The organism is Brevibacillus sp. HB1.4B (assembly GCF_013284285.1).
Lineage (GTDB): Bacteria > Bacillota > Bacilli > Brevibacillales > Brevibacillaceae > Brevibacillus > Brevibacillus porteri.
In genome coordinates this window covers 57,672-115,342 of the sequence record NZ_JABSUT010000012.1, presented here as the reverse complement: position 1 = coordinate 115,342, position 57,671 = coordinate 57,672, and the positions used below count along the sequence as shown (strand labels likewise).

42 protein-coding genes (1 of these 42 only partly in view) are annotated in these 57,671 nt (G+C 49.5%); 39 read left to right on the top strand and 3 right to left on the bottom strand.

Annotated elements, in window-relative coordinates; all coding sequences use genetic code 11:
- The first annotated feature begins 126 nt into the window (after positions 1 to 126).
- From HP398_RS25250 to HP398_RS25140, 22 genes are all read left to right on the top strand, one after another.
- Positions 127 to 2,295: a transcriptional regulator gene (locus HP398_RS25250; protein WP_173624061.1), complete on the top strand. Its 2,169-nt coding sequence runs from the start codon at positions 127 to 129 to the stop codon at positions 2,293 to 2,295.
- A gap of 150 nt (positions 2,296 to 2,445) precedes the next feature.
- Positions 2,446 to 2,871: a hypothetical protein gene (locus tag HP398_RS25245; RefSeq protein ID WP_017252084.1), complete on the top strand. Its 426-nt coding sequence runs from the start codon at positions 2,446 to 2,448 to the stop codon at positions 2,869 to 2,871.
- Positions 2,872 to 2,973: 102 nt separating this feature from the next.
- Positions 2,974 to 3,420: a J domain-containing protein gene (locus HP398_RS25240; protein WP_017252083.1), complete on the top strand. Its 447-nt coding sequence runs from the start codon at positions 2,974 to 2,976 to the stop codon at positions 3,418 to 3,420.
- A gap of 332 nt (positions 3,421 to 3,752) precedes the next feature.
- On the top strand, positions 3,753 to 4,307 hold the full coding sequence (locus HP398_RS25235) for an FHA domain-containing protein (protein ID WP_173623987.1): 555 nt from the start codon (positions 3,753 to 3,755) through the stop codon (positions 4,305 to 4,307).
- A gap of 71 nt (positions 4,308 to 4,378) precedes the next feature.
- Positions 4,379 to 4,909: an FHA domain-containing protein gene (locus HP398_RS25230; protein ID WP_017252081.1), complete on the top strand. Its 531-nt coding sequence runs from the start codon at positions 4,379 to 4,381 to the stop codon at positions 4,907 to 4,909.
- 5 nt (positions 4,910 to 4,914) lie between these two features.
- Positions 4,915 to 5,754, top strand: a complete 840-nt coding sequence (locus tag HP398_RS25225) for a PP2C family protein-serine/threonine phosphatase (protein ID WP_017252080.1) — start codon at positions 4,915 to 4,917, stop codon at positions 5,752 to 5,754.
- Positions 5,755 to 5,774: 20 nt separating this feature from the next.
- On the top strand, positions 5,775 to 7,625 hold the full coding sequence (locus tag HP398_RS25220) for a PP2C family protein-serine/threonine phosphatase (protein WP_173623986.1): 1,851 nt from the start codon (positions 5,775 to 5,777) through the stop codon (positions 7,623 to 7,625).
- Entirely contained in the window at positions 7,622 to 8,899 is a 1,278-nt protein-coding gene (locus tag HP398_RS25215; RefSeq protein WP_173623985.1) for a normocyte-binding protein, read from the top strand. Before HP398_RS25220 ends, HP398_RS25215 begins: the two co-directional genes overlap by 4 nt.
- Positions 8,890 to 9,585, top strand: coding sequence for a hypothetical protein (locus HP398_RS25210; protein ID WP_017252078.1), 696 nt, complete (start codon positions 8,890 to 8,892; stop codon positions 9,583 to 9,585). Before HP398_RS25215 ends, HP398_RS25210 begins: the two co-directional genes overlap by 10 nt.
- Positions 9,586 to 9,636: 51 nt before the next feature.
- On the top strand, positions 9,637 to 12,309 hold the full coding sequence (locus HP398_RS25205; protein ID WP_173623984.1) for an acetate and sugar kinases/Hsc70/actin family protein: 2,673 nt from the start codon (positions 9,637 to 9,639) through the stop codon (positions 12,307 to 12,309).
- A gap of 44 nt (positions 12,310 to 12,353) precedes the next feature.
- Positions 12,354 to 13,133, top strand: a complete 780-nt coding sequence (locus tag HP398_RS25200; RefSeq protein ID WP_173623983.1) for a DNA and RNA helicase — start codon at positions 12,354 to 12,356, stop codon at positions 13,131 to 13,133.
- 14 nt (positions 13,134 to 13,147) lie between these two features.
- Positions 13,148 to 13,816: a hypothetical protein gene (locus HP398_RS25195; protein WP_017252075.1), complete on the top strand. Its 669-nt coding sequence runs from the start codon at positions 13,148 to 13,150 to the stop codon at positions 13,814 to 13,816.
- Entirely contained in the window at positions 13,813 to 15,237 is a 1,425-nt protein-coding gene (locus HP398_RS25190) for a contractile injection system protein, VgrG/Pvc8 family (protein ID WP_017252074.1), read from the top strand. Before HP398_RS25195 ends, HP398_RS25190 begins: the two co-directional genes overlap by 4 nt.
- A gap of 72 nt (positions 15,238 to 15,309) precedes the next feature.
- Positions 15,310 to 16,455, top strand: coding sequence for a pentapeptide repeat-containing protein (locus HP398_RS25185; protein WP_173623982.1), 1,146 nt, complete (start codon positions 15,310 to 15,312; stop codon positions 16,453 to 16,455).
- Positions 16,452 to 17,003: a serine protease gene (locus HP398_RS25180; RefSeq protein ID WP_173623981.1), complete on the top strand. Its 552-nt coding sequence runs from the start codon at positions 16,452 to 16,454 to the stop codon at positions 17,001 to 17,003. Before HP398_RS25185 ends, HP398_RS25180 begins: the two co-directional genes overlap by 4 nt.
- Positions 16,990 to 17,412 (top strand): DUF4280 domain-containing protein, encoded by a 423-nt coding sequence (locus tag HP398_RS25175; protein ID WP_017252071.1) that lies wholly within the window; start codon positions 16,990 to 16,992, stop codon positions 17,410 to 17,412. The genes HP398_RS25180 and HP398_RS25175 overlap by 14 nt, the downstream gene beginning before the upstream one ends.
- Before the next feature lie 13 nt (positions 17,413 to 17,425).
- Positions 17,426 to 23,335 (top strand): DUF1308 domain-containing protein, encoded by a 5,910-nt coding sequence (locus HP398_RS25170; protein WP_217368873.1) that lies wholly within the window; start codon positions 17,426 to 17,428, stop codon positions 23,333 to 23,335.
- A 1-nt stretch (position 23,336) separates the two neighbouring features.
- Positions 23,337 to 23,630, top strand: a complete 294-nt coding sequence (locus HP398_RS25160) for a DUF3349 domain-containing protein (RefSeq protein ID WP_173623980.1) — start codon at positions 23,337 to 23,339, stop codon at positions 23,628 to 23,630.
- Between the two features lie 162 nt (positions 23,631 to 23,792).
- Entirely contained in the window at positions 23,793 to 24,302 is a 510-nt protein-coding gene (locus tag HP398_RS25155) for a HEAT repeat domain-containing protein (protein WP_173623979.1), read from the top strand.
- Between the two features lie 114 nt (positions 24,303 to 24,416).
- Positions 24,417 to 24,884, top strand: coding sequence for a DUF6985 domain-containing protein (locus tag HP398_RS25150; protein ID WP_069848038.1), 468 nt, complete (start codon positions 24,417 to 24,419; stop codon positions 24,882 to 24,884).
- 97 nt (positions 24,885 to 24,981) lie between these two features.
- Positions 24,982 to 25,584: an SMI1/KNR4 family protein gene (locus tag HP398_RS25145; protein WP_173623978.1), complete on the top strand. Its 603-nt coding sequence runs from the start codon at positions 24,982 to 24,984 to the stop codon at positions 25,582 to 25,584.
- 215 nt (positions 25,585 to 25,799) lie between these two features.
- The gene (locus HP398_RS25140; protein ID WP_173623977.1) at positions 25,800 to 26,495 is read left to right on the top strand and encodes a hypothetical protein; all 696 of its coding nucleotides are present in this window, start codon (positions 25,800 to 25,802) and stop codon (positions 26,493 to 26,495) included.
- A gap of 240 nt (positions 26,496 to 26,735) precedes the next feature.
- Here the strand turns inward: HP398_RS25140 and HP398_RS25135 are convergent, their stop codons facing one another.
- Positions 26,736 to 26,990, bottom strand: a complete 255-nt coding sequence (locus tag HP398_RS25135) for a hypothetical protein (protein WP_173623976.1) — start codon at positions 26,988 to 26,990, stop codon at positions 26,736 to 26,738.
- 93 nt (positions 26,991 to 27,083) lie between these two features.
- On the opposite strand from HP398_RS25135, the gene HP398_RS25130 reads away from it, so the two are divergent.
- The 5 genes from HP398_RS25130 to HP398_RS25110 are packed head-to-tail and all read left to right on the top strand — an operon-like array spanning position 27,084 to position 28,967.
- On the top strand, positions 27,084 to 27,482 hold the full coding sequence (locus tag HP398_RS25130; protein WP_173623975.1) for a hypothetical protein: 399 nt from the start codon (positions 27,084 to 27,086) through the stop codon (positions 27,480 to 27,482).
- Between the two features lie 20 nt (positions 27,483 to 27,502).
- Positions 27,503 to 27,835, top strand: coding sequence for a hypothetical protein (locus tag HP398_RS25125; protein ID WP_254476366.1), 333 nt, complete (start codon positions 27,503 to 27,505; stop codon positions 27,833 to 27,835).
- A gap of 23 nt (positions 27,836 to 27,858) precedes the next feature.
- A complete protein-coding gene (locus HP398_RS25120; protein ID WP_254476364.1) occupies positions 27,859 to 28,344 on the top strand; it encodes a hypothetical protein in 486 nt (161 codons plus the stop codon).
- Between the two features lie 26 nt (positions 28,345 to 28,370).
- On the top strand, positions 28,371 to 28,652 hold the full coding sequence (locus HP398_RS25115) for a hypothetical protein (protein ID WP_026043364.1): 282 nt from the start codon (positions 28,371 to 28,373) through the stop codon (positions 28,650 to 28,652).
- A gap of 39 nt (positions 28,653 to 28,691) precedes the next feature.
- Positions 28,692 to 28,967 carry a hypothetical protein gene (locus HP398_RS25110; RefSeq protein ID WP_017252059.1) on the top strand — a complete coding sequence of 92 codons (276 nt, stop codon included), beginning with the start codon at positions 28,692 to 28,694 and terminating at the stop codon, positions 28,965 to 28,967.
- 82 nt (positions 28,968 to 29,049) lie between these two features.
- Here the strand turns inward: HP398_RS25110 and HP398_RS25105 are convergent, their stop codons facing one another.
- Positions 29,050 to 29,658, bottom strand: a complete 609-nt coding sequence (locus HP398_RS25105; RefSeq protein WP_017252058.1) for an MptD family putative ECF transporter S component — start codon at positions 29,656 to 29,658, stop codon at positions 29,050 to 29,052.
- Between the two features lie 449 nt (positions 29,659 to 30,107).
- Here HP398_RS25105 and HP398_RS25100 point away from each other — a divergent pair, with 449 nt between their 5' ends.
- The 8 genes from HP398_RS25100 (at position 30,108) to HP398_RS25065 (ending at position 53,333) form a co-directional block, all read left to right on the top strand.
- Entirely contained in the window at positions 30,108 to 30,887 is a 780-nt protein-coding gene (locus HP398_RS25100) for a thioesterase II family protein (protein WP_173623974.1), read from the top strand.
- Positions 30,888 to 30,891: 4 nt separating this feature from the next.
- Positions 30,892 to 31,626, top strand: a complete 735-nt coding sequence (locus tag HP398_RS25095; protein ID WP_173623973.1) for a 4'-phosphopantetheinyl transferase family protein — start codon at positions 30,892 to 30,894, stop codon at positions 31,624 to 31,626.
- 314 nt (positions 31,627 to 31,940) lie between these two features.
- Positions 31,941 to 34,901 (top strand): salicylate synthase, encoded by a 2,961-nt coding sequence (locus tag HP398_RS25090; protein WP_173623972.1) that lies wholly within the window; start codon positions 31,941 to 31,943, stop codon positions 34,899 to 34,901.
- Positions 34,902 to 34,930: 29 nt separating this feature from the next.
- Complete coding sequence (locus tag HP398_RS25085; RefSeq protein ID WP_173623971.1) at positions 34,931 to 44,005, top strand: non-ribosomal peptide synthetase; 9,075 nt, start codon at positions 34,931 to 34,933, stop codon at positions 44,003 to 44,005.
- Between the two features lie 107 nt (positions 44,006 to 44,112).
- On the top strand, positions 44,113 to 45,228 hold the full coding sequence (locus HP398_RS25080; RefSeq protein WP_173623970.1) for a saccharopine dehydrogenase family protein: 1,116 nt from the start codon (positions 44,113 to 44,115) through the stop codon (positions 45,226 to 45,228).
- A 9-nt stretch (positions 45,229 to 45,237) separates the two neighbouring features.
- On the top strand, positions 45,238 to 47,565 hold the full coding sequence (locus HP398_RS25075; RefSeq protein ID WP_173623969.1) for a bifunctional Gfo/Idh/MocA family oxidoreductase/class I SAM-dependent methyltransferase: 2,328 nt from the start codon (positions 45,238 to 45,240) through the stop codon (positions 47,563 to 47,565).
- A 16-nt stretch (positions 47,566 to 47,581) separates the two neighbouring features.
- On the top strand, positions 47,582 to 52,453 hold the full coding sequence (locus tag HP398_RS25070; protein ID WP_173623968.1) for a non-ribosomal peptide synthetase: 4,872 nt from the start codon (positions 47,582 to 47,584) through the stop codon (positions 52,451 to 52,453).
- Positions 52,454 to 52,694: 241 nt separating this feature from the next.
- Positions 52,695 to 53,333, top strand: coding sequence for an immunity protein Imm33 domain-containing protein (locus HP398_RS25065; RefSeq protein ID WP_173623967.1), 639 nt, complete (start codon positions 52,695 to 52,697; stop codon positions 53,331 to 53,333).
- On the opposite strand, the gene nfi is transcribed toward HP398_RS25065, so the two are convergent.
- On the bottom strand, positions 53,330 to 54,016 hold the full coding sequence (gene nfi, locus HP398_RS25060) for a deoxyribonuclease V (protein WP_173623966.1): 687 nt from the start codon (positions 54,014 to 54,016) through the stop codon (positions 53,330 to 53,332). The two genes, HP398_RS25065 and nfi, sit on opposite strands and share 4 nt — an antisense overlap.
- A 170-nt stretch (positions 54,017 to 54,186) precedes the next feature.
- Between nfi and rbsK the strand changes: the two genes are divergently transcribed.
- The 4 genes from rbsK to HP398_RS25040 all read left to right on the top strand — a co-directional run.
- Complete coding sequence (gene rbsK / locus HP398_RS25055; protein WP_173624059.1) at positions 54,187 to 55,089, top strand: ribokinase; 903 nt, start codon at positions 54,187 to 54,189, stop codon at positions 55,087 to 55,089.
- A gap of 228 nt (positions 55,090 to 55,317) precedes the next feature.
- Positions 55,318 to 55,914 (top strand): TetR/AcrR family transcriptional regulator, encoded by a 597-nt coding sequence (locus tag HP398_RS25050; RefSeq protein WP_173623965.1) that lies wholly within the window; start codon positions 55,318 to 55,320, stop codon positions 55,912 to 55,914.
- A 65-nt stretch (positions 55,915 to 55,979) separates the two neighbouring features.
- Positions 55,980 to 57,119: an MFS transporter gene (locus tag HP398_RS25045; RefSeq protein ID WP_173623964.1), complete on the top strand. Its 1,140-nt coding sequence runs from the start codon at positions 55,980 to 55,982 to the stop codon at positions 57,117 to 57,119.
- A gap of 118 nt (positions 57,120 to 57,237) precedes the next feature.
- Positions 57,238 to 57,671, top strand: partial view of an ATP-dependent Clp protease ATP-binding subunit gene (locus HP398_RS25040; protein WP_173623963.1) — the start only. The gene runs 1,705 nt beyond the window's last position; 434 of the gene's 2,139 nt are visible here — the first part of the coding sequence; it begins with the start codon at positions 57,238 to 57,240; the stop codon falls past the right edge of the window.

Below are 57,671 nucleotides of genomic sequence, written 5' to 3'. Positions count from 1 at the left end.
TAGAGGCAAGATTTTTTGCTTGTTTTTGGTATAAATGTCACGATTTTCATTTTCTTTCGAGAAGTAGGACTCATCATCTATCAAGTAGGACTAAGTGGTTATGCAGACAACAGAAAGGGGCCATTTATGGACATTATTAACCAGACCAACCGAACCATGCTGTTCGAAGAGATCAACCCGGAAAAATTGGACCTGATCACTATTGTTGGAGATGTAAAAGGCATCGACAGTCTCAGTGACGACAAGATCAAGGAGATCAACGAGCACCTCCTCGTGCGCAGCTTCGATGAGTTTTTGGACAAGTTCTCCCCGAGCGTGTATTCGTTCTACAATGCAGCGAACCAAAAAGTGATGTACACCTTGAAAAAGCCTGACGGAATTGCAGAGGATGCGATTTCTGAGATCAAGATCGATCAGAGCAACGACTTCTTGAAAATGCTGTTTACCCTGATTGATACGAAGCGCAGCCAAGGGATCACAAATGTGGATTTCAAATTCGAGAATTTGCTCGATATGATTTCCCCGAAAAAAGTGATGGATGACATCCGTCAGGTGCGCAAAGAGATTCACTACTTGTACGGCCATTACGAAAAGCTCGATGATGGCGATCCGAAGAAGCTCGATCTCGGTGACAAGCTGAACACGATGTTCGAGGATGCCAGCAGAAACTACAACAACGTCATGGCGATGCTGCCGCTGGCAATTGAAGATATCAAAACACGACTGCTCTTGGGCGGCGCACAAGAAGAGAATCAATCCGAAGCGATTCAGATCGGGATGCTGACGATTGGGGAAGACGGAGAACTGAAGATCATCGAAGCACCGAAGAATGACAGCCGCGAGCTGATGGTTCTCGATGAAAACAGCGGAAACGGACTGATGAACGTTTTCGAAGAGGATTACGAGTCGATCACTGAGACGCCATCCTCCTATGTAAAAGATCTCGTGGTGCGCACCTTCTGCCCGCTACCGACGGTACATACCGAAGTCAACATTGAGACAGAAGTACAGAACTACAATACGTATCTGGAGTTTTACAAAAACGCCAAGGACGACTTCGTAAAAACGGTGAAGCCTTTGGTTGAGAAAATTTTGGGCGTGAAGATGTTCTTCGATCAGTACGTGACCAAGAACAAAGGCATGCAGCCAGCTATGCTGATCACGAATACGAAGCTCGACATGCTCGTGAAGTCCAGCAACATTCCGCGTCTGGAGACTTACCTGAACACGGTCAACGCGAAAAACGACTTCACGGATACGATCTGGTTCGGAATCGTTCCATCTGTTGATATGGATTCCGCCGGAAAAGCACAAGTGACTCGCGAGCGTTTCCGTGGGAACGAAAAAGTCGTCAAGCAGGACGGCAATACGATGGAATCGCTCACCATGCTGCTCCAAGTCGTCAAGGACTTCAAGGTACAAGTGTTCTTCAGCTTCAGTACAGGTGAAGAAACGACCTTCAACAGCATGGCGACTGCGGGTATTGATAAATACATCGACAAGTGCGGAATCCTAGTGCGCAAAGAATTCAGTGAATTCGCGATCCCGAGCATTCCGAACTTCACGATTATTCCGAAAGATAAATCAGGAGTTGTCATCGACAGCAGAATGCTGCAAACCGAAGACGGCGTGAAGCTGTCCCAGGAAAAAGAAGACATCCTGAAGCTGTGGATCGAGGGTGTTTATGTCGGTGCCAGCTATGTAGCTGCTGGTGTCGTGGCAGCGTACCAGTGTCCAGAGTACTTGCGTGAGGCATTCAAAGTGGTTAGCCGCGAATATCCGGGTGTGCGCTTTGACATCGAAGCAGGTGAAAATGGACTGCGCGCTATCACGACAATGGCCAAAGAAATCTCTGGCTTTACCAACAACATTAAAGATTCCATCAACCGCAAAAACTTTGGATTCGTCTTCTCTTCGGAAAATGCACAAATCCAAGGCAAAGATATCAAGCGCATTACGGTGTACAAGGCACGCAGCCTCGCCATGGCAGAGGACGGCTTTGATTCCATCTACAAAACACTGGTCAGCACCTATATCGAGCGGATTCTCCGCTTCCAGACTGGTGATTTCAAACACGATAACATCGTGAAGTTCTTCAGTAACAATCCGAGCAGCCAAAAAAGCAAATGGCTGGGCACACGCGGCTTCGTGAACTCCATCATTCACGATGGTGATGACATGAGCTACATCATTGATGACAAGAGCAATCTGTGCCATATCGATCTGGTGTTCAACGGCAATGTGAAAAATCTGGAGGTCACCATCACCAAAGGAACGACTCCGGTCAAAGCATAGCATTGATCCCCTGGAGAGCTGTTTATGAAACTTTTTGACACATTACGCAGGTGGTTAGAGGTGTGTTTCCCAAAACGCACCCTTACACATAAGCCTCGAAGCCAATCAGGTATTTCGAGAGCAAGATTTCATTTCAAGGAGGTTTTATCCATGGGTTTTCGACTCAAAGTAGAAGGTTCTGAAACAATTGAGCTGGGCATGGACAACATTCAGACAGTAAAGTACGACACTGACACGCCAGACGATTCCAACGCGCGCTCCACTGATGTGGGTGCAACACTGAAACTGACTGGCAAAATCATCACTGCAACAGATGGTGACAGTGCGGATGACACCATGAAGCTGGCTCTCTGGTCTTTGGTACCAGCAGAAAAAGCGGATTGCTACCGCAAAGTAACACTGGAAGTAATCGCTGCTGATCAAGTGATCCGCAAAATCCATTTCCCGAACGCATTCGTAGTGGATTACAACGAGAGCTTTGGCGATACCGAGGGTGTAGGAACATTCAGCATCTTCATCAAGCAAAAGAAAGACAAAACCGAACTCACCAAAATCGAAGGCGGCTACGCTGTTTAGGTTTTGAGAGAAGTAAGGTAGGAAGAGCCGTACCTCGAAAGCCGTGTTCGAGGTACGGCTCTACAAAATAACGAAAATCATTGCCAGACAGAGGGTGCATGCATGAAAAATTATTACGAGATTCTGGGGCTAACCAAACAAGCTTCCACGAATGACATCAAAAAAGCATACCGTCAACTGGCAAAGCAGCATCATCCGGATGTAAATGCCGGGAGCAGTGAGTCAGAGAGAATTTTTAAAGAAATTACTGAGGCCTATCAAACATTGCAGGACCCAGCCTTGCGCGAGGCGTACGACGCGCGTTACGAAGCTTTTCAGCAGAAGAAACAACAGACAGGCCATACAAGTGGCACGAAACAAGGGCAAAGCAAACAGCAAGCACAGACTGCACCGGGTATGAACTTCGAAGATTTGGGAAGCACCTTTGAACGATTTTTTGGATTTAATCCGAAGACAGGCGAGATGAACGACAGCATGAAGTCCGGCAAAAAAAATCCACTGGATACAACGGATATGTTTGAACAGTTTTTCCGCATGAAGAAAAAATAAGATGGAAAAATCGGGCTTGGATGACAGCTCTTTCATGACATAGAGGTAGTAGCAACCTGCTCCTGTCTTTGGATGGATGTCCATACATACACCATTCGCCCAAAGCTCGGAGCATTTTTCTTAAAAGGAAGTTCAAAAATTCGTCTTTTGATCACAAAGTCATTCGCGAAGTTGATTCGGCATCGAAAGTTACGTTCACCTCTGAAGTCTGGTGCTCATGTAGGGCCCCTACACTGCGCTCCTCCTTCTTCAGGTTCACGTAACTTTCTCGGTGCTGAAAAGACAAATTTTTGAACAAAAGCAGTAATAGGTAGTTGATTGGGGGGAAAGATGTGGCGAAGAAAAAAGGGTACCAAAAGTCCATCAGAGTGAAGCTCATAGAGCTGCTGATTTCCATTCTTGTGATTAGTGCACTCATTTATGTCTTTGGTTATACGGACAGTAACACTCTGAAAATTATTACAGGAATTACCTTCGGACTCTTTTTGTTCGGGGTCATAATCGTCAAATTCGGAAGCCCCGACGAACCAGAGCCAAAGAAAGAGGATGGCGTCACCAAACTGGTTCTATTAGATGAAGAGGGAGAGAGCGTGAAGGAGTGGTACATCCAAGGGGAGACATCCCTTTTGATCGGCAAAAGCTCCGCGCAAAACGAGGTCGACATCGACTTGGCGGACGCGGAATACGCTGCCTTGATCAGCAAGCAGCATGCGGTTCTGAATCAAGCGTCTGGGAATTGGTTCATCGAGGATATTCATTCCAAAAACGGCACAGGCATCAAGCCGCCGAACAAACGAGACAAGAGCAAGCTGGAGATTGAACAGCCGCATAACGTTAAGGCTGGCGACATCATTTACATAGCCAATACCCGATTGTTGTTGAAATAACAACGGGGGAAACAGCGCTTTTACACACATACATATCGTCCTTGCACGGAACGAAACGGGGGAGCAGAAGAATGAGTTTGACAAGATGCGCGAATGGTCACATGTTTAGCACCAGAAAACACGGAAGTACCTGCCCTTATTGCAGTATGGTCGTTGAGCCTGGGGCAAAGCCAGACAATAAAGCACCAGCGAGAGTGGCAGACGACGATAAAACGATGCCGTACCTGGGAGAAACAGAAGGGATTGAGCCTGTTACCGGATGGCTGGTATGTATTGAGGGGCCGCAACAAGGTCAAGATTACCGCATTATGGCGGAGAAGAACTTCATCGGTCGCGCAGAGGATATGCATATCCGAATCGTCGGAGACAACACGATCTCTCGCCGCAATCATGCGGTAATTGTTTACGATCCGAAAAAACGCAACTTTTACTTGCTCCCGGGTGATGCATCGGGGCTTGCCTATCATAACAATGAAGCAGTGTACACACCAGTCGAGCTTACTGCGTACGATGTGCTTCAGCTCGGAAAGAGTACCTTTATTTTCATCCCGCTGTGCGGTGTTCACTTCGAGTGGGACAACTCTAACAAAGGCAAGGAATGATGAGCATGTTTCAACAGGGCGCAATCCCGTATCTAGTCGTCCTCGGCGTGATCATTGCCATTACTCTTTTGTTTCGTCTGCGTGCAACTTTGATCCGGCAAGAAAAGAATCCCGTCATCCAGATCGGAAATGGACAGACGATCGGCAGACGAGAAGAACAGGATGATTACTTTTCTACAGCAACATCGTCTCATGGGACGATTGCGATCTTGGCTGATGGAATCAGTGGACTGGCTAACGGCAGACTTGCTTCAACGCTTGCCGTGACTACATTTATCCGCGAATTTACAAAGCTGGACAACCCGAAGCATATGTCCCTCTTCTTTTCCCGGGCTGCTTCTCTGGCCAATTCGGAGATTTTGCAGGCGCTGAGAGGAAGTCGGGGTGGGACCACGCTGGTCGCTGGCGTAATCGTAGAGGACAAGCTGTACTGGGGAGCGGTTGGAGACAGTATCATTACTGTTTTCCGGGATGGAGAATTCATCCCGATCAATCAAAAAGACATTTATGAGTCGGTGCTGGAGGCTCGTTTTCTGTCCGGCGAGATTACGAAGGACGAGGCGCTGGAGCATCCGCAGAAAAAACAGCTGATCAACTACTTGGGTTACGACAACTTTCAAAATATTGAAATTGGGCGTGAGCCGTTTCCACTTGAGAAGGGAGACAAGGTCATTCTGTGTAGTGACGGCGTCTACGATACGTTAACCGAGATGGAGCTCGAGCAGATTTTGTTCCAAAAAATCGCTGCCCATGACGCGGCTGACCAAATCATTGAAGCGGTGGAAAGCAAGCAAAAAGCCAATCAGGACAACGCAACCATTCTCATCCTGGAAAAAGGCTGGTAACGGGGGAGCGGGTAGTACGAATGAGAAAGGACAACAGTGAATTCATTACCGGGTTTCTATCCGAATCAGGCAGCTTCGTTCGCAACAAGGATTACTTTGCCTATGCCGAGCTGGATGATATCGCGTGCTGGGTAATCGCCCGCGGATTGGACAACGATCAGGAAGTAGAGAGTGCAGAGTTGGCGGCCAAAAGCGTTCTTGGCTACTTTTTGCAGAGGCCGTCTATTTCGCGTTATCGTATTCGCCGCTATTTACAGGAGGCCCATCGTGTCCTACAAGCTGAGAGCCATCGCGTCAGATTAAAAGCGAGCTTGACGGTAATCGTAACGGACTATGCCAGAGTGAGGTACGGTGTCGCTGGTAACACCCGTCTGTATCAGTTTCGCAATGGCCGACTGCAATGGCAAAGCAAGGATCAGAGTCTTGCCCAACAGATGGTGGATGGGGAGGAAATCGCAGAGGACTCGCTTGATCAGCACGAGGAGCGGCATAATCTCTTGAGCTATTTGGGGACACCCAATGAATTTCGCCCGTTTATCTCCAAGAAGCTTCCGCTCTATGACGGTGATGTTTTTCTGCTTGCCACCCCAGGTCTGTGGGAAAAGGTGAATTCGGCCGAAATGAAGGACGGACTTCAAGAGGCGACAGATCCGGAAACCTGGATCGATACGTTGGAAGACGTGCTTTTGAGCAAGCAAGAGCATGTCGTTCAAAACTACACGGCAGCCGCTATTTTTGCGAACAAAATTTTCAAGACAGACCCGCAAAAAAAATGGCGGATTATCAAACGGGTGGCACTCATCCTTCTCGTGCTTGCCTTGGCTGGAGGCGGAGCTCTGCTGTTCAAAATGAAAGAAGCGGAGCGCATCGCGGATGCTGCGACAGGCATGTTCGAGCATGAAACAGCCGGAGACGCTTTCATTGCGGAGAGCGATTATCCGAAGGCACTCAAGGCGTACAGCGAAGCCCGAAATGCCGCAAATATCGTCAAAAACAAAATTCAAGCCACTCTCTTGGCGAAAAAAATCCGCATTACACAGTTGATCGTGGATGGAGATACGGCTGTAAAAGATGAGCAGTTCGCCAAGGCATTGGATAAGTACGACAAGGCGCTCAAGGAAATGAAAGGGCGCGAAGATTTTAACGAACCGGAGATTTTGGAGAAGAAAGAAAAGACGCAATCGTATGTACTCGTCATGCAGTGGAAAAAGGAAGGCGATCTCTTGTTTGAGGCGCAGGATTACGCTGGGGCAGAAGCCTATTACCAAAAGGCGCGCAAGCTGGCGTTGGAAACGTCTTTTGTAACAGGAGAAAAGGAGCTTCGCACCAAGCTGGATGAGGTAGCTTCCAAAAAGACCGGCATTGACAAGGAAAAGAAGACGCTCGATGGTGACAAGCTGGAGAAGCAAGGCGACGAGAGCTATGCGGCGCAAGACTTCGAGGGAGCGATCCAATCGTATACGCAGGCGCAGGAAATTTATCAGGAGATTGGTGTGCTGGAAAAAGTTTTGGCGATGGAGCGCAAGGTGACAAAGGCAGAGGAGAAGCTGAATCCTCCTGCTGCTCCACCTTCGGCAGGTGCGCCAGCAGGCCAGCCTCCTGTGCAAGGGACGAGTGCTGCGAGTCAACCTCCGGCAGCTCAGGTGAATCAAACGGCACCAGTTAACCAGACAGCTCCTATCAATCAGGCAGTCCCAGTCAATCCGGTGGCTCCAACTTACCAGCCAGTTCCGGCGCCCCAAGTAGCGCCGACCAATCAAGCAGCCCCGCCAACCGAGACAGCTCCGGCGACTCAGCCAGTTCAGTCACCGCAAGCTAATCCACCAGCTACAGCCAATCCGACACAGGAGGAGGCAGCGAAAACGCCATGAAAGAGATCGTACTGGATCGTTTGAACAAAATGGAGGAGCTGGAGCAGCGCAGGCTACTCAAGCAGATCATGAACGGTGTCTTCCTCAACCTGGTCGAGTATCAGGAGGAGATGCAGAAGAAGCTGGAGGAGCGTGTTTTTTCCGAGATCGAGGACAAGGAAGATAAGCATGACATCTACGTGACCCTCTGCCATCGCGATGATTTTGACCCGATCCACGAGTATTTGTACCCGATGATCCCTGGCGATGAGGAAAAGAAGATATGTGATCGCAAAGAATTGGCGGTCAGGCTCAGCAACCAGGAAGAAGCGGTCATGATGACGATCTTTTTAGAGTGTGAATATGACAAGATTCAGGCGCTGATGATGAGCAAGCGAACCTTCAAGGGTCGTCTGAACACGGCAGGCAATCACTATCCAATCGAGGTGCGCCTCCAACAAAGTCGTGTGTATATGGATGAGCTGGAAAAGCTGTACAACATGTTTCAAAAGAACGGGATGCCGTGGAAAACGGTGAATCACCCTTACGCCAGCAAGTTTTTCGATGTCATTCTGGTTGCCTGTGAGGGCACGTTTACAGAAGACGAAGAGATACTGGAAATGTCGATGACCCTTGATGAGTGGGAGCCTTACAAAAAGCTGGACGTGATCCCGTTGTGGAACATCGAGCGTTTGGCTTTAAAAAACATCGGCTTTCCCGTACCTGCCATTGACCGGGTGAACTTCGAGCATGTCCTGTCGTTACGCAAGACGGGTAGTGAGCACGGGTATTTGGTGGATGGAGATGAGGAGCTGATTCGCTACATCAAGCGTTCGCCGGAAGAGCTCACGATCGTCTCGCCTCAGGAGAAGTCGGGAGTTTGGAACGTATGCAAAATTACACAGCCTGTCACGACCCGCATCGGGAGACTGGATTACGAATTGGTGTCCAATCGTCGCAAAAACAGCTTCGTTGGGAGCTATGCGCGGAAGCAGGCGATGACCGTACGGGCTAAAGGAGAGATTATCCGAATCGTCCATTCCTTTGAAGCCGCTGAACAATTGGAGCTAGTGAATGTAGAGATCCGGGACAAAAACAATCGGCCTCCCGCTACGTACGGCTTAAATCCGTTCATTAGCGATAACGTCCGTGTAGAAAACGACAAGAAGATCATGGCTCTCGGCTTTCGGAGACGCGGGGCGAACAGCTTTCTTCTCCAAGACATGATGAGCTTCCTCGTCTCCGAGGTTCAGATGTATTTTCCGGAATACAAGTGTGAAGGAGAATGGGCTTGAATTACATCTGGGATTTGGTTATTCGTGCAAAACGCGCCGGGATCGCCCCAAAAGACATCCAGTTCCAAGCGGCCAAAGTGTATTCACCCTACATGGAGCTGAGTCATGAGGCCATCAACGCCAAAACGGTGGATAAGACAGTAGAAGTGAATCCGTACTACCGCTTCGACGATATTTTCCGTGACCTTTTCGACGCCAATTACTCGGACGATGTAGAGCTTCGGCATACCTTGTTTGATATCATCATCCATTTGCTGGCCGAGATTGATCTGTCGCAAGGGATGAACAAGCGTGAATACCACATCCGTTTTGTATTGCGCGATTTGGAAGCGGGGCTGTTCGGCAGTCGGGTACAGGAAAATATCCGACTTTTTACCAAAGAGGAGCGAGAGATTATCGCAGGCAATATTTTGCGCTTGTATGAGACCGGCGAAGCGGTGTACCTGCTCAAGGATACGATGCGCAAAATTTTCTCTCACTCTACGATTTACGCCAATTGCGAAGAAAAAGATGAACTGCTGATTTACGTTGGGCAGTCGGAAAGTGAAACGGCACATGCCAAGCTCGCTTTAATCAAGGATATTTTTCTACCGGTTCGGTTCCATACAGAGATTTATTGGCGAAATCATTTCGGCATTTTGGATGTCGAGGAAACGATGCAAATCGACAGTGTTGCACTGTACTAGAGTTTTTTGACCGATTGACCCCAACGAAGGTCGGGAGAGAGGAGAGTTGGGATGACTACCTATTCATATAAGCTTCATCTCCAAAAAGGCAGCGGGGATGGAAATCAACGCAATCATCCAGGCGAAGCGACCTACACACGGGACGAGCTGATGGAGATGACGACCTTTCAGCTCCGCAATATTTGCTACAAGGAAAAACTGGTCGGCTCTGTCGTGAACAATCTCGATCGGGAGGGACTGCTGCAAACGCTTCTGCGTTTTCGTGGGGCAGAAGAAAACCTTCTGATTGAGCGCGCTGTTCCAGGTGGTATTGAACGCCTCGAAGCTGTACTCCACAAATATTTAAACACACCGATGCCAGGTGTAGATGCGATCAAAATTCCAGCGAAGATGTGCTTGTACATGGGTCTCGCCATTGACAGGCTAGACAACTATCGCGTCGAATCCTCCCAAGGCTTGTCCGAATCCAATGTGCTTTTAGTGAATGACCATATGGAGCTATGCGGCATTCTGCATCTGCATAAAGACAAAGACGATAGGAGAGCGGGGCATTTTACGCTGCACGCTCACCAGGATGCTCCATTGAGAAAAACCGTCAATCAAAACTACAGCCTGCTCTTTTTCCGCAAGCAGGATTCGGAGTATTTGTACAAGGCGTATCACCAGGACCATCCGTTGCCGCCTGTCAATCTCCACTACTACAAAGTACCGGTGACTGACCTCGAGATCAGGGAATTGGAAGAAACAGATGCCGTTCTCGCGATTGATTTTGGTACCTCCTCGACGACAGCGGGTACTTTTCTCGACCATCAGTATGTCAGCTCCCCTTCTAGCAACGACTTGTTGAATGGACGTATACGCTTGAATGCGATCAATTACGTCTCTTTCCCCGATACAACGCAAAAAAACGAGGAATGGATCGAGGTGCTGCCGACGTCTGTCAGCGTGGCGGATTGCTCCTCCCCACATGACGTTCGCTTTCACATCGGTTATGAAGCACTGCGGCACATGAAAAAGAACGGATACAGCACGAACGCGACCGTGTTTCAAGGCATCAAGCGCTGGGTGAACAGCTATCACAAGATCGAAGAGGTCATGGACAGCCAAGGGAATACCGCGACTGTGAAACGAAGCGACATCCTGCGCCAGTACCTTCTTCACGTCATTCAAATGGCCGAGCATCAATTCAAATGCCGCTTTCGTCATCTGCATATCACAAGTCCGGTCAAGCTGAAAACGCAGTTTCTTGAGATGTTCACCGAGATTTTGCCTGAGTATCGCATCGAATCAGAGCACGCTCTCGATGAAGGAATGGCCGTCCTGTTCAACACGATTGCGGATCAAATTGACAAAAACAGCTTTCTGGACGGGGAAACGTACCAAGCGCTCGTCATCGATTGCGGTGGAGGAACGACGGATCTGTCATCATGCCATTTCCGGATCGAGGACGGACATATCTCCTATCGCATCGATATCGATACGACCTATGAAAACGGCGACACCAATTTTGGTGGCAACAACATTACGTATCGCATCATGCAATTTATGAAAATCGTCTTCGCGGACTATTACGGAAAAGGGCGGCAAGTGACCGACATCGACCAGATCATCGACATCCCTGGATCGGAAATTTTCCGGTACGTAGATGAATACGGCGTCGACTCCATCTATGAACGCTTCGAGGCGAGATATCGGGAAGCTGAGGCGATTTTGCCGACTCGCTACAAGGAGTACGAGAATAAGAGCCGGGACGAGTATCAGCGTGTCCGCAATAATTTTCACTTTTTGTGGGACCTCGCTGACCACATGAAAAAAGAATTTTTCCGTCAGACCGGTATTCTGCGAAATCGCTTCACATCCGATACAGAAAATCGTCAAGAGCCTGATCTAAAGCTGACGGCAGTCGAGCGATGGGTGTTGTCGATACGGGAGGATGGTCACTTCCGGGATGTGTTTGATTTTCCGGATGTCGTATTCAACGCGAAAGAGATCAATCACCTGATCAAGGCGGATATTTACGAGATTTTGCGCGTCTTCTTGGACGATTTTTACCAACAAGGAAGGCTGGCTGACTTCTCGATCATCAAGCTGACTGGGCAGTCGTGCCGGATTGATGTTTTCCGTGAAGCGCTCAAAGAGTTTGTCCCAGGACGCAGTATCGAGTTCCGGCAAAAGTCAGAGGATGCAGGCAAGGTGCCAGATCTGAAGCTGTCTTGCTTACGTGGGGCACTGCGCTATCAAAGTGCCAAAAAGGCAGGCTTCATCGAAGCGCAAATTACGAACCATGCGCCGATCGTCCCGTATTCCGTGACCGCCTTCACGCATAACAAGCAAGAGAGAGTGCTGATTCACAGTCAGGAAAAGCTGAGTCTCGTGCATGGCTCTATCTCGCGTCCCTACGGCGTGAGCGAAGTTGAATTTTATCTCAAGGAAAATGATGGCCAGCTGCGCCAGCGGTACTTGTACATGGATGAGCCTGCTCAATACAAAAACGTGTTGTATGAGGACATCGCGAGCAAGTACGGAACGCATATCCCGCAGGATGAGACTGACTCGATTCAAAATGGCGAGTCGAAATACTTCGTTTTTGCGAGCGGCAGTGAGTGGGGATTCCATGTCGTGCCAGTAGCTCGTCTGAATGAACAGCTTGCTTTGGGAAAAAAGGTTTTCTTTGCTTTTGAGAGTGACTTGTCCGAGCTGGATTTCTTTGACGGGATGAAATGATCAAGTAACCAGGCAGCTTAAATGAACAGGAAGGGGGAACAGCGGTGTTTTCCCATCTCTATCCCAATTTTCATAAAGGGCGAATTCTCAAGCGAGAGATGCTTGAAAATCTGCGTGATTACCCGCGGCATTTTGTAGATTTATACTTTCAGGATTATACAGACGGCATTATTTCTGGGTTGGATGTATCGATAGGCGATGAGCACCTCACTGTCGGCAGAGGAATCGTCAAGCATCAAGGACGGATTTATTTGTTCGACCGCGAAGAGCGTGTTCCTTATGAGGCCACAGGTACGGAGACGGTACTCAAGATTCGCTTTCACGAGGAGACTTCGTTGACCGACTATTACGTTTACGAGACGTTGTATGTACTCGATCAGGAGATAGAGTCACGCCAGGATGAAAAGGAGCTGGGGCGCTTCAAGCTCAAGCAAGGGGCAAGGCTTCGCGGGGATTATCAGGATTTAGCCGATATGGCGACGGAATTCAATACATGGAATATCGTGCATGTCGAACATGCCGGGAGAAACGAGCCAACACTTGCTCCTTTCATCCTGCGGTATTTTGCTAATGAAATGCTGAAAACGGTCACCAATCACCCGTATGATCTCGCCTTTGCCATGCAGTGCTTGAATGCGGACAGGGTAGAGCGGGGGCTCATTCTTCATTATTTAGGCAACAGAATGGGGACTGGTTACCGCGAATACACGAACCTGCAGATTCTCAAATACCTCGCACGTATATTGGATGACGCCAAGAGTGGCGGAAAGTCCTCAAAAACGGAGTGGAAAACAGGCGGGCGTCAGCGGGTTATTGTTGATTAACGAGAGGATGGTGAATGGAAATGGCGCGCATGGATGAAAGCATTATCGGCATGTTGAATGAGCTTTCCGGTGAGGATACACAGCCAGCAGCAATACGTTTTGGTCCAAAGGGCAAAAACCGACTGGATGTCGTGAACAAATCATTTATTACAGTCGGTGAAGAGAGAATTCCCATGGAGGACAAGCGCGTTCTCGACGATCTCGTACAGATTCGACTCCCGAAGACATTTTCCATCATGAGTCCAGAAGTAGCAGCGCTGAAGTATCCATCGGAACGTAGGCCTTCACTGATTTATACGAACGAAACGGCGTCCATTAACTTGGCTTTCACCTATACCGAGAGCAAGCTGACCGATTCTCCTGCACAGCTGAAAGCCTTCATGGATGTCATGAAGCAGGTTTTGCGGAGAACACAGCCACTCGCTCGTTGGCAGGAGGAAGGAATACGTGAGATTGCGGGGAACAGCGTCGGATTTTTCGAGTTTGTTGCGCCCGCATTGGATACGGACATTTACAACCTGATCAGCTTTGTCTCTCTACAGGAACGCGCTCTTCTCTGTACGTTCAATTGCACGGAGCAGGAGCTGTCGGACTGGAAGCCAATAGGCTGGGGGATCATGGATTCCTTGTCGCTCGTATCCACCAATTCGAATGAAAATGGGAAGGGAGAAGGGAAAATATGAGTCTTCCTGTCATTGCCTACAACAATTTGCAAATCTCTCCTTATCAATTGACGCATCTGGTAGAACTGACGATTACGAAAAAGATTAATGAGCACGCTCGCCTGACATTTACGGGGATCGTACCAGAAGAATTGAAGGACAGCTATGTAGAAATGACGGAAGCACAGACCCCGATCGAAATCAGTCAGGTGGATAGCGACGGCAACGCCACGCCGCTTTTTGCGGGGATTGTTCTGGAGATAGGCATCAAAGCCGTACGAGACGTTTATTATCTGTACGTCGAAGCTGTCTCGCCTACGTACAATCTCGACGTGAAGCGCAAGAGCCGTTCGTTTCAAAACAAAGCCATGACCTATGGTGCCCTTTTGAAAACAATCGCAGGAGAATACCCAGGCATGGACATGATGGACATGGCCTCCAATGGCGGGAAGCTGGGCTCCTTTACCATGCAGTATCAGGAGACGGATTGGCAGTTTCTCAAGCGGCTTGCTTCGCGTTTTCAGACCGGACTGATGCCGGCATCCGTTTTTGAAAAGCCAAAGTTCAGCTTTGGTGTGCCAGAGGGTGCCTCGAAAGGTAAGCTGGACGATTTTCACTATCGAGTGCGCAAAAATTTGAACGAATACCGCCATTCCTCGGAAAACGGGGTCAAGGGCGTGGATGAAAATGATTACATCTTTTACGAGGTCGAGACGGATCGCGTGCTCGATTTGGGCAACGGTGTGGATTTCAAAGGGAAGAGCCTGTATGTGTATGAGGCCCATACCGAGATGAAGAAAGGCTTGCTCAAGCATAAGTATTTGCTTGCGTCCAAAAAAGGAATGAGCCAAAAACCGCTCCACAATTCGCTCATTGTAGGGGCATCGGTGCAAGGAAAAGTCATTGAGGTCTCCAAAGACAACGTCAAAATCCACCTTGATATCGACGAGAAACAGAGCAAGAGCGAAGCGCACTGGTTCCCGTATTCCTCGGTTTATACGGCTGAAGGAAACAGCGGTTGGTATTGCATGCCGGAGCTCGATGACTACGTCCGCGTCTATTTTCCGAGCAACAAGGAAAGTGACGGGATTGCGATCAGCTCTGTCCGGAAAAATTCAGACGAGGGCGAAACGAACAAGCTAGGGAATCCCGATATCAAATACTTCCGCACGGCCAACGGAAAAGAACTGATGTTCAGCCCGTCGGAGGTATTGCTTAGCGCAAAGGACGGGGAAATCCTCATTCGCATGACCGATGCGGACGGCATCCAGATTTTCAGCAAGAAAAATATCAAGGTTGTCTCGGAAAAGGACATTTTGATGGATTCTGCCACGAAGGTGATTATCTCGGCGAAAGAGGAGATCAGTCTCACCTGCAAAGAGAGCAACATCAAGATGGACGGAAATACAAGCATCGTCGGGCAGGAGCTCAAAACCAATTGATACACATGGTTGCCACGCGGGTAACCGTGTGTTTGGTGTATGCAAAAACGGTGAGAAGAAGGAGGGATTGGCATGGAGAGAGAGGAAGCCTTGCAGCATTTCAAGGAGCACGAGGTGCCGAAGAGAACCATCGCCAGCCTACATACCTTGGATGCTTACTATCAAGCGAATAAAGAGAGGCTGGCAAAAGAATTTCTCCGTTCCTTTGAAGCAATATGCCGACGTGTGATGGATAAGCAGGAGCAAGGGACAAAGGGCAAGCTGGCGTACTTGACCTATTCCATGCTTCGGACGGAGCTTCTTCTTGGAAGCAGTCATTATTTGCTGGAAGCTACAGACAGCAGTTGGTTTTTCGATCCGGTGGAGTGTCAAACCAGCTATGATGCGAGCTGGGCTTTCCGCTTTTTGGATCGGCTCGCAATCGAATGGAACGAGGCTGCCAGAGCGTATGCCGGACACGTAAGACTTCCCGATATCGAACGGATCAAGCTCGTGGAGGCAGAGAAGTTTCATCAATATGTAGTCCACCTGATCCGTTATGCCATGGTGCAGGCTGTTCAGTTGGAAGTCTTTCAACAGGTGGACAAGGAGCCGGAGCTCGAGGTGCGTGTCGGAGAATATTTGGATCAAAGCGAGATCGTGTACTGTCTGGACACTCGCCACAAAGATTCTGAGATGATCCGTGCTTGGCTGGAAGAAAAGCAAGAGCTGGAATACGGCTACAAGGTTTTGGCTGGTCTCGATTTAGCAAAAGGGCATTTCGACAGTTTGGACCTGCGCTATTCGGACTTGTCGGACAGTCACTTAACGAATGCAACCCTGCGAGAAAGTGTTTTGGTCGGAACGAGATGGCATCGTGCCCAGCTAAAAGCGGTTGATTTCGGCGACAGTCTCATTCACGGAGCGGATTTTACCGGAGCGAATCTGCTAGGCGCGAGCTTTCGTGAAGCATCCGGGCCAAGGGGCCTTTTGGAACCAGATGCGTGGGAGATGCCCGGTTTTGATGGTGTCTTGTTCGTCGGGGCGGACTTGACCGGGACTGATTTTACTGGAGCCGATCTGCGCGGCGCAGACTTTACCGATGCGATTTTGACCGGAGCGAATTTTAGCGGAGCGCTTCTGGAGAGAGCCGTATTCTCGGCGGAGGCCAGGGAGTCCATTCTGTTGGATGAGCTTCAGGAGCGACATGTCGTTTGGCGAGAGGGGAGTCAGGTATGAATTATTTCATCTTGTCACAGGACGAGCGCATCGCGAGTGCGGTAGAGCCAACCAACGTTTTTGACGTCATCCGGCAGGAGTGGCTCACCCCGGATTATCAGGAAGAGCTGGATGAGGCGATCATCCAGTTCGACATCAAGCAAAAGAAAGAGAACGACTATCTGGATTTTCTTGATAGACCGATCCCGCTCTATTCCAACCGCTTAAAGACAATCATCCACAAGTTCGCGCCGAAGCTGTTCGTCAAATCCGTCGTGCTGGTAGACAGGGAGCGGATCAAGCAGGATTTGTACTGGATGATGAGCCTGCCGCGTGTGAACTGTTTGTCAGAGCAAAGCGAGTTTCACAATGACGGCTCACTTAAACGGCTGGTTCTCGATCCAGAAAAGATTGGGCGTCATACGATTTTTCAAATCGAAGGGATTCGTGAACCGTATATCATCATCGATTTGCGGCTGGCGGAAGCTTTGCTGCGCAGGGACTTTTTCGGTATCCGCTTGAAAAAAGCAGAGCAAGTAGGGAGGAGAATGAGTCATGCCCATGATTGAAGATGTCGATGTTGTACCTTCGTCGGCTCCGAAGAAAAGCTACGTCGTGGCGGGAGCAATTCTCACGTGTGACTACGGGAGCCAGAAGAACAAGCTGAAAACGCCGTTTAGTCATGGCGTGTACATTCGCAACCAGGCACAAATGAACGTGAATGACTATATGCCGCAAGTGAACATCATGCCGTTTGGCAAATGCAAATGCGAGAAAAATCCAACCGTCGCGGCTGCTACTGCTGCCAACAACGGTGTACTCAAGCCGATGCCATGCGTTCCTGTAGTCACCATGCCCTGGATCGATGGCAAAGCAGATGTACTCGTGGAAAACCATCCCGCCCTGTTAAACAACAGCACGAACATGTGCATATATGGAGGCTGCATTCGCATCGAAGACGACGGACAGGAGCAATAGTGAGGGGGATTGTATGAATACGACAGAGAAGCTGGCTGGATACGAGAATATCCAGTTGGTCTCACCCTTTGAAATCCAAAGCCTACAAGATGTCAGAATCGTAAGGAAAGTTAATGAGCACGCCAGATTGTTCGTCACCGGAATCATCCCGGAGGAGAAAAGCGACCGGTACATCGAGATGGCGACGAGCGAGGATACAGTCGCGCTGAATTTGGTGGAAAACGGCGCGCTGACGAAGACACTGTTCAAAGGACTCGTGGATTCCGTCAGTGTGAACTTCGTTCACGGCGTCTACCATTTGGAGCTGGAAGCGGTCTCGCACACCCAGCGAATGGATGGTCAGCGCAAGCTGCGTTCTTTTCAAAATAAAAAAATGAGCTATGCGAGCCTGCTCGACGAAATCACGAAGGACTATCCCGGTTCGGATTATTTAGACCATGCTTCGAACGGCGCGCCGCTTGGGACCATCGCGATTCAGTATCAGGAGACAGATTGGCAGTTTTTAAAGCGACTGGCCTCTCGCTTCGGCTCTATTCTCGTCGCAGAGGCTGTCGCGGATAAGCCAAAGTTCTGGTTCGGCTTGCCCGAGGGACGCACCGCCCAATTGACAGACGCCAGCTACACCATCAGCAAAAGGCTGGCGCCCTATATGGAAACGACAGAAAACGGCTACGCAGCAGGTATGTCGGAAAATGATTTTCTCACCTATGAAGTAGAAAGCGGACAGGTGCTTCAGCTCGGAGACCGCGTGAACTACCAAGGCAAAGAGCTGGTCGTCGCCGGGTCAACAACGAGGATCGACCATGCCCTTCTCATTCACACCTATCAGCTCATGCCCGAGGCAGGCATCCGGCAAAACCCTATCCGCAATGACGACATCTGCGGCGCTGCCCTGGAAGGCAAGATCATCGACATCCAGAAGGACACCGTCAAAATCCACCTCGACATCGATCAAAAGCAGCCAAAGGCAGAGGCGAGCTGGTTCCCGTATGCCACGGTCTACTCGGCAGAGGGCAACAGCGGCTTTCACTGCATGCCGCAAATGGGCGACTCCGTGAAGCTGTACTTTTCCACACCAGATGAAGAAGGCGCCATGGCAGTCAGCTCCGTGCGAAAAGGTGGAGGAAGCACGGCGAAAACGGGCAATCCCGGCATCAAGTACTGGGGAACCAACTTTGGCAAAGAGCTGATGATGGGCGGCAAGGAGCTCGTTCTTACTGCCAAGGAGAGCAAGGAAGGCAATATTTTTATCAAGCTGCATGAAGAGGACGGCATCGAGATTCACAGTATGCATCCCATCGTTTTTTCTTCGGAGAAGGATATGGAGATTAGGTCAGATACGAAGGTCGAGATCAAGGCCAAGGAAGCCATCTACCTCATGTGCAGCACCAGTAGCATGATTTTGGACGGGGAAGTGGATCTTCAAGCACCGAAGATTGAGATGGTCGGGCTGACGAAGGCGCCTGTGGTTGTGGAGGATTTGCCGCAGGAGGAAGAGGAAGAAGTCGTCGAAGAGGAGCAGGAGGAAGAGGATTCTGGATGGGGTTTTCTCGATAGTCTACAGCTTGGACTCGATATCGTCGGAATGATCCCTGTCATCGGAGAAGTCGCAGACGTTGTCAATGCGGGGATATCTGTCGCACGTGGCGATTATGCTGGTGCCGCTATGTCCCTTGCAGCCGCGATTCCGGGTGCGGGTACGGCAGTGACTGCGGCAAAGCTGACTACGAAAGCCGTGAAGGCAACAAAAGCGATGACCAAGGCAACGAAGGCGGTCAAAGCAGCGGATAAAGCACTGGGTGTATCGAAAGCGGTCAAGGCGACGGCCAATGCAGCAAGCGCAGTGAAAGGCAAGGTCGTCACTGCTGCGCGGAACATTCAGGAGAGTATGGACAAGCTTGCCGCTGTGCAGAAGCTGAAGAAGAGCATGGTCGGCAAGTTCATGCAGAAACCTGTTGTGAAAGAAGTGATCAAGGAAGCCGGCTCAGAGGCATTGGATTATGCGACGGATGGTGTTTTCTCAACCGTAGCGGGAATTGCCGGGGGTCGGAAAAGAATCAAAGGGAAGCACAAGAAACCAGGCAAGGTAAGAAAGATGAACGTCAAAAAAGTAAAACCGAAAAGCTGCATCAAAGACCCGGTCCATGGCGGTACTGGAGCGCAGTTTATCGTTCATCCTGCCCTCAAGCTGTATGGAGCCGAGACGTGGACGTTTGAGCTGCATTACAACTCCTTGCTTTTGCAAGAGGGAGCACTGGGCAAAGCATGGACGCATAATTACGAAATGCGCCTACAATTCCTGGATGAGACACGCGAAGAAATTACGGTTTGGTGGAATGCTGGCCGAGCCAATACCTTTACTCGCGTTCAGGACGGATTATACCGGTCCAGCGATGCGGATGTCTTTTTTGACGAACTGCGGGAAAGACAAGACGGCTATACGCTGTGGGTCAAGGAAACGAGAGAGACGTACGATTTTGCCAGAAATGGACAAGCACTTCGTCATACGGTGGCTGCCGGAATGTCGCTGCTCTTTAGCTATGATCAGCATGGCAGGCTGAATCGCTTGACAGAAGAGCGGAGTCGTCAAGCGTTTTCACTGGAGTATGGGGCGGATGGTTTGGTGTCAGCATTGTCTGATGGGACTCGTTCCCTTCGCTTTTCGTATGATGCCGAACGCAGGATGACTCGCTACACCAATCCTAATGGTGTTGTCACTGACTTGTCCTATACAGGAAATGACCAACTGGAATCTTTGGCATCCGATGGCGTCATCGTCTACACGAATACGTTTGACGAAGAAGGGCGCATCATCTGCCAGACAGACGCGGCAGGCATCCCTGGTTATATTCACTACGATACCGAGAGCCGCCCTGGCATGATGGTCACGACCTTCACAGACGGCAATGGGCATGTCGAGATCATGATCCATGACGACAATGGCCAGTTGCTGGAGAAGACTGAGAAGGATGGAACGCTCACCAAATACACTTATAATGAGTGGGGACAAACCACTTCTGAAACAAACGGAGCGGGCGAAACAACCACTTACACGTATGACAGTCGCGGGAATCTGGTAAAAGAGACAGATCCTCTTGGCAATACAACGACGTATACGTACAACGAAAAAGACCTCATGACAGCAGAAGAAGACGCGGAAGGCGGAGTCACGACTTTCGCCTATGATGAACACGAGCGGCTGGTCAGCATGACACGACCAGACGGCTGCACCTCTTCCATCGGGTATAACGAGCACGGGCAAAGAAGCACTTATATTGATTTTACAGGCGCAAAAACCACTTATCACTACGATGGACAGGGAATGCTTGTTTCCGCTCAAGACCCAGAAGGCCGCATCTTCCGTGTCGGCTTCGACCCTACAGGCAGGATGACAACCTTTACGGATGCTTTTGGGGGTTCGCTACGTCAGGTATTCGATGCCAATGATAATCTTGTCGGTGTCACAGATCCTCTCGGAAGGATGCATTCCTTTACCTATGATACACAGGATTGTAGAGTAGAGGAGACTACGGCTAGCGGAGCATCGACGAAGATCGGGTACACGATTACAGAAAAAGTAGAATCCATAACGAATGCATATGGTAAAACCACTCGTTATGAGTATGACAAGGAATGGCAGATCGTTGGTGTGGTAGACCCAACCGGAGCGAAAACCAGCCTCGATCGCGATGCCATGGGCAGAGTGACGGCTGTCACCGATCCATTGGGTAACACCCAGCGCTATGAATACGATGGGGCGGGTCGCTTACTCGCCGTCTATGATGCAACCGGACAGAAGGTGAGCGGGCTCACCTATGATGGCGCAGGCAATATTCTTGCCCACATTGACGGACTCGGAAGAACAACTCAATACCAATTCAACAAGCTTCATCAAGTCATTGCCACAACGAATGCGACTGGACAGAAAACCAAGTTCTCCTACGATGCTGCCGCACGATTGACAGAGGTGTTGGAAAATGAAGCAGCCGTCTACAAGCAGCAATACGATGGAGAAGGCCGTCTAACGAGCTATACGGATGCCAATGGTAATGCCACCACCCTCTCCTACGATGCCAGTGGCTTGCTTTTAGCAGAACGCAATGCTACCGGAGAAGGAACGACCTACCGCTATGATAAGCGCGGATGGCTGACCGCTCAGACCAATGCGCGCGGTCAGGAAACGCACTATCGCTACGATGCAGCCGGACAGCTCATTGAACAGCAGGACGAAGCGGGGACTGTTCGCAGGACTTTCGACGCCGAGGGTCGCGTGGTAAGTGTCAAAGAAGATGGAAAAGACACCAAGCGCCGTACCTACGATCTTTTGGGGCGAATCGTCTCCAGCACCGATCAGTATGGGAATACGCTCCAGTACACCTACGATACGGGAGGTAGACTGGCAACGCTCGTCTATCCAGATGGCAAGACGGTTCGCTACACCTACGATCTCGCAGGTCAATTGACTACTGTCACAGACTGGGCAGGTCGTGTCACAAGGTACACGTACGATGAAAATTACCGCCTCATCCGTACAGACCGACCGAACGGTACGGTAGAGCAACGTCACTATGATGTAGCCGGGCAGCTTCTGCGTCTTTGGGATCAAAATGCGCAGGGCGTCATGCTCCAGCAATATCGGTTTTTGTACAACGAGCTCGGGCAGCTCATACAAGAGGAAGAAAAGCAGTACACCTATGATGCCCTGCGGCGCCTGACGAGCGGATCCATGGCAGGACGAAAGATTCTCTATACTTATGACCAGGGCGGGAATATTACCGCAATTGGGGATTCAGGTTCGAGTCTTGCTACGGCGATGACGTACGCAAAGGACAACCGACTGGACACCGTAGATGGTCAACACGTTCAGTATGACGAGGACGGCAATCTGCTGCTACTACCGGGCAAGCAACAGTCAGAAACGTATGCGTATGATGCCCGCAATCGTCTCGTCCGTGCCGGACAAGCTCGCTACACCTATGATGCCGAATTTGTGCGCACCTCGATGACATGGAATGGTAAGACGACGCGGTATGTGGTTGACCAGAACGCCGATTTGACCCAGGTTCTTATGGAACTGGAGGAAAGTGGAGCAGCCAAAGCGTATTATGTATATGGACTGGGGCTCATTGGTCGTGAGGATGCACAAGGCGATTATTTGTCCTATCACGCGGATACGCGCGGAAGCACGACCCTGTTGACCGACGAGCATGGTCGAGTCACAGACCGTTATACCTACGGATTGTACGGGGAACTGGAAGAGCACGAGGGTAGGACGAAACAGCCGTTTTGCTACAACGGCCGCGATGGAGTCATGACCGATCCGAATGGGTTGTATTACATGCGGGCGCGGTATTACCATCCGGGGTTGAAGCGGTTCCTGAATCGAGATGTGCTCCAAGGGGATATGACGGACGGGCAGACGTTTAACCGTTTTGCTTATGTGAATGGGGATCCGATTCGTTATATCGATCCGCTGGGATTGATGAAGTGTCCTCCTAAAAAGCTTGATGAGCTTCAAAAAGTCAATATTGATACTGGAACTGCAAATGCATTTATTTCAGAGGGTTCACCTATTAGGCATGATTTAAAAGATTTTGTAACAGGGAAACAGATGGTGATGACTGAAACTGCTGCGGCTGAATTTAAAAATATTGTAAATGGTGTTGCGGGACCTTTGGAAAAGGCTCGTGCAGAAAAATTTATGAATCGTGTACAAGTAATTCCTGACAATCCTTCTGAAAGAGCAATGAAATTGACAGAAACCAAAAAGGTCGGTGCAAACGATAAAATTATTTTCGGTACGGGCGATAATTTGGGCATTACAACTATGACGGCTGACGCTAAATTTGTGAGGGGTGCTTCTGCTCAAGGAGTAGACTTCGATGTATACATTCACTCGCCAGTACCTTTAGGAGGAAAGTAAATTGAGCGATGGGATAATTCCTAAACACTTAGAAAGTACACTTAATATGTTAAAAAGGGCTTATCCAAATGGTATTAGTGACAAAGAATGTTTTCCATTGATGTCATTATTGTACGAACATATGTCTGACAGAAACTTAGCTGAGGTTATTTCTTTTATAACTGGGAAAGAAGTTGCAATCGCTCTTAATGATATTCACAAATCAGTATCAACAAAGCAACTTAGTGAGCAGGAATTAAACATGGTAAGAGAAAAACTGCTGGAACACGGATTTGAAAAATGGATAGATGAGTAATGTCTTTAACCTTGATTGGCTGTTGCCTTTCAAGGTTTCATTATTTGGATGGCTGTTGAAGAAATAACAATCCAACCAATAAAGAATTATTTGTCCTATCACACGGATACGCGCGGCGGATATTTTTAATGATAATATTACGAGTTTTGAAAGGATATAAAAATGAATCAAGAACTAAGAATACTAATAAAAAAACTTATTGGTGGCGAAATAACAGATCTAGAATTTTTGGATTTGTTCAAGGGAAATATAGAAATAACTAGCTACTTTGACAAACTGTTAGAAGTTATTTGTATAGAAAAAAATAAAGATGACCTAGGATTACTATTTTATATAGGATTTACATTCGATTTGTTTGATGAAAGACATTTGGTAATGTTAAACCAGTTAATTACTGAAGCTTGGCATAAGGCACATGAGGATATTTCTGGCTTGCTTCAATATTTTCAATCAAATTCATCGGTAGAAAGTCTTTATAAAGCAGCATTAACAAAATTTGAGTATCTCCATTACACAAATGCCCTTGCCGTAAAATGTATTTGGGCTCTAGGTGATATAAATACGCCAGAGTCTAAAGAGAAATTAGAACTCTTAAGTAAATCAAAGGAAAAAGAAATTAAAAAGAATGCGTTGCACCAATTAAAAAGAATCTCTATAAAGAAGGGATTATAAAATAATTAACCAAAAAGAAAATTTTAGGAAGGAAGGAGACTTTAAAAGTAGATATAACCGCAAATAATACCAGTTTTCAAGATGAGAAAAAACAGCAGTGAAGGAGATTGTGTCATGATCATAAACGATCCGGTTTTTGGTGAACTTTCATACTTTCTTGTTTGGTCAAAGCACATGACTATTCATTTTTGCGGGAAAGAAACCGAGATAGCACTCACGGTAGAGGGTGAGGAAGACGGTAAATTTGATGAAGAACAATACATGGCTTATCAATCACTCATGCAAAATTGGGAGCACATACAACAGCGTGTTTTGCAAGCGATCCTCGACTACTACAAGCAAAAGCGGCATGAGCTCGGGTATGATATTGGATACCATGATGATTATCCCCTAATTGAAACACAAGACCAACTACTTAAAAGGATCGTTTTACTTGAAATTGTTGTTCCCTATGGTGATATTTTTGAAGGCCGTGATATCGGATTACTCTTCGATTGCACCTGGGACGAAGAAAATGGTCTAGGACTTCGGCTTTTAAATGAAGAAGTAACGGAAGTCGGCTACCAGGATGTTGCCATTTAACCTTTTATATGAATAGTGGAAAATATTGTTGTTTTGAATATGAAAACGGACTCATTATAGAACGAGAATGTTATGCTCTAAATGAGGAGGAATATCTTTGGAGTTCGAAGGGATCATTAGAAAATTTCGTCGTAACTTCGAAAGAGACGGAATGGCCCCAGAAGACATCGACAAAGCCTTCCAACAAGCAAATACCGCTCACCTGCATTCCTTACTAGAATGGGTAGATTTGAAAACATATACTGTACCGGATTCGGTTGTTGCCTTTTATGAGGCGTATAATCCTCACTATCTGCCTGCTTTAAGCGGTGGAATAAGGCTATTGAATATAGAATCCATAAAGGTAGAGAACTCATCTGCTGTACCAAGTATGTACCTGCTAAAATTCGGGCTGCTCACAATCGCTACAACAATAGGTGGCGATGCTATTTGTCTCGATTTGAATAGCACAAATGATAGCCAACTACGTGTAGTAATCGCAGATCAAGCGTTTTGCTCCTATAACCATGATCTGAAAGTCGTAGAATGTGTCCTTGTTCAAGATGATATCGCTGAACCCTACGCGGATGACGAGCCTATTCTTTTGTCTTATTCACTCATCAAGCAATGTCTGCCAGAGATAGCACCATCTTTTCGAGCATTTTTAGAAAGACTGTCCAATGAAGCTTATGAGACTATCGAAGAAGGTTTTTTAGCATAACCTAAATAGGAACCTTGTTACACCAAGAACGGTTATATCAAATAGTTTTCTCTGAGTGAAAATCCAGATCGACCCAGGCCTCTCCTAGGCTTTTTGTGTTTTTCCCAAATCCCACACTTTCCCCTTACTTTTCACGAGGTTATCCCGAACATTCCCAATGCTCGTACGTTACGATTGGTTTGTAAGAAACAATAGTAGACAGGGAGTGTTCACACATGAAAAAAATGCTTTCCGTATCTGTAATCGCAGCGAGCTTGTTGGCAACGAGTGCCGTAGGAGCTTTTGCCGCTGAGAAAGAAGGGAAAGAAGCAGGGTGGAAGAGCCTGCCTGAAGTTCAAGCACTAAAAGCACTGCAAGTGGAGCAAAAAGCTCTCCAAGATAAACTGAAAGCTCAAACCCAGACTAACAAACAAGCATGGGACATTCTTTGGGGCGATGTGACGCCAGAAGTACGTGAAACCGTGAAAAGCGCGCTGGCAGAGACAAAGCCGCTGCGAGAAGAGAACAAGGCGCTGTCTGCTGAATTGAAAGAAGCGAAGAAAGCAAAGGATAAAGAAAAGGTAGCGAGCATCAAGGCTGAAATCGCCGCGAACCATACAGCTATCGAAGAAAAACTCGCTCATGTTCAAACTGAATTGGCGCAGGTAAAAGAGAAAAAAGCTTCTTTTAAAGAGATGAACCAAGAATTGAAGCCAATCCGCACAGAAAAGAAAGCGAACAAAGAGCAAGCAAAAGAACTGAAAACAAATGAGAAAAACGCAGTGAAAGAAGCAAAAGAAGTATTCAAGTCCGGTGACAAGGAGCAAGCAGCTGCATCCTTGCAAGAGGCTGCTGATCTGTTGAAAGAACTGATCGAGGTACAAACCGAGATTTTGGAGCAAAAGCAAGCGATTTCCGAGATTATTCAATAAGGAACGTCTCCGAGAATAGTGACAGCCCGAATCCTGTTATTGACTAGACAGATGTTCCCCCTCACATAAGAGACAGAAAGCCCGTTGCACGCCAGCGGGTTTTTTTCATTCCCCAATTCGTCAAACTCCTTTGGAACATCTATAGTAAAATGGAAAATAACGCCATAGAGGCAGGAGGAGGTTTCGCATGGATATTCTAGAGAGAGCGGGCAAACTGATGCATACCATGGATTACAAAATTCAAGGGCCTTTGACGATATAAGGGTTATCGATTTCTTCCCCAAGATTATCTAAATCTTGCGTAATATTGATGATAATTAAGTACCTCGATTTGCCTTTATGGTTACCCAGATCGACAACTTGATGAACCTCGATCATATCGTTTTCATATTCTCTCTGAGAGTAGCACGTTTCAACCAGCGATGATGGCAGATCTGTGTTGTCCCAATTAGCTATCTCCAATTGTACAAAAACTTGTTTTTTCTTTATGTCCATCCGGCTTTTCCCCTTTATTTGCGTTCTATTTCTTTCACTATCATCCTATAAATGGTAACGAAAGTGCAAATCGCATGACATGTGAGGGAATCAATGAGAAGAAAACAATCTCCTTATGAACTACGGTTGAGAGCAGACATCAACCAAATATACGCAGGAGCCTATGATGACATAAATACGATTACCACTGTTCCTCTCGAAACGGGAGTGAAAGTGTTGACGGTCTTATTGGAGTCCGCTTGCCATGGACAAAATATCGGGCCGATTGTCTTGGCAAGAGGTCTGCTCAAGAACATATCCAGCGAGTGGCTTTATCAACATTTGCCTGTCATTGTCCGGGAATGCATCGACCTCGATGATGAATGGGAGTATCGCAGATTGTTGGAAGTAGTACAGGAGATAGTCCCGTTGTTACTTAAAGAATACGTCCTGTTGGGATTGCATTCAAAAAACGAGGAAGTGAGAGAGGCAGCGGAGGATTACGGTGTTTAAGACTCTCCTGAAGAATGCGGATGAAAACCATTACTGCCAAATACAATCCGATTGTACAATGGAAGCGCGTCGATTTGATCGACAGCGAAACCAATCTGCGAAACGTTTACTGGGCCATGCAAGTACCTGCTGTAGATTGCCTTTCCATGGAGACTGCGTTTCATTTGAATGGAACAGTAAAGAGGCTTGTATTAGATACCGATAAGATAAAGGCACATCATTTCTTTAAGATTCAGGGGGTTTTGGAGCCGTATATCGTGGTGAGTCTGGATGCTGCGGAAAGCTTCCTACGCAGGAGCTTGAACGGATTTGTTTTGCAAAAAGTGGAGCAGGCCATGCGGAGGGAGTTCTGACGATCTACTAGGATGAAAAGATTTTGGATGTATGGAACAGCATCCAGACACGGCGTCAACTCGCTGAAATGGAAGAACAGCAGGTGCAATTGACGCTTGCGGAGTGTTTGGATGGCGTGCGAAAAGGCTACCTGGAGTACGAAGGACGCAGATTCGAATTCGAGGAGAAGGTCCTCTTTGACGGGCAGCTCGGCATGAATCATATGGTACACCTGTTGCCGATGAGTGGCGTAGAACCGTTTGTGCAAGCGATGACAGCACAAGTCAAAAAGGCGCAGGCAGGCTTGCAGGTCGTACATAATGAGCTGATCGAGCTGGATGGATGCAGGGTTGCCTGCAGCGAATTCATCATTCCGGTCGAGGACAAAACCTACTATCAAATCTTGTTCGCGACATCGGTGAACGGGCGGGCACTACTCGGGAGCTTTCATTTTGAGTCTGAAGAAGTGCTTGTATGGCAGCCACTGTCTCATGCGTTGATTCGCACGCTGTGGGTAGAGAAAATTTGATCATGACAGAACAGGGAGGTTTCGAATTGGAACAGGAGCAACATCAACAGCAACTGCAAGTGAACGTGCCTGAAAATGAACAGGTCATGTCGGTCAAGGAATGGATGATTACTTTTTTAATTATGATGGTACCCGTGGTCAACCTCGTGATGTATTTTGTTTGGGCATTTGGCAGTGAAGGAAATCTAAACAGAAAGAACTGGGCAAAAGCAAACTTGCTGATTATGGGCGTTTGCATCGGGTTGTACTTATGCGTATTCTTTTTTATTCTGATTTTGGCATTCATTGGAGCATCGGTTGAACAATAGCGAGAACGGTGGATTGGCAAAAAATGTGGAGGGTATAGAATGGATCACCAAACGTATGTGGAAGGAAGCGTAGCGGAAAACGAAAAGGTCATGACGATGAAAGATTGGATAATCGTCTCGTTGTTCATGATGATTCCGATCGCGAATATTGTTTTGTTATTTGTTTGGGCTTTTGGTTCAGATGGGAATCTGAATCGTAAAAACTGGGCAAAAGCCGGTTTGTTGTTAATGGCCATTCTTATGGGTATATATTTCGTCTTTGGTACGATAACCGCAATTATCACGTTTATTTTAATCGCCATGGAAGGGCAATAAGGGACGATGCTAAGACGTCGATAAGGCATATTCCAACTCGAATCATCGAGGAGGAATATGCCTTGTTTTTTTACGCGGAGCATTACACCAGCTTTGCTTTTTTGACGTGCTTTTTCATCAACAGATTGCCGAAATAGCAGCCGAGCAATCCGCCGACAAACGAAATCGAGCACATGGTGAGAATCATGCTGGGGGTTTCAAAGTAATAGAGCATCGCAGAAAGCTGTTCAGGTGTATAGCTTTTTTCCAAGGTCGCGAGATACGATTCGCGGAAGAAAATAAGCGGGACAACCCCGCAAAGCGAATAGCCGACATAAAAAACAGAATAGCTGATTGCATTGCGCACAGGATTCAGATAAGAGCCTTTTCCCCATAGGATCAGTTCGCAGATGAGTCCGATAACAGCTAAGGTAAGTAAGTAATTCGCGTAGCCAAAACCGACAAAATACAATCCAGTCAAGACAGCTGTAAAAAATAGAGTCCCGGGCTTGGCGATTTTATTAGACATGACCATATAAATCGGACCGTTGAGTAGCGCGGTAAAGCCGCCAACCAGCAAATGAGAAACAACGGTAATAATCGGGGCAATCGTCATCAATATGAGCATGACGACGTTAAAGATCGCGAGCGTAATAATATCCCGCATGGTCCATCTGCCGCTTTGGGCAGCTAATGATGTTTGGGCTTGCATGTAACATCCTCCCTCAGACATAAGTAGCCGATCTGCTTGACGAATTCTCTGTACTTGCGATCCCCCTTTTGCAGGAATGCTGGAAAAGTTTGCTAGCTGTACGCACGGTTGTCAGTATAAGAACACAATATTGATAATGAGAATCGTTGTCAAAATAAAAAAAGCCCATATTTCAATATTTTGGGATATTTTTCGAGCTTTTTCGCCTATTATCTCCGTGTTTTTCCGTTTTTCTTGAACAATCGCCAAAATATTACAAGTCGGATGATCTGCAAAATAATCATTCTGGTGAACGTAGGACGAGATAATCGGGGAAAATCACGGAAATGTACCAGAAAACGGAAAAGGAGGGACTTGTATCTATTTGGCAATGTTGCATGAGGATCATTATCATGTACGTTGTATCAAAGCGTTTAAGCAAGAGACGAAAGGGAGGAGTACATAGGAGCATGGATGCGATAACGAAAACGAAAACATGGCTGCTTACTCAGCCACAAGCAAAAGACAGCATTCGCCTGTTTTGCTTTCCATATGCAGGGGGAGGGGCCTCGATTTACAGGGGCTGGGCACAGGCTTTTCCCAGTGATGTCGGTGTTTACCCAGTTCAGCTGCCAGGAAGGGAAAATAGAATTGCCGAGCGAGCGTACTCAGATATGGGAACGCTGGTGGAAGAGCTGGCCCAAATGATTTATCCGTATTTGGATCGCCCGTTTTTATTTTTCGGTCACAGTATGGGAACGCGAATCGCCTTTGAGCTGGCACGTACCGTACGGAGCAAATGGGGTCGTCTTCCGCTTGGCCTCATCGTTTCAGGAGGACGAGCTCCACACTTCCCGGAGCCGAAGCCTATTTACCATTTGCCTGAAGAGGAGTTTGTTGCAGCTCTGCGACGCTTTTCCGGGACACCAGAGGCGATCCTGCAAAGCAAGGAGCTCATGGAGTTGTTCATGCCGCTGTTGCGTGCGGATTTTACCCTCGACGAAACTTATGTGTATACCGAGGAGCCCCCGCTGATTTGCCCGATTGCTGCGTATTGCGGGACTGAGGATCAGGAAGCCACGCAGGAAGAAATGGAGGCTTGGGCTAGCCATACAAGTGCCGGATTTACGTTGGAAATGGTAAACGGCGGCCATTTTTTCCTGACGACAAACAAAGAGGTGCTCTTGCAATCTGTAACCAAAATGATTGGACAATACCGGAGTGTGGTAGCAGGAAAAGAGGAGCGCTAACGAGATGCAGCAGGTGCGAATAACCCACTTGTCTGAGAGGACAAAATCAGCTCTGGAGGAATCGTCCTCTTGGTTACTGGCTAAAGGGGAAGTACATATTTGGCTGACGTTTGTGCAAGCATGGGTACACAGTATGCAGGAGCTGGAAGGCGATCTGTCTGCCGAAGAACTCGATAAACGGGCACGATTTCATTTCCACGCTGACAGGGAGCGCTATGTTGTCGCACATGGACTACTGAGAAGAATGATTGGGCGGTACCAAGGGATTTTTCCTCGCGCGGTTCAATGGGAGTACAATTCGAACGGGAAACCGTTTTTATGTGGACCAAACAATGATTCCGAACCACTTTTTTTCAATCTGTCGCATTCGCATGAGCTTGTGGCGGTCGCTTTTTCTCGCGATCGCCTTCTCGGCGTTGACGTGGAGCATTTGCGACACATCCCGGAAATGAAACAGCTCATGAGCTACTTTCACCCTGTGGAGCGAGAGGGAATCTTGCGTTTACCCTCTGATGAGCGGCAACAAGCTTTTTTTGATTGCTGGACACGCAAGGAGGCTTTTGTCAAAGCGACAGGGGAGGGCCTGAGCCGTCCTCTCGATTCTTTTTTCATGGAAAAACTGGATGGCAGCTTCACGGTAAACGGAGATGGAATCAGGAGCGGGGAGTGGAAAATTCACGGGTTTACGCCTGGCAGAGGCTATGCCGGAGCAGTTGCAATCGGGATAGGAAGACCGTGAATCGGAGTAGTTGGAACGATAATCTTCTATTATACTGATAAACTTTATCGGGTTTAATGAGACTATATAAGCGTGTAAGAATATGGAAATCTTGCAGTGAGAAACGAAGAAATCGTGAGAAAACGGAAGATAATCCAACCTATTTTTCCCAAATGTAGAAAAAACAGCTTACGGATGAAATTGACAATGAGAATCACTATCAATATCTTGTTGTTAGACAAACCAACATGATGCGTACACCGACAAGGCAGTACTCTGCATGATCCGGCTTCGGGCGCAAAGAGTGACCCGCAGTTACACAGGAGGAGGACGGAATGAAAGTAAGTACGGAGTGGTATGAGCAAGCTGCAATAGCTTATGAACAGCGTGGTTTTTGGGAGCCGTTGACACTTGGGCAGCAATTGCGCAAATGGGCGGAACAGTATCAAAACAAAGAAGCGCTGGTGGAGGACGAGGAGAGACTCACTTATAGCGAGCTCGACAGCAAGGTGGATGCGCTTGCTTCCGGTTTTTATCACATGGGAATTCAAAAAGGCGACAATGTAGCCGTCCAGCTTCCAAATCGAATTTCTTTCGTACTGACTTGCTTTGCCCTGTTTCGCATCGGCGCTGTGCCGATTCTCGTATTGCCTGCCCACAGAGAGGCTGAATTGGACGGGATTTTTGCACTCGCGAGGCCAGTTGCCTACATCATTCCAACGACGTTTCTCGGTTTTGATTACACGAAGATGGCAGAAGATTTAGTCAAAAGGCATGCATCTGTCAAATTCGTCATGACGGATGGGGACAGTCCGATCGGGCGGAACTTGGCTGAGATAAGTGGACCGCCAATCGAGCTGGAAGCCCCTTCGTACAAAGACACTGCGTTATTGCTGTTGTCTGGTGGTACGACAGGGATACCCAAGCTGATTCCTAGAACCCACGCAGATTACGTTTACAATGCAAAAGCAACCGCAGCTCGTTGCCAACTGACAGAGAAAAGCGTCTATCTCGCCGTTTTGCCGATTGCACATAATTTCCCTCTGTGCTGCCCAGGTATCTTAGGCACACTGTCCGTTGGTGGCAAGATCGTGCTATGTAAAACTACCAGTTGCGACGAAGCTTTTCCGCTGATTGAGAAAGAGCAGGTGACCATTACCGGCCTCGTGCCTTCGATCGTGCAAGTATGGCAGGAAGTGCTGGAATGGGATACAGAAAGCGATCTGTCGAGTCTGGAGGTTCTTCAGGTTGGAGGCTCCATGCTGGATGATAATCTCGCCAGCCGTATCACGCGAGAATGGAAATGCAAGCTCCAGCAAGTATTTGGAATGGCCGAGGGGCTCATCTGCTGCACATCACTGGATGATCCAGAGTCGATCATTACCAGTTGCCAGGGTCGTCCGATTTCCGAAGGGGATGAAGTGCGAATCGTGGATGAGCATGGAAACGATGTCGCGCCAGGTGAATACGGAGAGTTGATTGTGCGGGGACCGTATACCATTCGCGGCTACTACAGAGCAGAGGAACAAAACCGCGAGAGCTTTACGCCTGATGGCTTCTATCGGTCTGGGGACAAGGCTAGAATCACGCCAGAAGGAAATATTCAAATCGGTGGACGGATCAAAGAGCAAATCAACCGAGCGGGTGAAAAAATTATGCCAGCTGAAGTAGAGACGTACCTGCGCATGCACCCAGCAATTAAAGACGCGGCGCTGATCACACTTCCCGATCCAGTACTGGGCGAGAAAAGCTGCGCATTTTTGATCACCGACGATGAAATGATCAGCTTGGCGGACGTCCATGCCTTCTTCCAGGAAAAAGGAGTGGCACGCTACAAAATGCCGGACCAAATCGAACTCATCGATTACTGGCCGCTGACCAGCGTCGGAAAAGTCAATAAAGCGAAGCTAAAAGAACTGGCGTTAGCGCCAAAGTCAGAGACGAAGCCAGCGGAAATCGCCTATCTGGAAGAAAAATTTGCTTTTGCGGGTGATGCGCATATGGCAGCGGCGCTGATTGCAGAGCGCAGCGGGTATGAAAACTACCTGCTCTATGAAAATGGAGATGAGCTTTCGCTAGGAATGGGGATTCATGCGCTTCTCTATGTAGATGGGGAGCAGACGACGTTGACTTATCGCAACGAGACTCTCCGTTTCGACAACAATGAGCTTAGTGAGACGCTCGAAAAAGCAATGGCACAGGTGCCGATTCAAAATTGGCGCGCTTATGGAACGGTTAACTTTGGCATGGCGCGTTATTATCAAGGCTTGCCGCTCATGCCAGAAGAGGATGGCTTGCTCAAGCTGTTCATTCCTGAGGTCGAGCTGCGTTTCAACAAAGGAACGGTCCTATTGAGAGCCTTGCGTGAAGAGAAGCGGAGCGAATTCAGCCAACTGCTGAGCGAGCTGTCGATGAATACGCAAGACGAGCAACAGCTGACCCAAAGAGTGGACAAACCGAAGCTGTCCGTCCCGCAAGCCGATACATACGACGCGGAAGCCTACATGCAAAACGTGGCAGAAGGTGTACGCGAGATTCAGGAACGCAAATACCATAAGGTCATCTTGTCGCGGAAAATTCCGCTTGATCACGAGCTGGATCTGGTTGCGAGCTATATAGCTGGCAGACGAGTGAATACGCCGGCCCGCTCTTTCCTCGTTAGCTTGGATGGACTCGGTGCAGCCGGTTTTAGCCCGGAGACGGTAGTAGAGGTCGATAGCGATGGATGGGTGAGTACATTCCCACTCGCGGGAACACGAGCAAAAGGCAGCAGTGAAGACGAGGAGAACAGGCTCAAAGAAGAGCTGCTGAATGATCCGAAGGAAATTGCCGAGCACGCTGTTTCCGTCAAGCTGGCATTCGAAGAGCTGAAAATCGTTTGCGACTCAACAAGTATCGTCTTGAACGATTTTATGTCAGTAGCTAGCCGAGGAACGGTTCAGCATATCGCTTCTCGCTTGAAAGGGAAACTGAAACAAGAATGCAACTCATGGGATGCCTTCCGCGCATTGTTCCCAGCTGTCACCGCTTCGGGAATCCCGAAAAAAGAATCGATCGAAGCGATTGGCAGATTGGAGAGCGTGTCACGAGGTCTATACAGTGGGTGCGTTATGACTTTTGACAGCGACGGTGCCATGGATGCGGCGCTTGTGCTGCGAACGATTTATCAAAAGGACAACCAAGCTTGGCTTCATGCCGGAGCTGGTGTCGTCGAAATGTCTTTGCCGTCCAGAGAACTGGAAGAAACGCGTGAAAAACTGAGCAGCTTCTCCAGACAGCTGATTGGAAAAGAATAGGGGCTTGCACGAGAGAGGAGGGAACGAGGATGTCCAAAATGCTCAATGACAGTCTGACTGCAAGTCCCGCCGCTTCCTTGAGCTATGAGGAGATGAAGAGGCAAATTCAGGCGTTGCTGCCCGCGCCTGTTGCGTTTTCCGATGATCAAAACCTGATCGAGCTGGGACTGGATTCTTTGCAAATGATGAGGATGGTTAACAAATGGCGCAAGGAAGGCGCAAAGGTTACGTTTGCCGAGCTGATCGGTGCTCCTACCTTGCGTGATTGGCAGGCGTTGCTGCAAAAAAGCAGCGCCTCGCTTCCACGGGTGGACGAAAGAAAAGCAGATGTGGCACTGGAGGTGAATGTGCCCTTTCCACTCACGGATGTGCAATACGCTTACTGGATTGGACGCCAGGATGATCAGCCTCTCGGAGGAATCGGGTGCCATGCGTACTTAGAAATCGATGGTGTGGGCGTGGAGCCGGATCGATTGGAAGCAGCGTGGGGCAAGCTGCTGATGCACCATCCGATGCTTCGGGCAAGATTTTTGGCAGATGGACAGCAAGAGGTGATGAGTGCCCCTACAGCCACTGGAGTAGCGGTCCATGATCTGCGGTCTTTTTCGGAGGACGAATTGGCACGGGAGCTAGATCGTATACGAGATCGGTTGTCCCATCGTCGTCTGGCGGTGGAAGCGGGAGAAGTAGCCGGTTTGGAGCTGAGCTTGTTGCCAGAAGGCCGCACCCGCATCCATTTTGATCTGGATTTGCTGGTCGCTGACGTACAGAGTCTGCACATCGTATTACGCGATTTGGCGGCAGCATATGCACGAGGCAGCAAGCCTCTTGCCCCGACCAACTGGAGCTTTGCCCATTATCTCGGGCAAGAGGCAGAGCGTCGGGCACAGGACAAACAGGAAGCAGCCCGCTATTGGCAGGAGCGCCTTTCCACATTGCCGGGAGCGCCAGGGTTGCCGCTGAAGGAAAAGCCAGAAATGATCAAGTCGCCTGTTTTTACGCGACGGACACATTTCATGAACGCAGCCGAATGGGCACTTTTGCAAAAAAGCTCCGCAGCACAGCGGGTTACACCAGCGATGGTACTGTTAACGGCTTATGCTGAAGTACTGGATCGCTGGAGCACCCATTCGCAGTTTCTCATCAACATTCCGCTATTCGATCGCCAAACCGGAGACGCTGGCATTGAAGACGTCGTTGCCGATTTTACCAATCTGCTACTGCTTGCGGTTGACTTGCGGGAGCAAACCTCTTTTCTGGCGCGGGTGCGATCTGTCCAATCGCAGTTTCATCAGGATGTAGCACATGCGGCTTATTCCGGGGTTCAGCTACAGCGCGACCTGACGCGTGTCCGTCAGGGAGAGCGGGATTTTGCCCCCGTGGTGTTCGCGTGCAATTTGGGTACGCCGCTGATCAATGACGAATGCCGTGACACGTTGGGGAAGCTCTCTTACATGATTTCGCAAACGCCGCAAGTATGGCTTGATTTCCAGTCGTATGAAATGGACGGCGGGCTCCTGCTGGCGTGGGATGCGGTTGATGACCTGTTTCCTGACGGGATGCTTGACCAAATGTTCGGCGCTTTTTGCCAGCTGATGAACTCTTTGGTGACCAAGGACAATGACTGGCAAGCCGCATCCGTGCTGCTCCCCGATTTGGAACAGAAGAGGAATGATCAGGCTGTAGATAATACACAGACGCAATCGAGTCAATGCTTGCACAGTGCCTTTTTTGCTTATGCAAGAGAGAATCCACACGAGCTGGCCGTAATCGATAGTCATGCTTCTACTACGTTTTCGTATGGCGAGTTAGCGCAGTACGCATTGCAGATTGCAGCGTATCTCCAAAAGCAAGGCGTTGAAGCTGGAGACCCTGTGGCAGTCAGTCTGCCGCGCGGAATCGATCAAGTCGCTGCGGTTCTTGGTATCGTGGCACGAGGAGCATGCTACGTCCCGGTTGGAATCGGGCAGCCATCCACAAGGCGCGAGCGCATTCATCAAAAAGCGGGGATTCGCTATGTGCTTACGGATACGGAGATTGCGCAAACGCTGGAGTGGCCGGAAGACGCTGTTGTTCTGTCGGTTACAGATACGTTGAATGTCTCACCGCTGGCTGAACCCGTGCCGATTTCTTTTGATAGCCTTGCCTACATCATTTTTACTTCTGGCTCTACGGGTGAACCAAAAGGAGTAGAAATCAGTCATTCCGGGGCATGGAACACCATTAGAGAAATAAATAGACGCTACGGAATCGGGCATACGGATCGGATTTTGGCGGTTTCCTCACTTGATTTTGACCTGTCTGTCTACGACCTGTTCGGATTGCTCAGTGTAGGCGGCTCGATTGTGCTCATAGGCGAAGAGTTACGACGGGATGCGGCTCATTGGGCGAGACTGGTGGATCAGCATCAGGTGACGCTGTGGAACTCTGTGCCCGTGCTGCTCGATATGCTCTTGATTGCTGCGGAGAGCGGATCGTATGAGAGCTTGCCGCTTCGCCTAGTCATGCTCTCTGGGGACTGGATCGGTCTCGATTTACCGCAACGCCTGAATCAGCTCGCACCGAACAGCCAGCTTGTGGCGATGGGCGGAGCGACAGAAGCGTCGATCTGGTCCAACTTTTTTGATGTTACGCTGCCCTTGCCTGTTCACTGGACATCGATTCCGTACGGTCAACCACTCACGAATCAGGCTTATCGGGTTGTTGATGCACTTGGACGTGATTGCCCTGACTGGGTAGAGGGAGAATTGTGGATCGGCGGAGCAGGTGTGGCAGTAGGCTATCGGGGTGATCCTGCACTGACCGAAGAGCGCTTTGTCAACTGGAACGGTTCACGCTGGTATCGGACTGGTGATCTCGGACGTTATTGGCCGGATGGGACCATTGAATTTCTCGGGCGCAAGGACTTCCAGGTGAAAATTAGAGGGCATCGCATCGAGCTGGGTGAAATCGAATCGGCCATGAAGCAGCATCCGGGAATTCGCGATGCAGTTGTAACAGCGGTAGGTGATCCCCGCGAGAACAGGCAACTGGTTGGGTATGTGGTACCAGAACGGGAAAGCGAGTCAGCGCTGTTTGATCGTGTAGAGGCTGATCCGAAAAAGAGTGAAGAACTGTGGGCAGATGTCATAGATACGGGGCGTGTGCAGACCTTATCGGAGCATTTTGCAAGCATCAGACCGGAAGATTTCACCTCGTTTTGGACGTACATGGAGCAACTTGCTGTTCGATTCATTTACCGCACATTGGAGATGGTGGGAGTGAATTTTGAGCAAAATGCCAACTACTCCCTCGATGATTTGATGCATAGCTGCGGGATTCAAGAGCGTTATCGCGGGCTGGTCAGACAGTGGATTCAAACATTGGAGGACGAAGGTCTTGTCCGTAAAGACAAATCGGATGTCTACAGCATCACGCAGGCGAACCTGACTGAATGGTTGGAAAAGTCGCAGGTCTCTCAGCTATCCCCCGCATGGGAACCGCATGGACAAGCCCTTTTACGTTATTTGGAAAAAGTCAACGAAGAGAGTGTTGCGCTTTTGCGTGGCGAGCTTGACCCGTTGGCCCATTTCTTCTCGGAGGAATTCAGTCTGACTCCGAATGATCTGATGCAGACACTCCCTGGTGCAAAGCATCGTGACAGAGCGGCACTGGCGTTGGTGGAAAGGCTGGTCCATCGTTTTGGAGAAAGGTCTGAATCAGAACCGATACGTGTGCTGGAAATCGGGGCGAGGAGCCTAACGCTGACGGAATCATTGCTGGCTGTGCTCCCGGCAGATGCGACACATTTTACATGCACAGACACCTCGACTTTCTTTACAAATGCCGCAAAAGCGAGGTTCCGGGAGTACCCGTTTGTGCACGATCAACTGCTGGATATCAATCAAAGTCCACTATCTCAAGGCTTTGAAGCACATCAGTTCGACGTTGTGATTGCCTCTGATTCCCTGCATCGTGCGAAAAACATCGGGATGGCCCTCTCGCATGTACAAAGCCTTTTGGCTCCGGGTGGCATGCTGATTTTGCTGGAGATGACCCGCAACAGCCGATTGCAGCAAATCAGCACGGCATTTCTCGAAGATGGCTTTACGCATTTCGAAGATGAGCGGCGTAACGAGCAACGCCCCTTGTTATCGGTGGAAGCATGGCAGCAGACTTTGCAGCAGCAAGCCTTTGCAAAAGTGTCAGCTTTCCCAGAAGACAACGATTTTGGTCAGCATGTACTGGTTGCGCAGGCGCCACTTCAAGCCAAGCGCTTCAATGCTGCACAACTACCCGGCTTCTTGAGTCAAAAGCTGCCTGATTACATGGTTCCGTCCGCTTTTCTTTTGTTGAACGAACTGCCGCTTTCTGCAAACGGCAAGGTAGATCGGCAAGCCCTGCCTACTCCTGACAGCCTGATGAAGGCCAAAGCAGACAAAGCGTATACAGCTCCAACGACACCAATCGAAACAGCACTCGCGGCTATTTGGTGCCAGCTATTTGAAGTGGAACGGGTAGGCGTCACAGACAACTACTTCGAGCTCGGCGGAGATTCGTTATTGGCAACCAGACTCAGTGCGATGGTTCGCAGCAAGCTTGCGGTAGAGCTGTCGTTAGGGCGCATTTTTGAAAAGCCGACGATTGCCGGACTGGCCCAGCATGTGCAGATGCTTCTCGAGGAAAAAGGAACATCGTCAGGCTTGCCAGCAATTGTACTGGCTCCACAAGACAGGCATCAGCCTTTCCCGCTAACGGATATCCAGCAAGCCTACTGGGTCGGGCGCAGTGGTGTTTACGCCTTGGGCCATGTCTCCACGCATTGCTATTTCGAAATCGAAGGGCAGCACTTGGACCTGGAGCAGATCAATCGAGCTTGGCAACGGTTAATTGACCACCATGAAATGATGCGGGCCGTGATTTTGCCGGATGGCTGGCGTCAGCAGATTTTGGAGCAGGTACCTGCTTACCGGATCGAGGTCACTGATTTGCGGAACCAATCTGCCGAAGAAGCTGAGTCCGAGCTGCAAGCGATTCGGGAAGAAATGTCCCATCAGGTATTGTCTACGGATGTGTGGCCGTTGTTCGAGGTGCGCGCTTCCCGCTTTGGAGACGAACGGGTTCGCTTGCATATCAGCTTTGACAACCTGATTTTTGACGGGTGGAGCATGTTCCACCTCTTGAGCGAGTGGACGAGGCTGTATTATGAGCCGGATGCGCCTATGACACCACTGGATATGAGCTTCCGCGATTATGTACTGGCGCAAGAAGCGCTCAAGTCTACAGAGCTGTACCAACGCGATCTGGACTATTGGATGGATCGATTGCCTGATTTGCCGCCAGCACCACAGCTGCCTTTGGCGAAAAATCCTGACACGATTACCGACCAGCGCTTCCATCGTTTAGAAGCCAGAATCAATAGCGAAGCATGGCAGCGGCTCAAAAAACGGACAGCAGAGGCCGGTCTAACGCCTTCCGGGATTTTGCTGACAGCGTATGCCGAGACCCTTGGTGCATGGAGCAAGAGTTCGCGTTTTACGATCAACCTGACGCAATTCAATCGATTGCCCTTGCACGCGCAGGTAGGCGATATCGTGGGGGACTTCACTACGCTAACCTTGCTGGCAGTCGAGTTGTCCGCTGGCGAGACGATTTTGGAACGCGGCCGTAATTTGCAGCAGCAGCTATGGCGCGATTTGGACCATCCTTATGTGGGCGGAGTCCAAGTCCAGCGCGAATTGGCGAAGCAAACAGGAGAGCATAACGGTGTTGCCATGCCGATTGTCTTTACGAGCGCATTGGGTGTAGAGCAGTGGAGTGGGTCTGACTCCGATGGCAAATGGCTGGGCAAGCTCGTCTACAACATCACCCAGACGCCGCAGGTATGGCTGGACCATCAAGTGGTCGAGCAAGATGGAGAACTGCTGTTAATCTGGGATGCCGTAGAAGGACTATTTCCAGAAGGACTCCTTGCTGACATGTTTACGGCTTATTGCGAGCTGCTGCATCGACTGATAGAAGAGGATGCGGTATGGCAAGAGTCGGCACCGAGCCAGATTGCTGTCCCTCGACTGGAAGCAAGAATCGCCGCAAACGATACGGCTGCGCCTGTATCCACAGAAACACTCGTCGGACTATTTGACAAACAAGCTGCATGCCAAACGGATCAGCCTGCCTTGATCTCCACACAGCGGACGTTGACCTATGGGGAGCTCGCCGACGCTGCTGATCAAATCGCGAAGTGGCTGCGTTCACAAGGAGTTCAACCGAATACGTTGGTCGCTGTCGTGATGGAAAAAGGCTGGGAGCAGGTCGCAGCCACGCTCGGGATTATGAAATCCGGGGCCGCTTATTTGCCGATTGATCCGCTGAATCCTGAGGAACGACGTTCTCAGCTTTTGCATGATGGACAAGTACAGTTCGTGCTGACGCAGTCTTGGCTGGATGAGCGATTGGGCTGGCCTCTAGATGTGGAGAGACTGATTGTGGACCAGATGATGACAAGGGACGAGGCAAGCACGGTGAACCCAGTGGCATCAGTTGCCGGACAGCCGGAGGATTTGGCCTATGTCATCTATACATCAGGGTCGACGGGCCAGCCAAAAGGAGTCATGATCGACCATCGAGGCGCGGTCAACACGATTGAAGATATCAATCAACGATTTGCAGTGGGGGCACAGGATCGGGTGCTCGCTTTGTCCAATCTGAATTTCGATTTGTCGGTCTATGACATTTTCGGCATGCTTGCCGCGGGTGGAACGATCGTCATGCCGGATGCTGATAAAGCCAAAGACCCTGCCCACTGGCTGGAGTGGCTGGAAGCCGAGCAGGTGACGGTGTGGAACACAGTTCCGGCGCTGATGCAGATGTTGATCGAATACGCCGTGGGGAGAAACCTTCACTTGCCACAATCGTTGCGTCTCGTCTTGTTGAGCGGTGATTGGATTCCACTGGATTTGCCAGACAAGATCAAGGCCTTTTTCCCTCACGTTCAGGTGATCGGTTTGGGCGGCGCAACAGAAGCCTCGATCTGGTCAAATCTTTTCGCAATCGAAGACATCGCCCCTAGCTGGAAAAGCATTCCGTACGGTCGCCCAATGGTCAATCAGCGCTACCATGTGCTGAACGAATCGATGGGGGATTGCCCCGTTTGGGTGCCGGGACAGCTGTTTATCAGTGGCATTGGGCTTGCCAAAGGCTACTGGAGAGATGAAAACAAGACGAATGAAAAATTCATTACGCATCCGGGGACAGGAGAACGACTGTACCGCACGGGGGATTTGGGCCGTTACTTGCCTGATGGCACGTTGGAGTTCCTCGGTCGGGAAGATTTCCAGGTGAAAATCAGAGGGCACCGGATTGAGCTGGGCGAGATCGAGACGGCATTGAAACGCCATGAAGGGCTCAAAGATGTTGTCGTGGCCGTGCCAGATGACGGTGCGGATGAAAAGCGCTTGGTCGGGTATGTGGTGCTGGATCGTGAAAAGGATTCCGCGTTATTCGAAACAGAGCAGGCCGACCCCGCTGCAAGTGCTGCTCGTTGGCAGGCGATCAACAGCATGGGTCACGCGCAGGCCGATACCATTCCCGCGAGTGTCGATGTGGAAGTCGTCACGCAATTCCTGATGGAGGCTGACCGTGTAAGCACCGCCTACATGTGCCGCACGCTTGAGCATATGGGGATGTTCTCGCAAGTAGGAGAAAGCACTTCAATTGCGGAGCTCATGGATCGTTTTCAGATTCATCCTCGTTACCAGACCTTGCTTGCGCATTGGCTGGAAGTGCTGGCAGAAGAGGGAGTGCTGGAAAAACGCGCTGCGGGTACGTACGTGAGTCTGCGTTCATTGCGTGAAGGTGTGCCGGATGTTGTTCTGTCAGCATCCTCGCTTCGTACGGAAGCAGCACGTGAGCTCGAAGCCGTTTTCCGCCGCGACTATCCGTTGTTTATTGGTCTGTTAACTGGTGAGCTCGATCCGTTGGAGCTCTTTCTAGCAGAGGATGCTTTCTTAACACCTGCCGGCTTGAGCCGCTTTGACCTGACGCGGGAGTTTTACAGCAGCCTTGCCGGGGCGGTGTTTGGCAGTATCGTAAACCACCATCCGTCTGATAAGACACTGCGGGTGCTAGAGCTTGGCACGAGAGCCGGAAGCTTGACACAAACACTGGTGTCCACCTTGCCTGCAGAACGCAGTCGTTATTTATACGTCGACGAATCCTCCTTTTTTACCGACAGGGCAAAGAAGGAATGGGGAGAGCAGGCTCCGCTGGAGTACGGTCAGCTTGACATGAACGTGGCGCCGCTTGCGCAAGGCTATGATCCGCATTCGTTTGACGTCATTGTTGCGGACAATACGCTGCATCGCTCTCGTGATATAGGGAAAACGCTGGCGTACTTGAAAGGGCTACTCGCACCTGGGGGGCTTCTGTTCCTGGTCGAGTCGACGCGCAACAGTCGTCTGCTGCTAACCACTGTCGGCTTCTTCGAGGATGGGTTTAGCCATCTGGAGGATGAGCGCAAAGCCAATTATCTTCCTCTGCTTACGGTAGAGCAATGGCGAGCGGGCTTGGAACAACAAGGCTTCGCTAACGTCCTTGCCATTCCGGATAAAGCGCAGGTCACAGAGGCGTTCGAGCGCCATCTGATTGTGGCGCAAGCACCGGAGGCGGTTCGTTTGTTCCAGCCGGAAAAATTGTCTGAAGCTCTGCGGAATAGCTTGCCTGACTACATGGTACCAAGTGAGTACGTGTTGCTGGATGAGCTGCCGCTATCCGCCAATGGAAAAGTAGATCGGAGGGCAATCACAAAGCTTGGCAAAAGAAAGGCAAGTATGCCGAAAAAGACGCATGTAGCGCCTTCCAACGAGATCGAAGTCAAGCTCGCCAAGGTCTGGGAAGAGGTGCTTGGTGTAGGGGAAATCGGCATCCACGACAACTTTTTTGCGCGGGGTGGAGACTCATTGCGCGCGATCCAATGCCTCAATCTTATAAAAGAGAGATACCAGATTGATTTGTCTTTGCAAAGTTTGTTTGAAGCTTCCACGATCTGCACCCTTGCCGAGCTGATCAAGACGAGCACACAGGCAACGGAAGATCTCGCAGCGGATTTTGACGAGGGGACCATTTAAAAAAAGAAAAACCGCAGATGAGTAGGTGGGCTGCGACTCAGTGGCAGGAGCAGCCCCGCCTTTTCTTGGAAGAAGAATGCGGGGAGCAGGTCAGGAGGGAGAGAACATTGGGTATCAAAAAGATTGGCATTTTGGGAGCGACTGGTGTTGTAGGCCATACAGCCTTTCAAACGATTTTGTCTAGAACGAACGATCCGATTTTGCTGGGCGGTAGAAATCTCGAAAAGCTAAGTGAGCTTTTTACTGGGACGGAAGGTAGGCTGGAATGCCAGCAGGTGGATGTATGCAACGAGGAGGAACTGCATGACTTTTGCGGTCAAGTCGATCTCGTCATCAATTGTGCAGGGCCCTCCAAGCAAATCGTTGATAAAGTTGCGGTCGCATGCCTCAAACATGCGGTCCATTACGTAGATGTGTCCGGAGATGAGCATCTGTATCAACAATTGCTCACGCGAAAGCAGGAAATCGAGGAAAAGGGACTGCTGTTTATCATCTCTGCTGGCGTTTACCCGGGGCTGTCGGAAGTTTTCCCAGCTTACGTCGCTGAAAATGATTTGGACGAAATCGATTTGCTCGAAGTCTTTTTTGCAGGGCAGGGCGGATTTTCACTCAATGCGGCATATGACATCGTCTGCAGCATTGAAGAAGATACCGGATGGGGAATGTCTTACTTCAAGCAAGGCGAGGTCAAAAAAATAGACGGGCCGTTCCATCGCAACTACACACTGCCGCATCCCGCTGGAAAGCGCGACACATATCCGGTAGTGACAAAGGAATTCGGCCTCATGACCAAGCAGCATAAAATCGAATCCGCTTATTTTTACAACAGCTATCAAAGCAATGCCATCCTGAATCAATTTGTGATGATCAAGGCTTTGCAGCAATACAAAACCGAGGAACAAAAAAGAGCATCAGCCAAGCTGCTGCTGGAACAGTTTGTGGCGAAGAAGCCGGGTGTGAAGGATTTTACGATGTTCCACCTGCATGCGACCGGAAAGCGTGACGGTAAAAATGTGCGGGTCTTCTCTACTCTCCTGTATCCGGGCGACTGGAATCAGATATCTGGCATCATCGCGGCCACAGTGGCTCACTTAATCGCGGAAGATCCGAACAGAAAAACAGGCTGCTTTTTCGTGGCAGAAGGCGTATCGGCGACAGGTTTGATTGATGCGCTTCGCGAGCAGCAGGTCGAACTCATGCATTCCATCATGGAAATGAAGTAGGGGGGACGTATGACAAAGAATCGTAAATTGCGTACCGTGGTATGCGGTTCCCGCTTTGGACAGTTCTACTTGGAAGCGGTAAAGGCATTGCCTGAGCAGTTTGAATTGGTAGGGCTGCTGGCAAAAGGAAGTGAACGCTCGCGTCAATGCGCCGAGCGAAATGGCATCCCGCTGTACACCGATGTCAATCAATTACCTGCTGACATTGATCTGGCTTGCGTCGTATTGCGTTCCACCGTGATGGGTGGCAATGGAACAGAGCTGTCGATCCAACTGCTTGCCAAGGGCATTCACGTCATTTCGGAAGAGCCGATCCACCATAAAGATTTGGCGCTGTGCCTAAAGCATGCCAAGCAGAACGGTGTTCATTTTATGACGGGCGATCTCTACGTACATTTGCCTGCTGTTCGCCGCTTTATTGCTTGCGCTCGTACGATGCTGGCTGTGCAGCCTGCCTTGTACATCGAGGCTGCTTGCGCTACACAGGTGTCCTTCCCGCTCATGCACATTTTGCAGGAAGCCCTCCCTTCTATTCGTCCGTGGAAAATCAGTCATGTCATCAAGGATGAGGGACCGTTTCAAGTGTTGATCGGACAGCTGGGCAAAATTCCAATTACGCTGCGCGCCCACAATGAAGTCGATCCTGATGATCCAGACAACCATCTGCATTTACTGCATCGCGTGACGATTGGTGTAGTTGGCGGGAGCTTGTCGCTTACAGACACGCATGGCCCTGTCGTGTGGCAGGCGCGTCTGCACGTACCGGATCTTCCCGACATTCACGGTGAGCTGACAGTTTCCCCACCTGCACACATGCTGGAAAACAGTACACACATATTGGGACCGCAGGAGACGCCGACCTATCGGGACATTCTTACGAAGCAGTGGCCGCAAGCTATCGGACGCGATTTACTCACCATGCGAGATAGGATCATGGGGCAGGTCGATAAGGCTACGATGGAAACACGCGCGCAGCAGGAACTATTGTGCTCACGACAGTGGCAAGAATGGACGCAGGCATTGGGATATCCCGTGTTGCGCTCGAATGGCAGTCATGAGCCATTGACGTTAGCGTCTCTCGAACAAGCAGCCTGGAGCATTCCAGATGACGAATTCCACGGCACTGCATCACCTAATGATGCGACTTTGGCGGAAAATAACGATGTTTTTGTATGCACGGCGTCTGCCGAGAGCGAGCTAAAAGGGATCGATGCTGTGCAGGTAAATACGTGCATTGAGCGCCTGGATGCAGCTGCGGTGGCCTCCATGCTGCTCGCGCTGCAATCTCAAGGAGCACTGACAGCGGGACAACATTCCTTTGCGGCGTCAGATATTTTCACTGCTGCAAACATAGCAGAGCGTCATCAACCAGTCATCAAGCGCTGGCTGCACATACTGACGGACCGTGGCTACCTGAAATTTGCTGCTGGCGAGTATCAATGCGGCATTCAGATGACGCGAGAGGAAGTAGAACGACGGTGGGATTTAGCCAAAAATGCCTGGAATGGCAAGCTGGGCTCACCGCTCGTCATGGACTATCTCAAGGACAATGCGGATCGGCTGCCACAGCTGATGGATGATACCCAACAAGCTGCTTTGCTGCTATTTCCTGAGGGGCGTATGCATGTTGCCAATGCGCTTTATCGGGACACCCTTGTGGCGCGTTATTTAAACAAGTCGGTCGCAGAAGCAGTAGCGCGGATCGCGTCTACGACAAACTCGCTTCGCATTCTGGAGGTAGGCGCTGGGACTGGAGCAACGAGTGATGTAGTTGTGGACCGCCTGAGGGGGTCTGTTTCCAAAGGACTGCATGTGGAGTATGTGTACACGGATGTGTCCCACTTTTTCTTATCCTCTGCACGTGAACGCTACAAAGCTTACCCATGGATGAAATATCAGGTGGTTGATATCGACAAAAATTTGTTTGCACAAGGCCTCACAGAAGGCAGCTTCGATATCGTGATTGCGGCAGGTATGTTGAACAACGCGCGGGACACGGATGAAGTCATCCAAGGGCTGTTGAAGACCCTTGCTCCAGGAGGCTGGATTATTATTACCGAGCCAACTCGAGAATTCGTAGAAATGCTCATCTCCCAAGCTTTCATGATGACTCCACCAGTAGATGACAGGAAAAATACGCAATCGACCTTCATGACTGTCCAGCAGTGGCTCGATGTTTTTGAACGGGCAGGTGTCAAGGAGCTTGCGGTCTTGCCTGAGGAGTCTCACCCACTGGCACCACTTGGACAAAAGCTGTTCCTCATCAAGAACAACATCGATGTTGGCGTACGTCAGCAGCTTTCCCCAAACGAAAACGAAATGGCGAAGCTCATTTAAATAGGAGAGTGTGCATATGCCCCAAAACCTCAAGACAAATAGCGTCGAGCTCTTGATGCGCCTACGCAGAGATGGAATTTTTTTATGGGAGGAAAATGGGAGCCTGCGTTACAAAGCCCCAAGAGGAACACTTGCAGCCGATGATTTACAGGCGTTAAAAGAACAGAAAGCAGACATTCTCGCTCTTTTGCGAGCCGAATCCCAACCGGTGACGGTGATACCCGATCCAGCAGCGCGATTTGTACCTTTTCCCCTGACAGATGTGCAGTCTGCTTATTTACTGGGACGGTATGAACTGTTTGGCTATGGTGGCGTGGCGTGCCATATTTACATGGAGCTGGACTATCCTGAGCTTGATCCGAAACGGGCAGAGGATGCGTGGAACCTGCTCATTGCAAGACATGACATGCTGCGTGCAACCATTGATCAGAACGGTCAGCAGCGCATTCTGGAGAAGGTTCCGCATTTGACGATTACCTATACAGATACGAGTGGCATGGATGAGCAGGAGGCAGGAAGAAGACTCGATGACATACGCGAAGCGATGGGACATCGCGTGTATGATACAGCCAAATGGCCGTTGTTTGATATCGGCTTGACGAAAACGAGCGACAGGGCTGTGCTCCATGTATCGATGGAATTTCTCATCGCGGATTGGGCGAGTATTTGGCTCTTGCTAGGTGAGTTTGAGGCCCTTTATAAAGAACCGGGAAAAACAATGCCCGCGCTGCCGATTACGTTTCGCGATTACGTCTTCGCCGAACGCAGCCTAAGAGAGACTACGGCATATGGCAGAGACAAAGCGTACTGGCAGCAACGGATCGATGCATTGCCACAGGCTCCAGACCTGCCAATGGCGAGACAGCAGACCCAGAATGGAGACGCACGCTTTCGCCGTCGCTTCATTCGCTTACATAACGCTTCGTGGGATACCTTTAAGCAGCGTGCCCAGCAGCGAGGATTGACGCCAACCTCCGCCGTGATGACTGCCTTTGCCACTGTGATCGAGCGCTGGAGTCGAAATCGTGCGTTTTGCCTGAATTTGACGTTGCTGAACAGACAGCCGCTACATGAGCGAGTCCATGAGATTGTCGGGGATTTCACATCCGTCAATTTGCTTGCGGTTGATTGGGGATTGGAGCGTTCTTTTCAAGGGCGGGCGAAAACTATTCAAAAGCAGTTGTTTGAAGATTTGGATCACCGTTTGTTTTCCGGCGTGGAGGTCATGCGCGAGCTAGCGCGTAGGCGCGGTCGTGAAGCCGCTCTGATGCCAATCGTTTTTACGAGTGCAATTGGGTTAGTAGAACCATCGGAAGGCGGTCAGCTACAGGGCAAAATTGCTGGGCACGGAATCAGTCAAACACCGCAGGTTTTCATCGATTGCCAAGCCATGGACAGCTCGGCAGGCTTGCAGGTGAACTGGGATGTGCGGGAGGGTGTTTTCCCAGAGCATGTCGTTGACGACATGTTTGATACTTTTGCAAAATTACTGCAATCTTTGGCGGACAGCGAGCAAATGTGGGAGGGAGTTGACGAAATTACGTTGCCAGACTGGCAGTGGGAAGAGCGTCAGCAGGTAAATGAGACCACGGAAGCTTTACCAGAGTACGCCTTGCATCAGCCAATCGTAGCACAAGCAATGTCGACGCCAGATCGTCCGGCTGTGATTGACAGTGAAGGACAGATCTCCTACGCGGAACTGGTCAAACGTGCTGCCGCAGTGGCAGGGAAGCTTAAGGAACTAGGCTGCCGCGAGCAAGACCGCGTTGCTATCGTAATGGATAAAGGCGTGCATCAAGTCGCAGCCGTACTCGGTACATTGTTTGCCGGAGCTGTCTATGTACCTATTGATCCGAAGCAACCCGAGATACGCCGACAGGTCATGATGGAACAGGCGGACATTCGTTATGCCTTGACGGTATCTACCAACCAGTTGCAATGGTCAGACGCTATTCAAACGATTGCAGTGGATCAAGTAAGCCCGCAGCATGAACCATTGATACTGCCTGAATTAAACCCGGATTTGCCTGCGTACATCATTTATACGTCTGGTTCCACGGGACAGCCTAAAGGGGTCGTCATTAGCCACCGCGCAGCAGCAAATACGATCGAGGACATGCTTCGTCGTTTTGCGATCACGGAAAAGGATCGCGTGCTTGGCCTTGCCCAGCTGAGCTTTGATTTATCTGTCTACGATATTTTTGCCACGCTCTCTGTGGGTGGTGCAGTTGTGTATCCTCATTCCGACCGGCAAACAGATCCTTCCCATTGGAGTGAGCTGATAGCCCGGCATGACATCACCGTATGGAATTCCGTGCCGGCCCTGATGCAGATGCTGGTCACGTATTTGGATGCCACGCCAACTGTCAAAGTAGACAGCTTGCGACTGGCCTTGCTTTCCGGTGACTGGATTCCCTTGACGCTACCTGATCGGATGCAAAAATATCTCCCTTCTGCACAGATCGTCAGTCTCGGCGGTGCCACAGAAGCATCGATCTGGTCGAACTATCATCTGTACAACGGACTGGAAGCAGACTGGAACAGTATTCCGTATGGCCGCCCGCTCGCCAACCAAGGCTTCCGCGTCCTCGATTCACAGATGCGCGATTGCCCAGTGTGGATGATCGGGGATCTGTATATTACCGGAGCAGGCTTGGCGGAGGGCTATGTCGGAGATCAACGGCTCACGGAGGAAAGGTTCTTTTCCCACCCTGTGGATGGAGAGAGACTCTACCGAACCGGTGATTTGGGCCGCTACACACCAGGGGGCGAAATCGAGTTTATCGGTCGCGAAGACAATCAGGTCAAAATCAGAGGGCATCGGATCGAGCTAGGTGAAATTGAATCGGCCCTGCTCAAACACCCTGCTGTCGCCGCAGCTGGTGTCGTGCTGGATGGAGCGAGTGACGAGCCTGTTTTGCTGGGGATTGTGGAGTGCGCCCGCAAGATGGATCGGGACCTTGGGACGGAAAGAGCGGAATTCGCGATGCTCGTAAATGGGATCAGTGAAGAAGTGGACATCGAGGTCAATCAGCGCATTGTCATGCTTCTGCAAGAGATTGCGCGACAGCATACGAGCATGCCTCTACGGGTATTGCAAGTCGGCGCAGGGAACGGGGCGTTAACAGAGCAAGTCTCGCAAGCGTTGGAAGGCCATGATTTAGAATATATAAGCATGGATACAGTTGAAGAAGAGTATCGGGCACAAGGATTGGCACCGAACTCGTTCGACGTAGTGTTCACTGATGGAGCGATAGATAGCTCTGACATGAACAAGCTGAAAGAACTGATTTGCCCGGGCGGGTGGCTCATTCTTGCCAAATGGACAGAGGCGTCATGGATAAGTGAGTTGCAGAAGGAAGAAGAGGGTCTTGTGTTCGTGTTGCAAAAGGAGGGAGAAAATCATCTGCTCGCCCATCGCGTGAAGCTGGACAGGGTGAGGGTCAGTGCCGCAGAGCTGGAAAAATTCCTTTCCCTTCATCTGCCTGCCTATATGCTGCCTGCCCACTTGCAAGTCGTAGACGCACTGCCACTCACCGGAAATGGAAAAATAGATCGCCGTGAGCTGGCAAAATGGCGCCCTGCATCGACGTTCGAACAAAGTGCTTTTCTGGACGCTACAGAGGGGGCTGAAACTGATCCGTTAGAAGTGCAGCTTGCACACGTCTGGGCTGAAGCATTGGGACTCTCGGGAATCGGCCGAACCCAAAGCTTTTATGAGTACGGTGCAGATTCTCTCATCATGGCGCAGGTAGCCGGAAAGCTGCGCGACAAGCTGGTGGAGGACCCGACGCACGCTGCCATTCCGTTTGATGTCTTGCTCCGACAAATGCTTAACTTCCCGACCGTGGAAGCACTGGCTGGCTTCATACACATGCGCAATCAGGAAGGGCAGCAAAGTGAGGAAGTCGCATTGCCGAAAAAACGCAACAAGTCGAGCAATGCCGTGCTGATTCCATATGGCGGTGACGAATCTGGGCCGCTGCGGGTTGTGTTCCATGCCGTTTTGGGGACGATGGACAGTTTTCGCCCATTGATTGAACAGCTCAAAGCCCAGCAGACAGGAAGCATCGTCGGGGTCGCCATTGACGACAGCGAACGTTATTGCGAACTAGAACCGTCTGAGCTGATAGAAACTGTGGCCGATGATTATGCCGAATGCTTGATCGACGTCTTGCGTGAAGGAGAGCAAAGGCCTGTACAGCTCATCGGCTATTCCTTGGGCGGGTTGATTGCCATTGAAGTGGCGAGAAGACTTGGGGAGCAGGGCGTCCCACTTCTGGACTTGGTTTTGATCGACATTCCTCCGATCCTGACAGAAGTGAATGATGATCTCTTGATTGAGGCACTCTTTGTTCCAAACCTGAACATTACGCTGGAACAGGCTGGTTTTGGAAAAGTGGATGAGCATGATTTTTCCCGGGCGATTTTGCAGCTCGTAGAAAAACACGGGGATTGCATCCCGCAAGGCTCAGCGTGCACCATCAGTGGAGATGATGGGCTAGACCAGGTGGGAGAGATATTCCGCAAATTATCCACGTTTGACAGAAGAGAACGCTTCACTGCTTATGTCCATGCGCTAGGCAAAACATCAGGGGAACAGATGCCAGTGGAAATGGCAGAGGGCCTGTGCAAAGTGTTTGGGCAGAGCTTTAAAGCTGCTCGCTATACTCCTTTGCCCTATATGGGAGACATTCGCTTCCTGCTGGCTCGCGAGCCGTTTCAATTTTTGCCAAGCACGAGCGAAGAGACCATCGCTTTTTGGCAAGATATATGCATTGGAGAACTGGAAGTGACAGAAATCGCCGGTAACCATTACAGCTGCATGGTAGGAGAGAATGCGGTCAAACTGGCGGAGCTGTTGACAGTACCACTCGGCACCAAATAACTTCTTTGTAACAATCAAGACAGCGGGAGACAAGGACGACAAAACAACGTCCTTTGTCTGCTGCTGCTCCTTTTCCTTAAATTACCAAGTCAAGAACCGTCATAGATACGATCAAAGACTGTGTTGAAATTCGTCAGCTCATTTTTCCAACCTTTGTAGCAAATGTGTAACGGAGCTTTTCTCCTATTCGTGATATCCTGAAGATAGTAGCAATTCCGATCACGCAGAAAGGAAGAGGTCCATGTCAGCTGAGAAAGAGTCCCGACTCTGCAAACGCTCTAAACAGATTCATAACCGAACGTTTGTCGTGAACTGCAAAGAGTTTTTGGTGAAGCAAGCAGACTTTCTGTTGGACGTATTCGCCGATGTAGAAGACGAGACTGGTCCTATTAAGAACGGTGCGAAAATTCAGGTAGGCTGGACCATTCTGCTGGTTTTCGAACGAGATGGGTATATGGAAATCGTGGCACCCGACTACGACGAGAATCCTTTTTCCGAAACAACTTCTGACCTGTCTGTGTCCTTGGTCGTGCAAATGGCGCAAAACAACTGTTTGCAAACCGTGCGAGCAGAAGGGGAAGCTGCTTTGTTCCAAGATAAAATCGTGGTGGCAAAAGGTGCATTTGAACAAGAACATGTCTATTTGCAGCGTGCAGAAGATGTTCGAAAAGGTGACTCCGGATGGTATCTCGGGCCTGTGGAAGGCGAAGTAGAAAGCGATCAGCTTGAGTCATACTACGTTTACCAACTGCTAAAGCTACGTCCGTCTCTTTTGCAAGCATTGGCACTTCCACGAGGGTATATCGTCGTGTTCCAAGGAGATCTAATTGAAGCAGTCTTGGATGAGCACGATGAAAATGTATGGCCGACACTCCATTAGCGGCTGTTATTTAACTTTGCCGATACTTTATTCACGAGCTGATCCGCTTGCCGCGTCGTTTCGGGCAAACGATATTTGGGAGAGAGCTTGGTGATCCATGCGCATGCAGTTGGCAAAGAGATTCCGTGTCCGATCGAGACGAATATCGGTTTGATATTCGGTTGTGTACGCAAGACTCCACCGATGATTTCACCCTGATCGATCAAAGGGGAATACACGCCTCTTTCCTGTGCGGGTTCTTCGTATTCGCCTAGCAGTCTCGTTTTTCCACAGCCAATGGTAGGAATGTCAAACAGGACGCCCAAATGACTGGCTAGTCCGAATCTTCGTGGGTGAGCGATTCCTTGTCCATCGCAGACGACAAGCTGCGGTGTTGTTTTTAGCTCCTTGAATGCACGCACCAACGGAGGCAGCTCTCGAAAAGAGAACAGGCCGGGAATATACGGGAATTCGACGGTGTCTTGAATGACGACAGACTCGACGACTTGCAGGGAATTAGCGTCGAGGATCACGACACCAGCAACTAACAAATCAGACTCGGCATGATAGGCGACATCTGCTCCAGCGATAAAGCGTACGTCCGCTAGTTGATCTTCTTTTTTCACTTGTTGGGCTAGTTGTCGCTGTAAGTTGATAGCTTCTTGCTCATCAATGTTCCAAGGATGTTGGATAATCGGCTCCATCTGGTTACCTCCGGATGATAGAAGATTTGTTCATTATATCCAATGGAGGCATTGCGCTCCAAGTCTTCTTAGGAACAATCCTGAGAAAATACGTTGACTTCTCGGATGAAAAGCACTATTTTGTAACCGACAGAATGATCATGTTCGAGATGGAACGAGGAGGGCTCGTCGTGAAAATCGCAGTAGTAGGAAGCATTAATATGGATCTCGTAACCCATGTACATCATTTGCCCAGAGCAGGAGAAACGATCGCAAGCCATCACTTCGAGCTGATCCCGGGTGGAAAGGGAGCGAATCAGGCGGTAGCAGCGTCTCGCCTGGGTGCGCATGTCTCCATGATTGGAATGGTAGGAGAGGATGAGAACGGCCGGGTTATGCTGGGAGGGTTAACGGATGCGCACGTTCACATAGAGGGGATCAAATGCTCGGGTACGACAGGCATGGCTTTTATCAATGTCAGTGATGACGGGGAAAATAACATCGTGCTCGTTCCGGGTGCGAATGCGCTCGTCAGCACCGAGCATATTGCAGACAATCAGTCTATTTTAAAGGACAGTGACATCGTATTGCTCCAACTGGAAATCCCGATGCATGTCGTGGAATATACCGTCAAAGAGGCTGCTCGACTCGGCAAGCTGGTCATTTTAAATCCGGCACCTGCACGCGAGCTATCCAGTGAGCTATTAACCCATGTACATACCTTAACCCCAAATGAAACAGAGCTTTCTATTCTCACGGGAATGCCTGTATCCACGATAGATGAAGTGCATGCCGCAGCCCAAAAGCTTTTGTCTGGTGGACCAAAGCGCGTCATCGTAACGTTGGGGGAAAAGGGCGCTCTCTTAGTAACCGCCGATGAGGCAACCCATATCCCGGCATTCCGCGTAGAACCAGTGGATACAACTGCGGCAGGTGATTCCTTTACGGCAGCTTTTGCAGTTGGGATCACACAAGGAATGACAGAAACGGAAGCGGCCACTTTCGCCAGCAAAGTAGCAGCGATTGTCGTAACAAGGAACGGTGCTCAACCATCCCTGCCTACTTTCGAAGAAGTACAAGCATACTCTTTTTAATGGGGACGATAGATGGAGAAGGTCAACTTAGCTGAAGAGTTTACGTTATTCCAACAGTGACAGATGTAGAGTCGATATAATCAATGATTAAGCCTATTTTGAGAGATGATTTTCAAAATGGGCTTTTTCTATAGGTATGGTTTACAGTTGCAGACATTTCATTTGTTAACCGAACGGTACATAATGTGTAAGATTTCCATAACAGTTGGAAACGAAAGGAGGATTCCGTTGAACAAACGCGGCAGACCTCGTGATTTTGATTACACTTCCATTGTAGATGTGGCCATGAAGACATTTTGGTCAAAAGGCTACAATGGTTGTTCTACGCATGATTTATGCAGTGATACTGGACTAGGTAAAGGCAGCTTGTACAATACGTTTGGCAGCAAACAGGACCTTTATCTAGCAGTGGTGGAACACTATCACGAAACTGGAATTCGTGAACAGCGGGCATTATTGGAAAGTCCGGGTTCTGTGAAAGAACGATTGCAAAATTTTTTAGCTTGGGCATTGGTGGAAGACTTTGAATCTACGAATCCAAAAGGATGTTTGCTGATCAATGCGGGATTGGAACGGGCAAAAGACGATCCCAAGATTGAAGAAATAGTCTCCAGACATGTTGAACTTTTGAAGCAAACCATGGAAAAAGTGATGGAGGAAGGCTTGCGAACGGGCGAAATCTCCAAAAAACGATCTGCTGTGGATTTGGCTAGCCTATTTTTAAGCAGTTACTACGGCTTCCGTGTGTTGAATACATCTACACAAAATCGGACATTGGCTGAACAAATCATGAACGGCACCATGGAATCTATCTTCGGCGCGTAATGCGCTCTTTTTTTGAGTTATTTTTGTACCGATTGTTACAATAATAAATAGAGGAGTGTTCCTTCATGCCGTCGATGATTTATTTGTTAGCGGTAGCGATTTTTGCGATGACGACTTCTGAATTTATGGTGGCAGGTATGATGAACGAGCTTGCCGATGTTTTCGACGTGTCGATCCCATCCATCGGGTATTTTATTACGGCGTATGCAGGAGCAATGGTGATAGGTGGCCCGATCCTAACAGCAACTCTCTTGCACATTCGCCGAAAACAAGCGCTGCTTTCTTTGGTTGCCGTCTTCTTTATTGGCCAATCGCTGGGAGCCATGGCTTGGAATTACGAGTCGATGATGCTTGCACGTATCCTAACAGGTATTGCTTCATCCGCAGCGTTTGGTATCTCCGTTAGTATTTCAGCCAGCTTGGTTCCCCCTCATTCACGGGGAAAGGCAGCTTCGATTGTTTTGGCAGGCTTAATGATTGCTACTGTCATCGGCCTCCCTCTGACAACCGTGATTGCACAATATTTCGGCTGGAGAATGAGCTTTTGGGCTGTTGCCGTTGTCGTATTGCTATCAGGGATCTTGATCCAATGGTTGCTTCCTTCCTTCGTACAAAAAGACCAGATGAACGGAAAGGATGAGCTTGCCAGTTTTCAAAATCCACACCTTTGGGCCGCGTATGTAACGAGTATGCTGATCATTGGCGGTACCTTCGCAGCGTTTAGTTATTTTACTCCGATTCTTACGGATGTAACGGCATTTTCGGATGCGAGTATCCCGTATTTGCTTGCCCTTTATGGTATCGCGACCGTGATCGGAAATATCGTGATTGGCAGACTTGCTGATCGTTTTACCATGCGCATCCTTGTAACGGGATTAAGCATACTCTTAGCGGCATTGGTTCTATTTGCCGTAGGCGCCGAAAATAAATGGATCGCTGTGCTATCCATTGTTCTGATTGGGTTGACGGGTGTCGCGATGAATCCGGCCATGATCGCACGAGTGATGAATACAGCAGGCAGTGGGACAATGGTAAACACTATGCATACTTCCTTTATTACATTGGGTGTTGCCATTGGTTCTTCCTTAGGCGGGATCGGGATCAGCAGTGGCTATGGGCTTGTTTCACCATTGTGGATAGGCGCTTGTTTAGCTGTTATTGGGTTACTTTCAATCGTTCCCTATCTGCAAAAGGGCAAAGTGTAAAAAACCAAACAATCCCTCTTGAAAGTCAAAAAAGGTCAAACTATAATAAAGTCAACGAAGGTCAGGAAAGGTCAAAGATCTTCTGAATTCCAAAACAACGCTTTTGGGGGGATTGAATATGCATTGTGAAATCTGCAAACAACGAGAAGCAACTGTGACTGTTCATATACGCGTGCAAAATCAGCAACAAAAATACGATCTGTGCAAAGACTGCCAGACAAAGCTGACCAACAAAATGGGAGTGGGTATGGGCTTTAGTCCTTTCTCCTCCTTCTCTGGACTGGATGAGTTCCTGCAAGGCTTTGCCCAAGGCCCGATGAACCCGGGCAAATCTTCCAGCCAAACGCAACCACAAGCACCAGAGCGTGGTGGAGGCATCCTCGATGACCTGGGACGTAATCTAAACGATGCGGCACGTGCTGGACTGATTGACCCTGTGATTGGACGCGAACAGGAAATTGAGCGTGTCATTGAGATTTTGAACCGACGCAATAAGAACAATCCGGTTCTGATCGGGGAGCCGGGAGTCGGGAAGACGGCGATTGCGGAAGG

Bases quoted from the DNA above. Each gene is read 5' to 3' on its own strand.
- HP398_RS25130 (WP_173623975.1), top strand. From the start codon at position 27,084: ATGAGAAGAAAACAATCTCCTTATGAACTACGGTTGAGAGCAGACATC.
- HP398_RS25230 (WP_017252081.1), top strand. From the start codon at position 4,379: ATGAGTTTGACAAGATGCGCGAATGGTCACATGTTTAGCACCAGAAAA.
- HP398_RS25155 (WP_173623979.1), top strand. From the start codon at position 23,793: ATGAATCAAGAACTAAGAATACTAATAAAAAAACTTATTGGTGGCGAA.
- HP398_RS25210 (WP_017252078.1), top strand. From the start codon at position 8,890: ATGGGCTTGAATTACATCTGGGATTTGGTTATTCGTGCAAAACGCGCC.
- HP398_RS25070 (WP_173623968.1), top strand. From the start codon at position 47,582: ATGCCCCAAAACCTCAAGACAAATAGCGTCGAGCTCTTGATGCGCCTA.
- HP398_RS25170 (WP_217368873.1), top strand. From the start codon at position 17,426: ATGAATACGACAGAGAAGCTGGCTGGATACGAGAATATCCAGTTGGTC.
- HP398_RS25105 (WP_017252058.1), bottom strand. From the start codon at position 29,658: ATGCAAGCCCAAACATCATTAGCTGCCCAAAGCGGCAGATGGACCATG.
- HP398_RS25090 (WP_173623972.1), top strand. From the start codon at position 31,941: ATGAAAGTAAGTACGGAGTGGTATGAGCAAGCTGCAATAGCTTATGAA.
- HP398_RS25205 (WP_173623984.1), top strand. From the start codon at position 9,637: ATGACTACCTATTCATATAAGCTTCATCTCCAAAAAGGCAGCGGGGAT.
- HP398_RS25045 (WP_173623964.1), top strand. From the start codon at position 55,980: ATGCCGTCGATGATTTATTTGTTAGCGGTAGCGATTTTTGCGATGACG.
- HP398_RS25220 (WP_173623986.1), top strand. From the start codon at position 5,775: ATGAGAAAGGACAACAGTGAATTCATTACCGGGTTTCTATCCGAATCA.
- HP398_RS25195 (WP_017252075.1), top strand. From the start codon at position 13,148: ATGGAAATGGCGCGCATGGATGAAAGCATTATCGGCATGTTGAATGAG.
- HP398_RS25225 (WP_017252080.1), top strand. From the start codon at position 4,915: ATGTTTCAACAGGGCGCAATCCCGTATCTAGTCGTCCTCGGCGTGATC.
- HP398_RS25110 (WP_017252059.1), top strand. From the start codon at position 28,692: ATGGATCACCAAACGTATGTGGAAGGAAGCGTAGCGGAAAACGAAAAG.
- HP398_RS25215 (WP_173623985.1), top strand. From the start codon at position 7,622: ATGAAAGAGATCGTACTGGATCGTTTGAACAAAATGGAGGAGCTGGAG.
- HP398_RS25135 (WP_173623976.1), bottom strand. From the start codon at position 26,990: ATGGACATAAAGAAAAAACAAGTTTTTGTACAATTGGAGATAGCTAAT.
- HP398_RS25140 (WP_173623977.1), top strand. From the start codon at position 25,800: ATGAAAAAAATGCTTTCCGTATCTGTAATCGCAGCGAGCTTGTTGGCA.
- HP398_RS25125 (WP_254476366.1), top strand. From the start codon at position 27,503: ATGAAAACCATTACTGCCAAATACAATCCGATTGTACAATGGAAGCGC.
- HP398_RS25245 (WP_017252084.1), top strand. From the start codon at position 2,446: ATGGGTTTTCGACTCAAAGTAGAAGGTTCTGAAACAATTGAGCTGGGC.
- HP398_RS25175 (WP_017252071.1), top strand. From the start codon at position 16,990: ATGCCCATGATTGAAGATGTCGATGTTGTACCTTCGTCGGCTCCGAAG.
- HP398_RS25190 (WP_017252074.1), top strand. From the start codon at position 13,813: ATGAGTCTTCCTGTCATTGCCTACAACAATTTGCAAATCTCTCCTTAT.
- HP398_RS25250 (WP_173624061.1), top strand. From the start codon at position 127: ATGGACATTATTAACCAGACCAACCGAACCATGCTGTTCGAAGAGATC.
- HP398_RS25100 (WP_173623974.1), top strand. From the start codon at position 30,108: ATGGATGCGATAACGAAAACGAAAACATGGCTGCTTACTCAGCCACAA.
- HP398_RS25240 (WP_017252083.1), top strand. From the start codon at position 2,974: ATGAAAAATTATTACGAGATTCTGGGGCTAACCAAACAAGCTTCCACG.
- HP398_RS25150 (WP_069848038.1), top strand. From the start codon at position 24,417: ATGATCATAAACGATCCGGTTTTTGGTGAACTTTCATACTTTCTTGTT.
- HP398_RS25065 (WP_173623967.1), top strand. From the start codon at position 52,695: ATGTCAGCTGAGAAAGAGTCCCGACTCTGCAAACGCTCTAAACAGATT.
- nfi (WP_173623966.1), bottom strand. From the start codon at position 54,016: ATGGAGCCGATTATCCAACATCCTTGGAACATTGATGAGCAAGAAGCT.
- HP398_RS25185 (WP_173623982.1), top strand. From the start codon at position 15,310: ATGGAGAGAGAGGAAGCCTTGCAGCATTTCAAGGAGCACGAGGTGCCG.
- HP398_RS25075 (WP_173623969.1), top strand. From the start codon at position 45,238: ATGACAAAGAATCGTAAATTGCGTACCGTGGTATGCGGTTCCCGCTTT.
- HP398_RS25085 (WP_173623971.1), top strand. From the start codon at position 34,931: ATGTCCAAAATGCTCAATGACAGTCTGACTGCAAGTCCCGCCGCTTCC.
- HP398_RS25095 (WP_173623973.1), top strand. From the start codon at position 30,892: ATGCAGCAGGTGCGAATAACCCACTTGTCTGAGAGGACAAAATCAGCT.
- HP398_RS25180 (WP_173623981.1), top strand. From the start codon at position 16,452: ATGAATTATTTCATCTTGTCACAGGACGAGCGCATCGCGAGTGCGGTA.